Origin of the sequence: Euzebya rosea (assembly GCF_003073135.1) — a bacterium.
Lineage (GTDB): Bacteria > Actinomycetota > Nitriliruptoria > Euzebyales > Euzebyaceae > Euzebya > Euzebya rosea.
The window spans coordinates 228,551-286,221 of the sequence record NZ_PGDQ01000002.1; the positions used below are offsets into that span (position 1 = coordinate 228,551).

Here is a 57,671-nt window from a genome sequence, read left to right on the forward strand (position 1 = left end):
CCCGACACCGACGACGACCGCCAGCGCCACCACGGCGCCGATGGCGGTGACCATCCGGCTGCGGACGCCGGCCCGCTTCTCCGCGGCCCGTGCCTCGGCCAGTCGGTCGGCCCGACGGGCCTTCTGGCGTTCGCGCTTGCTGGACGTGGTGCTCACAGGGCCTGCTCCTCGAGTGGGTGGACGGGGGTCGGGGTGGTCGTGGTCTCGCCGGATGTCGTCGCGCCGACGTCGCTGCGGCGCTGGCCCCAGAGCGCCACGCCGAGCACCAGCACGACGAGGAACGCGGTGCCGGCCATGACCGGGATCGTGATGAACCCGAGCCGCTCGACCCAGATGGCCGAACACGGGTTGGTGGGGTCGCAGGTGACCCCGGCTGCGGGAGCGCGCTGCACGATCACGTGCCAGACGCTGGTCAGCAGCCCGAGGGCGGCCAGGGGGACGGCGTAGGTGAAGACGTCGTCGCGTCGGCGCAGCACGGCGGTCGTGGTGATCACGGCCAGGGAGTACATGAAGATGCGCTGGACCCAGCACAGCTCGCAGGGCACGTAGCCGGCCACCTCCGACAGGTAGAGGCTGCCGAGCGTGGCCGTGCCGGTGACGGACGCCGCGATCCCGACGGCAACCCCGGGGCGGGCGACGGCCGCCTTGCCCCTGTCGGTCAGGGCAACGACGAGCACACCCACCCAGCAGAGCAGGGTGAGCAGCGTGAACAACCAGGTGGCGGCGACGGTCATGGGACGGGTCTCATCGGAGGGGTCGGTCGAACGGGGGCATCGGTTCCACCATGGCCCTGTCCACCCGGCCGGGCCGGGTCCTTGGTCCCGTCATCGTCGGACTGTGGTCCCACCGTGACCCCCGACACCCCCCGAAGGGGGAGGGGTGGCCGGTCGGCCGCGCCGCAACGGCGTCGCAGCCGATACCCTGCGCGGCAATGGCTACTGAATCCACTCTGATCCTGATCAAGCCCGACGGTGTCCGTCGGGGCCTCATCGGCGAGGTCGTTCGCCGCATCGAGCGCAAGGGGCTGACCATCGACAAGATGGAGCTGCGCACCCTCGAGCGCGAGACCGCCGAGGAGCACTACGGCGAGCACCGCGAGCGTCCGTTCTTCGGCGAGCTCGTCGACTTCATCACCGGCGGTCCGCTGGTCGCGCTCGTCGTCACCGGCGAGTCCGCCATCGCCGCGATGCGCCAGCTGGCCGGCGCGACCAACCCGCTGGAGTCCGCTCCCGGGTCGATCCGCGGCGAGTTCGCCACCGAGATCGGCGAGAACATCATCCACGGCTCGGACTCCCCCGAGTCCGCCGAGCGCGAGATCAAGATCTTCTTCCCGTAGGGAACGACAGGATCACCGCACGGGGCGTCCTCGGGGCGCCCCGTTCGTCGTCTCCGGGGGTGTCGCGCCCGGGGCACGGCCTCGCCGGAGGGTCGCAGGACCCGCTGCGCCGATTAGGCTGCCGGACGATGACCGATCTCCCCGCCCCCGGCCGTTCCACCCGCTCGGTGCACCTGACCGAGCACGTCGACCCCGCCACCGGCAGCATCATCGCGCCGGTGCACACCAACTCGGCGTTCGCCTACGCCGACGTGCCCTCCTGGCGCGCGGCGGCGCTCGGCGAGACCCCGGGGCACATCTACGCCCGCAACTCCAACCCGACCACCGACCGGTTCGAAGCCAAGATGGCGGCGCTGGAGGGCACCGCTGCCGCGACCAGCTTCGGCACGGGCATGGCGGCCATCTCCACCACCCTGATGGCGTTGCTCGAACCGGGTCGACGGGCCGTGACGGTCACCGACACCTACGGCGGCACCCACCTGATGTTCAGCCAGATCCTGCCGCGATGGGGCGTGGACTGCGTGGTGGTCGACACCGACGACCACGACGCGCTGGAGGCCGCGATCGCCGAGGGCTGCGACCTGCTGTACCTGGAGACGCCCACGAACCCGACGCTCAAGGTGCTCGACATCGCCCGCCTGTCCGCCGCCGCGCGGGCCGTCGGTGCCGTCACCGTCGTCGACAACACCTTCGCCACCCCCATCAACACCCGACCGGTCGAGCACGGCGCCGACATCGTCCTGCACTCGGCCTCCAAGTTCCTCGGCGGCCACGGTGACGTCCTCGGCGGGGTCGTGTGCGGCAACGACGAGCTGGTCCACCGGGTCTACGCCCTCCGCGAGATCATCGGCACCGGCATGGACCCGCACGTCGCCGCCATGTTCCTCCGGTCGCTGAAGACCCTCGGCCTGCGGGTCGAGCGGCACAACGCGACCGCCCAGGCCGTCGCCGAACACCTCGCCGCCCACCCGAAGGTGGAGCGGGTGGCCTACCCGGGCCTGCTCGACCACCCCGGCCACGACGTCGCCGCCGACCAGATGGAGGGCTTCGGCGGCGTGCTGAGCTTCTCCCTCGTCGGGGGGATGCCTGCGGTCGAGACGGTCTGCGCCGAGCTGGAGTACGCCTACCTCGCCGCCAACCTCGGGCAGGTCGAGACCATCGCCGGACCGCCCGCGACGACCAGCCACGTCGAGCTGACCGACAGCGAACGGGCCGAGGCAGGCATTCCTGAGGGGCTCATCCGCTACTCCGTCGGGATCGAGGATGCGGCGGACCTGATCGCCGACCTCGACCGCGCCCTGTCGGCCCTCTGAACCCGCCGATGGACTCCGGCGTCGAGGGGTTGCTGCGCGGCGAGGCGATCGCGCGGACCGCTGCGGAGCTGATCGCCCTCCCCTCCCTCGGTGGGGAGGAGTCGGGGGTCCTTGCTGTCGTGGCCCGCTGGCTGGCCGACCACGGCGTCGTCGTGGAGCAGCGCGACCTGCCCGGCCGGGCCGTCGCCATCCACCCCTTCCATTCCGCCGAGGTCGAGCGCGAGCGGATCCCCGTCCTCGTGGCACGGGTCGGCCCGCCCGAGGGGGCCCGCCGCCTGCTGCTCAACGCCCATGTCGACGTCGTCCCCGCCGCCGACCAGGACGGCTGGACCACCGACCCGTTCGGCCCGGTCACCCGTGACGGGCTGCTGTACGGCCGTGGCGCAGCCGACACCAAGGGTGGGCTCGCCGCCGCGATGCACGTCCTGGCGGCCCTCGCCGCCGACCCCTCGTCGCTCGGGGGCGAGGTGTTCCTGACCCCCGTGGTGGGGGAGGAGGACGGCGGCGCCGGCACCCTCGCCACCCTGATCGCCGGTGTGCGGGCCGACGGGGCGATCGTGGTCGAACCGACCGACCTCGCGGTCGCCCCGGCCAGCGCCGGCGCGCTGTGCTTCGCCGTGACCGTCGCGGGACGCACCGCCCACGGCAGCGTCCGCCACACCGGCGTGTCGGCCATCGAGAAGGCCTGGCTGGTCCACCGCCGGATCCTCGACCTGGAAGCGGAGCGGGCCCGACGGCTGCACCACCCCCTGTACGCCTCCGACGTGCCGTTCCCGATCTGCATGGGACGCATCGAGGGTGGGGACTACCGCTGCGACGAGGCGGCATGGGTGCGGATCGAGGGTCGCTTCGGCACCGCGCCGGGCGAGCCGGTCGCCCGTGCTCGCGCCGAGCTGGAGCAGGCCGTCGCCGAGGTCGCCGCCACCGACCCGTGGCTGGCCGACCACGTCCCGGAGGTCGAGTGGATCGGCGCGCAGTGGGTCGGCGGCGACACCCCGGCCGACGCCGCCATCGTCCGTGCGGTGCGAGCCGCGGCTCCCTCGGCTCGCGTCGTCGGGATGCCCTACGGCTGCGACCTCGGGTTGCTGCGGCAGGTCGCCGACATCGAGGGCGTCGTCTGGGGTCCGGGCAGCGCCGACGTGGCCCATGCGCCCGACGAGCACGTCGCCGTGGCCGACCTCGAACGGTTCGCACGGATGCTGCTGGAGGTCGCCCGGAGCTTCACGGCGCCCGACTGAGGCCCTCGACTGACGGCCCTCGACTGACGACCCTCGCGCCGTCCCCGATGGATCGGCGACGTCTCAGTCGCCCTTGGGAGGGGAGTCCCAGTCGTGCACGTCGTCACCGGCTTCGCGCGACAGGATGTCCAGCGCCGCCGATGCGCCCGCACCGGCGGAGATGATCGCCTGGCTGCGATTGGGCTTTGCCAAGCGCCCCACGACGTAGACGCGGTCCACGACGGTGCGGCCGTCCCGGTCGGTGTCGACCCCGTTCGGGCCGCTCTCGATCCCGAGGGACTCCGCCAGGGACGTGGCCGTCTTCCCGCCGGCGATGATGAGGTAGTCCGCCGACGCGTCGGTGTGGGTGCCCTCGGTGGACACCGCGAACCGGTCGCCCTCGACACGAACGGCGGTCACGACCTCCTCCACCAGCGTGGCGCCCCTGTCGACGGCCTGCTGGCGGGCCACCTCCTGGAACGCGCTGCCGCCGATGTCGGGCACCCCCAGGTAGTTGTGCAGGTGGGCCCAGTGCATCGCCGTCTCGTCACCGCCGTACACCGTGACGTGGTGGTCGTTCTTGGCCAGGAACAGGGCAGCGGACAGGCCAGCGGGGCCGTCGCCGATCACGATCGTCGAAGTCATGTGTCCGATCATGCCCCGCCGCTCCGCCCCGCCGAAACGTGTGATCGGTCGACGAGGGCTACGGCGTCCGGGATGGCGTCGGCTTCCAGACAGTCCAGTCGGCGCACTCGAGCACCCCGATCTCCGGGGGGCACGGCCGGCTGAACAGGTAGCCCTGCGCGATGTCGGCGCCGAGGCGGGTGACGGCGTCGGCGTCGGCGTGGGTCTCGATGCCCTCCACGATGATGAGCTTGTCCTGTCCCAGGCCGAGGTCGATGGTGGAGGCGAGCAGACGGTGGCGGCGCGGGTCCTCGTGGATGCCGGCGACCAGCCCACGATCGATCTTGAGGACGTCGAAGGGCAGGTCGACCAGCTTGCGGATGGTGCTGGTCCCGGCGCCGAAGTCGTCGATCATCAGGGTGAAGCCGGCGTCGGCGAGGGCGTGGACGACCCGGCCGGCGCGGTCGAGGTCGTGCATGATCGCGGTCTCGGTGAGCTCGAGGGCGAACTGGGTGGGGTCGCAGCCGACGCGGCGGACGATCTTCTCCAGCTGCTCCGGCAGGTCGTCGCTGCGAAGCTGGACGGCGGAGAGGTTGATGCTGAGCAGCTCGGGGCCGAGGTCACCCAGGCGTTGGCGGAGCAGGGCCGCGGCGCGCATCACCTGCAGGCCCAGCTGGTGGATGGCGCCCGTGCGTTCGGCGGTGGCGATGACCTCCTGCACCGGGATGTCGGCCAGGTCGGTGTCGCTGAAGCGGACCAGGACCTCCGCCCACCGGGGGGCGCGGTCGGTCAGGCGTCGGCCCGCCTGGGTGTGGATGACGATGCGTCGGTCGGCGATCGCCTCCTCCAGCGCCAGCGCGCGCCCGAGCTCCTGCGCGGTGTCGAGGACGAGGGACTCCGAGGCCGGCACGGGCGGGTCGTCGGCCCGGATCGACGCCACCGCCAGCGCTGCCCGGGCACGGGTCAGGGCTGCCGCCGCGGTCGTGTGGCGCGAGGCCTGGCAGACACCGACGACCGGGTCCGCCAACGCCCGCAGCCCGTCGCGGACGGGCAGTGGACCGGCCAGCGTGGTGTGCACGAGGTCACCGATGTCGGCGCGGCCGGCCATGTCGACGAACCCCAGCTCGCCGGTGCCGACCCGGCAGGTGGTCACCCCCAGCGCATCGTCCAGCTGCTGTGCGCAGACCGTCAGGAACTGGGCGGCCTGCCGCCCGCCGTAGGCCGCGGCAACGTCGTCGTACCGACGAAGCCGGACGATGACCACGGTCCCTCCGGCGGGGGAGCGAAGGGCCGATCCCAGGGCGAGGTCGATCACGGCGGCGCCCGGCAGCCCCGTCTCGACGTCGGTGACGAGCTGCTGGCGCAGGTGTTCGTCGTGCTGCTGCCGGGCGACGGCGCTGCCGATCAGGTCGGCGGCAGTGTCGAGGAGGTGGACCAGGTGGGCGTCCCACGACGCGGTCCGGCTGCCGACGAACAGCAGGCTCCTGATGACGTTGTCGACCACGATCGGGGCGATCACCCCTGAGCGAAGGCCCAGGACCTTCATCTCGCGGCCGGTGTCGAAGCGGGTGTCGGTCAGCCCGTCGACCACGTGCACCGTGGCTTCGTCCCGCACCGCCTGTGCACACCAGGGGAGTCCGCGCAGGGACGCCGCACGGAGCTCGCCGGCGTGGTCGCCGAGCACCTCCACCACCGCCGACTCGTCGATGCGCAGCCACGACGCCGCGTCCACCCCGACCATCCGGCGAAGCCGCTCCAGCAGCTCCAGCAGGGCGCCGGCCAGGTCCTCGGCAAGCAGGCGTCGGCTCAGGTCGCCGACCAGCTGCTGCCCTGCCCGTGCCTCCTGGACGCCCAGATCGCGCTGGGCGTCGGAGGACCGGTCGATGATGATGAGGGCAGCGCCAGCGCCGCCGTCGACCGCACCTTCTCCAGCAGCGTCGTCAGCGGTGAAGGGGAGGACGTCGACGGTGATCGGCGTCGACCTGCCGTCCAGCGAGAGGGCGCCGTCGACCACGATCGGCCGTCCGGACGCAATCGTGCGAACGAGCCGCTCGCGGTCGATCGGGGTTCGTTCGGCGACCGCCCACTGCGCGGCGGCGTCGAGGGCGAGGAACGAATCGAGGGGACGGCCGAGCACGCGCTCCGCCGCGGGGTTCAGCCACCGCAGCCGACCATCGCGGTCCGTGATCGCGGCCGCGCAGGTCATTGCCTCGAGGATCACGGTCCTGCCGTGCTCCACCAGCCCCTCGTGCGCCTGCATATTGACCTACCGTAGTGGGCAACTACTCACAGTTATGGTACTGCGGTTGTCGGCCGACGTCACCTTCGCCTTCGCTGGCTGAGCGGAGCCTGTGGACTCGGCAAAGAGTTCACCAAGCGGCCGTGGTGGCCGGACGGGCTGGCTACGGTCGGCGGCGTCCCGCCCCGGGGGAACGCCGAGCAGGAGAAGACATCGTGAACGCCAGGACCCTCATCGGCGGCATCGCCGCCCTCGCCGTCGTCGGCGCGGGCGTCGCCGTCTGGTACCTCAACCGCCCCGCCGCGGAGGTCGCCAGCATCGACAACGCCCTCGAGGCCGTTGGGAGCGACGCCGCCGACGCCACCGACGTCACCGACGCCACCGACCCCGCCGACGGCGAGGCCGTCGGGACCGCCGCCACGGCCGTGGACGACGTCAGCGGGACCTGGACGGTCAACACCGACATCGGCACCTTCGACTTCGCGGACGCCACCTCGTCCTTCGTCGGCTTCAGGGTCGACGAGGAGCTGGCCAGCGTCGGCGAGACCGAGGCGGTCGGCCGGACACCTGCGGTGACCGGTGAGCTGGTCATCGACGGGACGACCCTGACCGCTGCCACCATCGATGCCGACTTCACCGCGATCGTGTCCGACGTGCCGCGCCGCGACGACGCCATGCAGCGCGCGATGGGCGTCGCGGACCACCCGACCGGCACCTTCGTCCTCACAGAACCGGTCGACTTCGGCGAGGTGCCGTCGGCCGAGGACCGCGTCACGTTCTCCGCCGTCGGTGACCTGACGGTCAACGGTGTCACCAACGCCGTCACCCTCGACATGGAAGCGCAGGTCGCCGACGGCAACATCCTCGTCGTCGGGACGACCCCGGTGGTCTTCGCCGACTACGACGTGGAGACACCGACCAGCCGCGCCGTGGTCTCCCTCGAGGACAACGGGACCGTCGAGGTCCAGCTCTGGTTCTCCGCCGCCTGACACGGTGCGCACCACGGCCGGGCCACCCCCTCACATGGCCCGGCCGCAGTTCCGCACTCCGCTCACCCCCGGTCCCGGTCGCGCCTCCGCGCGGACTCGATCACGCCGGTCAGCTCCATCCAGCCCTCGAAGGGTTCGCCGGGACCACCGTCCGGTCCGAGGACGAGTCCCCGGATCGGTGCGGCGTCGCGGTCGACCAGGACGGTCAGGCGCAGCCTGTCGTCGGCAGTCCGGTCGGTCGTGTCGCATGGGGGAAGCACGGGACGAGGACCATGCCCCCGATGCGATCCCGCGTCGTCGGGGACCCACCCCGAACCTTCGTCAGGGGCGCTCGGCAGCGGGGTCGGCGTCGGTGTCGGCGATCGCTGACCGCAGCTGTCCGCGGCTGGCGATGCCCAGCTTGCGGTAGACGTTGCTCAGGTGGGTCTCGACGGTCTTGCGGGTCACGAAGAGCTGCTCGGCGATGGCCCGGTTGCTGTGACCGGCGGCGGCACGTCGCGCCACTCGCAGCTCGGAGGGGGTCAGGGCGTCGACGCCTTCCACGGCCAGCTCCGGGCGCCGGGCCCCCGCCACCTCCAGCTCCTCGCCCACGCGGCGGACCAGCCGGTGCGCGCCGCACCGCTGGGCCTCGGCCAGGCCCGCCCGCAACATGGCGCGAGCATCCCGCCGATGGCCCGCACGTCGCAGGGCCGCCCCGAGCTCGACGTGCACCCGTGCCCGCTCCAGTGCGGCGTCGGTGCCGGCAACCAGTGTCCGGGCACGGCCGAGCAGGTCGACCGCCTCGTCCCGGTCGTCGCTGATGAGGGCCCGCACGCGAAGCGCCCCGGCGATGGTCGCCGGCGCCCCGAAGGCCTCCGCCAGGGTCAGGTTGTCCTCGGCGCACTCCCGTGCGGTGTCGAGGTCGCCCATGCCCCGCGCCGCGAGGGCTGCCCCGCCCCGCCAGTCGCAGAAGGCGCCCGGACCACCAGCGGACATGAACCGCTCCCCGGCCCGGGTGAAGGCCGCCAGGGCCTGTTCGTGCCGTCCGCGCGCGAGGTCGACGGCCCCTTGCCCCGTCAGGAACCAGCCGTACAGCGGCGACCCGCCCCAGTGCTGGTCGGCCCGGGGGTGGCTGACCGCGTCCAGCGCCTCGTCCGGACGGTCGCGTTCCAGCGACGCGACGGCCAGCGCATACCGTGACACCGCGGACGTGGCGAGGAAGGCCGCCGAGGTGTCCTCTGCCAGGCGGATCCCGTCGGTCCCGTCGCCCGCGGCGTCGGTCAGGCGTCCCAGCATCAGGTTGCAGAGGGCGCGAAGCGGCAGCAGCGAGGCGTGGGTCGTCATGTGGCCCCGTCGGCTGGCGACCTCGGAGAGCTCGTCGACGAACGCCAGCGCGCGACGCCACCGTTCGCAGCGGACCAGCGCCAGGACGAGCGGCTCCAGGATCGGCAGCCCGGCCTCGCGCAGCAGGTCGGGTGCGGTCATGGCGCGGTCGGTGAGGTCGACCAGCCGTGCGTGCGTGACCGGCGCCCCGTCTGCGGATCCTGCGAGGCCGAGCGCCATCTGACCGGCGGTGATCGCACGCAGCAGGGTCTGGAGGTGCTCGTCGGCGGCGTCCGCCGGGCGCAGGCCCGCCAGCCGGCGGGCGGCCTCACCCGACGGCCGGGAGTGCAGGTTCCTGGACATGTCCAGGCCGCCGAGCAGGCGTGCCTCGACCCGCGGGTCCAGGCGGACGTCGTCGGATCGCAGCCGGCGGCCGTGGTCGTAGGCACGGGCGGCGTCCTCGAACCGACCGGCGGCGTAGAGGCTGTCCCCCAGGGTGACCGCGACCGGCACCGTCGTCTCGGCCCGGCTCGTCCGCCGCAGGGCCTCGCCGAGGTGGGTCAGCGCGCTGGCCATGCCTGCGGCGGCCTCCGCAGTGCCCAGCTCGACGAGCACCTGCACCTCGACGGCCGGATCGACCACCAGCTCGAGCGCGGTGTCGAGCAGCTCGACGGCCCGGGCCGGGGCAGCCCGCCGCATCGCGTCGGTGGCGGTGCGACGCAGGACCTCGACGGCCCATTCCTCGCGGACGGGCGATGCACGCAGCAGCTGCGAGGCCACGTCCTGATCCCGTCGGGACAGCCCGTGCAGCACGCGTGCCGCCGTGGCGTGCAGGCGCGCACGCCGCGCCGGACCGAGGTCCTCCAGCACCGCCTCGCGCACGATGGGATGCACGAAGCTCGGGGCGTCATCCCCGGGGGAGAGGAGGGTCGAGGCGTAGAGCTGGTCGAGGACGCCGTCCAGCTGGTCCTCGGTCAGGCCGGACACGGCCACGAGCACCTCGGGCGTCGCGGCGGACTCCAGCGCCGCCACCGCCGCTGCAACGTCGGCGGCGTCGCTTCCGAGCTGTCCCAGCTGGACGAGCATGGCGTTGCGGATGCCGGCAGGCCGCAGGTCGTGCAGGTGGTCGGCGGCGGTGTCGTCGGGGACGATGGCCTCGTGTCGCACCGTGGCCGCCAGCTGATGGCAGAGGAACGGGTTGCCGGCGACCGCGTCGACCACGGACGTGCGGAACGCGTCGGTGGCCTCCGGCAGCAGGCGCGACACCAGGGTCCGTACGGCATCTGCGGACAACGGCCACAGCGTCACGGTGGTGGACATCGTGGTCAGGTGGGCGAGGAGGCGAGCGACCTCCGTCGAGGTCGGCTCGCCGGTGCGCGCCGTGACCAGCACCACGACCGGCAGGTCCTCCACTCGGGCGAGGAGGTAGCACAACCACCGCAGCGTCTGCGGGTCGGCCCACTGCGCGTCGTCGACGACCAGCAGCAGCGGTCGGACCTCCGACAGGTTGGCGACGGCCCAGTGCAGCCCGTGCACCCGTGGGAACGGGTCACCGTCGGCGGTGTCGAGCGCCGACGCGTCCACGAGGGGTTGGGCGAGGGCGGCAGCCCCGCGCAGGACGGTGGCCCGCTCCTCGGGGTCCAGCCGTTGGAGCAGCTGCACCGCCACCCCCCACGGGAACCCCCGTTCGAGGTCGAGGCCCCGAGCCTGCAGCACCCGGAACCCCTCCGCCTCGGCCGCGACCGCACACGCCCGGGCGACGGAGGTCTTCCCCGTCCCGGCGGATCCCTCGACCAGCACGCCCGCCCCGGCACCTGCACCGGCGCGGTGGAGCGCCGAGGCGACGGTGTCGAGCACCTCGTCGCGTTCGAGCAGGAACGACACGGTCGGCCCCCCGTGGGCCGACCCCCCTGCTCGCGTCGGTGACCCCATGACGAGGGCAGGCTACACCGCGTGATGCCCGCGCAGGAGGGCACACGTCGTTCACCGGCCACCGTTGTCCACACGAAGGTTGTCCACAGCTCGGGGCGATGTCGGCGGACCCGGTGGCCGCCGTCGTGCTTCGGTTGGGGCATGACCGCCACGACCCTTGCCCCCGACACGACCCTCCCGACCAACCGCCTGGTGCTGCCCGATCATCGTCACCGGCCACATGTCGGCTGCCCCGAGGACGCCGACCGGCTGGTCAGGCCCCGGCTGGTCGGGCTGGACCGCGAACGCTGCCTCCTGCTGTCCCTCGACGCCCGCCATCGGCTGATCGCACTCGACGTGGTGTCGGTCGGCACGGCCACCCACACGTTCATGTCCCCCCGCGAGATCTACCGCGACGCCCTGCTCCGCGGGGCCAGCGCGGTCTTCCTGGCCCACAACCATCCCTCGGGTGATCCGAGCCCCTCGGATGCCGACCGGGCGATCACCCGACGGCTGCACCGGGCAGGCGCGACGGTGGGGGTCGACCTGCTCGACCACCTCGTCATCGGAGACCACGAGTTCGTGTCGCTTGCACGAGAAGGTGCGTGCTGAACCCCGTCGTGGCCGTCCGTCCGGGCAAGGTCCATACGACAGGGGGCAGCGGGGCAACCGCGGCACTGCGACCGGGGCTACACTCGTGGGACGCACCGGGATGCTCCGGTGCCCGATTTCCGCACCTCTGTCCGGACTCACTTCCCCCGTGTCGACCACTCCGCAGAACCTCAACCAGCTCCCCCTGTTCGGCCGCGACATCGCCGTCGACCTGGGGACCGCGAACACGCTCGTCTACGTGCGTGGGCGCGGCATCGTGCTGAACGAACCCAGCGTGGTGGCGATCAACACCCGCAACGGCGCGATCCTCGCCGTGGGCGCCGAGGCCAAGCGGATGATCGGGCGCACCCCGGGACACATCGTGGCCATCCGGCCGCTGAAGGACGGCGTCATCGCCGACTTCGACGTGACCGAGAAGATGCTGAACTACTTCATCCGCAAGGTGCACCGCCGCCGCTACATGACCTGGCTGAACAAGCCCCGCGTCGTGGTGTGTGTGCCGTCGGGCATCACCGGTGTCGAGCAGCGTGCCGTCGAGGAGGCCTCCATCCAGGCCGGCGCCCGCGCCGCCTACATCATCGAGGAGCCCATGGCCGCCGCGATCGGCGCCGGTCTCCCGGTCCACGAGCCAGCCGGCAACATGGTCGTCGACATCGGTGGTGGCACCACCGAGGTCGCCGTGATCTCCCTCGGTGGGATCGTCACGTCCGCCTCGATCCGCATCGGCGGGGACGAGCTGGACGAGTCGATCATCAACTACGTCAAGAAGGAGTACTCGCTGATGCTCGGCGAGCGCACCTCCGAGGAGATCAAGATGGCCATCGGGTCGGCGTTCCCGATGCCCGAGGAGTCCCACGCCGAGATCCGCGGCCGTGACCTCGTGTCCGGCCTGCCCAAGACGATCATCATCTCCGCGGAGGAGATCCGTCGGGCCATCGAGGAACCGGTCAACTCCATCGTCGACGCGGTCAAGAACACCCTCGACCGCACCCCGCCCGAGCTCGCGGCCGACATCATGGACAAGGGCATCGTCCTGACCGGCGGCGGCGCCCACCTGCAGGGCCTCGACGAGCGGCTGAAGCACGAGACCGGCATGCCGATCCACGTCGCCGACCAGCCCCTGAACTCCGTTGCCATCGGCTCCGGCAAGTGCCTGGAGGAGTTCGAGGCGCTCAAGCGCGTCCTGATCTCCTCCTCGCGTCACTGACGCGAGGCAGCCAGGCCCACCGTGAACCGTCGACGCACCGTCATCGCGGCGTTCCTCCTGATCGCCCTGGCCTTCATCACCCTGGACTTCCGTGAGTCCGGCGGACCGGTGGGCGGGCTCCAGCGGGGCGCCGACGCGGTCTTCTCGCCCATCCAGGAGGGGTTCGCGGCGCTCGTGCGTCCGATCGGCGGCTTCTTCGGGTCGATCTTCGACCTCGGGACCCTGCGCAGCCAGATCGAGCAGCTGCAGGAGGAGAACGCCACCCTGCGCCAGCGCGGCCTGCGGATCGCCGACATCGAGCGTCGCCTGACCGAGGCCGAGGAGCTGCTGGGCATGGTCCAGCGCGAGAACCTGCGGGTCGTCGGCGCCCGTGTCATCGCCGCCCCGCCCGGCACCTTCCAGCGCGAGATCCTCATCGACGTCGGCGCCGGCCAGGGCGTCGCACAGGGCATGGCCGTCATCAACGACCGCGGCGTCGTCGGCCAGGTCATCCAGGTCACCAGCACCCGCGCACGGGTGGCCCTGCTGACGTCGGTGGAGACCGGCGACTTCTCCGTCAACGCCGTCACCCCCGACTTCCGTTCGCCCGGCCTGCTGTCGGGCCAGGGGTCCGGGCTGCTGCGCCTGGAGATGCTGGACTCCAACATCGCCGTGCCGCTGGACGCCGAGATCGTCACGCTGCGGTTCCAGGGCAGCCTCGTGCCGCCCGGCCTGCCGATCGGCATTATCGAGCCCCCGGCCGACGGCGACACCGAGGGCGAGCGGTTCCTCAGCGTGCGGCCCTTCGTCGACTTCGGCGAGCTGTCCACCGTTGCCGTGGTGATCGCCGGCCCCGAGGAGGACGGCGAGTTCACCGAGGAGGAGACGATCGAGGCCGACATCGCGCCGGCCCCGACGGTGACGCTGGCCCCCGACCCCGACGCCGTGGCCGTTCCCGGCGTGGACTTCCCGGCGCCGGCCACGCCGACGGAGGACCCGAGCGCCTCGCCGTCCCCCTCGCCGTCGCCGACCGAGACCGAGGGCTGAGATGCCCGCACGCATCGTGGCCATCACCGTGCTGATCATCAGCGCGCTGCTGGTCAAGACGATCGTGGCACCCACCTTCGCCGTCGCCGGCTACCGACCCGACGTGCTCGTGCTGGTCGTCGTCGGCATCGCCCTGCTCGACGGCCCCGACACGGGGCTGCGGCTGGGCTTCGCCGCGGGCCTGACCCAGGACCTCCTGTCTGGCACCGGTGCGCTGGTCGGCCTGTGGGCGCTGGTCCTGATGGTCGTGGGCTACGCCGCGGGTGCGGCCAAGCCCTACCTGGCGTCGTCCCAGCAGGCCGGTGCGCTGGCGCTCTCGGGCATCCTCGCCGCCATCGCCACGCTTGGCTACGGCGTCCTCGGCAAGGTCTTCGGGGTGGTCGAGGCCGGCTGGAACCACGTCCTGGCCGCCACGATCGTCGTGGGCCTGTACACCGCGGTGATCTCGCCGCTCGTCGTCCGGCCCACCCAGGCGGTCATCAAGCAGTTCCCGACGTCGGCCGGCTGAGCAGGACTTCGTGGCGTCGGTGGCGAAGAGTCCGCCATGACCCGGACCCGTTCGTTCGCCACCGCGCTCGTCACCCTCGCCATCGCCCTGCTGGCGCTTCCCTCCGGGGCCAGCCCACGCACGGTCGCCGCCGTCGACGCCTCGGCCGACCCCGGCGTGGCAGGGGCGATCCTCGACCTCGAGGCGCAGCAGGTGGACTGCGACGGCGCCCAGCTGACCGGGCCCGACTCGACCAGCGTCGCCCACGTCACCGGTGAAGCCGAGTCGATCACCCTCGAGGTGCTGCTCGTGCTCGACACCGTCGACGTGCCGGGCATCGCGGCGCTGGACGACGGCACCGACGCCGGACGGGCCGCCCACATCGCGGCCGGCGACGCCCTGTTCGCCGACGTCGTGGTCCTGCTGGAGGTCGCCCCGCAGCCCTACGCCGAGCTCGGGATCGACCTCGTGTGGGCGGGCTGGGACCTGCTGGACGCCACGGTCGCCGACCTGGCGGGACGCACCACGGAGTCCCAGGAGATCATCGACCTGGCCCGGGGCCAGTACGGCGGCGTGCGGCCCGACGCGGTCGACATCGTCTACGTGGCGACCGACGCCGACATCCAGGCGCTCGGGCAGACCGCCGTCGCCGGCCAGGCGGACTGCATCGGCGGCGTCGGCAATCCCGAGAACGCCTTCGCCGTCGGTGAGATCGGCGACGCGCTGGTCGACCCCAAGGGCGGCATCCCGATCAGCCCCGTGACCTTCTACCGGGACTTCGCCGCCAAGGTCGCTGCCCACGAGATCGGCCACCTCATGGGCGGCCACCACCACTACCAGGAGTGCGCCACCCCCGGACCCGTCACGTCCGCGGTCGCCAGGGCCGAGATCGGCGCCTGCACGCTGATGAGCAACGCGGTGGACTTCCAGACCCTGCCGTTCGGGACCCTCAACGGCGTCGTCGTGCGCGGCCACGCCGAGGCGTACGCCGACCGGTAGACCGCTCGACCGGCACACCGTTCGGCCTGCCTCGGCCGGCCGGGCGGGGGTCGGAGCTGCCCCGGGGCAGCCCGACGGGGCTAGGTTTGGGGACCGTGCAGCCGACGAACGCCAGGCCGCCGGTCTCCCGCGAGAGCACCGCGCTGCGCCTCACCTTCCTGAGCGCCCTCGTGGTCAGCATGTTCGTGCTGCTCGTGGCCAGGCTGTGGTTCCTCCAGGTCATGACCGGCGAGCGGTACGTCGCCCGCGCCGACAGCCAGAGCTTCCGGACCGTCCAGGTCGACGCCCCCCGCGGGGACATCCTCGATCGCAACGGCGTGCCGATCGTGGACAACCGGTACGCCCAGGTCGTGTCGGTCCGCCCCGACCGGATGGGTGACGACGAGACCAAGGCGCGCACCATCGCCCGGCTGGCCCACATCCTGTCGATGACCGAGGAGCAGGTCATCGAGCGGATCGAGGACCCCAGGGTCGGCCCGTTCGCCAACCGGCCGATCGCCATCGACGTCCCGACCGACGTCATCCTCTACATCCACCAGAACTCCGCATCGCGCTTCCCCGGCGTCATCGCCGAACGCATCCCGCTGCGCGAGTACCCCCGGGGCCCGCTGGCCGCGCACGTCGTCGGCTACACCGGGCAGATCTCGGCCGAGGAGCTGGAGCAGCCCGAGTACGCCGATTACGACTCCGGCGACATCATCGGCTGGGCTGGCGTGGAGAAGACCTACGAGTCGTGGCTGCGGGGCACCGACGGTGAACGACAGGTCCGCGTCAACGCCCGCGGGGAGATCCTCGAGGAGGTCGCCGAGGAGGCCCAGGCCATCCCGGGCAACTCGGTGCAGCTGACCATCGACGCCGAGGCGCAGGCCGCCGTCGAGGTGGCGCTGCAGGAGGGCATCGAGCTGGCCCGTCGCACCCGCGACGCCGAGGGCCGCGCCGACGGCACCTTCGAGGCCCCTGCCGGTGCCGCCGTCGTGCTGGAGCCGGAGACGGGCGAGGTCGTCGCCATGGCCAGCTACCCGACCTACGACCCCGAGTCCTTCGTGGGCGGCATCTCCGAAGCCGAATGGAACCGGCTGCAGGACGACGAGAACCACTTCCCGCTGATCAACCGCGCCATCTCGGCGTCCTACCCGCCCGGGTCGGTGTACAAGCCGATCTCCGCCGCTGCTGCGCTGACCTACGGGTTCGCCGCCCACGACACCTACATCGGCTGCCCGGCCGAGTACGCCTTCGGCGACGCCGGCAACGTCTACCGCAACTGGAACACCGTCGACGAGGGGTCGCTGAACCTCGCGGAGTCCCTCATGCGGTCCTGTGACACCGTCTACTACGCGCTGGCCCGCCGCATGTTCACCGAGGAGGTCCAGTCCCCCGAGGGCCAGGGCTACAACGAGCGGGCGTTCGAGGCCATCGCCTCCGGTGCAGAGCCCGAGATCCCCTTCGAGTACCTCTCGGAGATGTCCCGCGGATGGGGCCTCGACCAGCTGACCGGCATCGACCTCCCCGGCGAACGCGACGGCGTCGTCCCGGGCCGCGAGTGGCGGTTCGACTACTGGGTCAACGCCCGCGACAACTACTGCTACCAGGCCGAGACGGCCGCGCAGGGCAGCTACGCCCGCGAGCTGTACAGCGAGCTGTGCAACGAAGGCTTCCTGTGGCGTGGTGGTGACGCGGTCAACATGTCCATCGGGCAGGGTGACCTCCAGACGACCCCGCTGCAGGTGGCCAACACGTTCGCCGCCATCGCCAACCGCGGCGTCATCATGACCCCGCACGTGGTCCGGGCCATCATCGGGCCGAACGGTCCGGTGGAGCAGTTCGAGCCCGAGCCGTTGCTGACCGTGCCCGTCGCCGCCGACGACCTGGCGTTCATCGAGCAGGGCCTGGTCATGGTCACCGCCGACGAGGACGGCACGGCCTACAAGGTGTTCAGCGACTTCCCGTTCGAGATCGCCGGCAAGACCGGCACGGCCGAGCAGAAGCCCAAGCAGCCCTTCGCCTGGTTCGCCGCCTACAACACCGAAGAAGTCGCCGGCGAGCGCTACGTCGTCGTGGTCATGGTCGAGGAGGGTGGCGGTGGATCGCTGATCGCCGCCCCCATCGCAGAGCGCATCTTCGGTGACCTGTTCAACATCCTGCTCCGCGAGAGCCCCGAGGAGGACGCCATCGTCGTGGAGCTCGAGGCCGGGGAGGTGACCGACTGATGTCCGGCGTGTCCATCAACGACGGCTCCGAACGCCTGATGCGCGAGTCGTTGCAGCGCCGCTGGGCCGGGACGTTCTCGCCTGCCGCGCACGTCGACCCGCTGCTGCTGCTCGCGGCCCTGCTGCTGAGCGGCATCGGCTTCCTGATGATCGGTGCGGCGACGGCGTCCACCCGCGAGGCCGTCGGCCTGGACCCCACGTTCTTCGTCGAGCGGCAGATGATCGCCTTCGCGCTCGGCCTGGTCAGCGCCATCGCCATCACGCTGTTCGACTACCGCACCTACCGGGCGTGGTCGGTCGTCGGCTATGTCCTCGCGCTGGTCCTCCTGGCCGGGGTGCTGGTCGCCGGACGCGAGATCAACGGCGCCCAGGCGTGGTTCGTCATCGGGCCGTTCCAGTTCCAGCCGTCGGAGTTCGCCAAGGTCGCGATCATCCTCGTGCTGGCCGCGCACTTCCACGAATACCGGGAGGAGGCGCTGGGGTTGCGTGCCCTGATCGAGGCGCTGGCCTTCGCGGCCTTCCCGATGCTGCTGATCCTGCTGCAGCCCGACTTCGGGACGTTCATCGTCTTCGTGACGATCGTCTTCGGCATCCTGCTGATGGCAGGGGTGCACGTGCGCTACCTGTTCGCGCTGGTCGGCATGGGGATCGCGGCGATCGCCGCCGCCCTGCAGCTGGGCATCGTCAAGCAGTACCAGCTGGACCGGCTGACGGCGTTCCTGGACCCCGAGAACTCCGATGCGCTGGGGGCCGCCTACAACGTCGTGCAGGCCCAGATCGCCGTGGGTTCGGGTCGGTTCTTCGGGCAGGGCCTCGGGCAGGGCACCCAGACCAACGCCGGGTTCGTGCCCGAGAACCAGACCGACTTCATCTTCACCGTGGTCGGCGAGCAGACCGGCTTCTTCGGCTCGCTGCTGATGCTGGCCATCTTCGGCGTGCTGATCTGGCGCGGGCTGCGGATCGCCGCGACCAGCCGGGACACCTTCGGCACCCTCATCGCCGCCGGGGTCGTCAGCGTGTTCGCCTTCCAGCTGTTCATCAACGTCGGCATGGCCATCGGCATCATGCCGGTCACCGGGCTGCCGCTGCCGTTCATCTCCTACGGCGGGACCAGCCTGATCGCGTCGTGGATCATGATCGGGCTGCTGCAGAACGTGCACATGCGCCGGCTGTCCAAGTGAGCCGACCCCCTGCGCAGCGGGCTGGCAGCCGTCAGATGATGCTGAGCTGCTCGGCGAGGACTGGCTCTCGGGCCGCGGTGTCCGACGGGCTGCCTGCGTGGCCGGTGACGTGTTCGCCGGGGCGGGCCCGGTCCGGCCAGCTGCCCTCCGGCGGCCGGTTGCCCCGTTCGGCCCATGCCGCGTCGCGGGCGTCGCGCACGGTCTGCAGCAGTCCCTCGACGGTTGCCTCGGGCAGCGTCGACCGGCCCCTGCGGCCGGCGTCGGGTGGGCCGTACAGCTCGGTGTAGGTCTCCACGAGCGCCGGGTGGGTCGACTCCAGCCACGGCCAGAAGGCCGCCTTCACGCCGGGCCGCAGGTGGAGGGGGATCGGCGTGACGTGGGTGGCGCCGGCGGCGACGGCTGCGGTGGCCAGGGCGGCGAGCTGCTCGGGGTCGTCGTTGATGCCCGGCATGATGGGGGCGACCATGACCCCGGTGGGGATGCCGGCGTCGTTGAGTGCGCGGACGGCGTCGAGCCGTGCCCTGGGAGAAGGGGTGCCGGGTTCGGCGGTGCGCCACGTTGGGCGGTCCAGCGTGCCGATCGTCAGCGACGCGGCCACCGGCACACGCTGTGCGGCCTCGAGGAGCACGGGCAGGTCACGGGTGATCAGCGTGCCCTTGGTGAGGATGGAGAACGGCGTCCACGACCCTGCCAGCGCACGGATGATGTCGGGCATCAGCCGGTACCGTCCCTCCGCCCGCTGGTAGGGGTCGGTGTTGGTCCCCATGGCGACGTGTTCGCCCTTCCACCGCGGCCGCGCGAGCTCGCCACGCAGCACCTCGGCGATGTTGGTCTTGACCACGACGGTCCGGTCGAAGTCGGTGGTGGGGGACAGGTTCAGGTACTCGTGCGTGGGGCGAGCAAAACAGTTGTGGCTCACCACACCTGCAGCGATGAAATCGCCGGTTCCGGTGGTGATGTCCACCATGGGTAGGTCGAGTCCGACGTCTTCGACGGCTACCACCCGCGTGTCGTCCGGACTGCCCTTGATAGCCAGACCGTCGATCTGGCGCTTGCGCGTGATCGCCGGCCCGACGCTCAGCAGGAAGGTCAGGCGCATCGGCAACCCTCCTGTGATCCGTATGTTGCCAACGTGTTCATCGGTGCCGGGCTCGAGGATCCATGTGACGCCGATGCGATCGAGTGCCCGTCCACACTCCAGCAGGATCGCGGCGTCCCCGTTGCTGATCCGAATCGTGGTGCCGAGGTGGGATCCTTCGGCGTCGAACAACCCGGCAAGGAAGCCGAGGCTCCAGTTCTTCGTCCGATGACCGGGCCACTCGATCAGGTCCCTGACCGCTTGGACTGCGCCGGCCTTGGACGTTCGGATTGCCTCAAGGGCCTGCCGCCGACTGGTGGCGGGGGAGAACGAGAAGCGGTCGGTGACAATGCCGAAGGAAGCGAGGTACTCCTGTGAGCGGTCTAGAGCCTCGAGGTCGGCCAAGGCCAGACGAAAGCGATGGACGACTCGAACCCTCTCCGCGCTCTCGTAGCGGTAGGTGCCGAGGGTGCCGTCGCCCCTGATCATCCCGGTCAAGTACCCGCGGCGGTAGTCGGCGTCAACCGTGGGAGGTTCAGGACACACGCCCGGTCCCATCAGCGTGTTGTTGATCGTCAGGTACGGCCGCTGTCCAGCGCCGCGCATGCGGCCCGTGACGTGCTTCCATCCGCGATGTGTGAGGAACCGGTGATCACCGCTTGCGACGATAGTGGTGCCGTTGGCCAACCTCACCCGGTGGGCTGCCTTCCGCGTCGTCCACGTATCCAGGACCGGAGTTGAGACCAATCGTCGATAGTGCCCCGATCGCTGGGTCCCGTAGACGAGATCCCCCACTCGAAGCGACCCTATCGGCACTGCGGTCCCGTCTGCCTTCAGCACAGGAGTTTCAGGGCTCAGGCAGTACGAGCACGCATGCTGGCAGCCGCGGTAGGGGTTGATCGACCAGCCGAACGGCATGCCGTTGACCTTGTTCAGCGCGGACTTGGTCTCGACCTCGAGGAAGGTCATGCCGGCGAACTCGGGGGTGTCGAACGTCCGGGCACGGGTCACCGGCAGGGTGGGGGCGATCGTCGGGGACACCTCGGCGTCCGGCGCTCGCTGGAGGTCGGCGAGTAGGCGCATGCCGTGCAGTTTAGGCGAACACCTGTTCGATGGCGAGGTGGTCGTGGTGTGGGCGTTTCAGCGGTATCGGTCGATCGTCGCGCGGGCTCGTCGGCCGTAGCCGCCACCGAACATCGCCGCATGGACCAGCAGCGGATGCAGCTGGTACAGCTCCACCCGATCGGCGTTGCCGTCCGCGAGGGGGAACACCTCGTCGTAGGCGTCGAACACCCCCGAGCCGAACCCGCCGAACAGCCGCATCATCGCCAGGTCGACCTCGCGATGGCCGCCGAAGGACGCCGGGTCGACCAGCACCGGCAGACCGTCGGTGCCGACCATGGCGTTGCCGCCCCACAGGTCGCCGTGCAGCCGCGCGGGTGGCTCGGGCGGCCCCAGCCGGTCCGGCAGCCGGTCGACCAGCCCCTCGAGCGCGTCCAGCGTTCCCGGCGGCAGGGCACCCCGTTCGTCGGCGATCAGCGCTGTCGGCCACAGCCGCTTCGTGCCCAGGAAGTCCGCCCACGTCCCGGTCGGCTCGTTGGGCTGTGGCACCGTGCCGACGAAGCCGGCCCACGACGCCCCGAACGCGTCCGCACCCGCACGATGCAGCGCTGCCAGGCCTCGCCCGAGCGCCTCGTCGTGGTCCACCGCCGGCCGGCCGGCCTCCACGAACGCCAGCACCAGCACGGCCGGCCCGGCGCCCCGGTGTGTGTCGTCTCCGCCGTGGACGTCTGCGACTCCGACGACACGGGGGACGGTGATGGCTGCCGGCTCGGCCAGCCAGTCCAGGGACGCTGCCTCGGACGCCAGCAGGCCGGGTACCGGCGGATCGACGTGCTTCACGAAGCAGCGTTGGCCAGCCACGACCGCGGTGGACGCGCGGCTGACGTCACCTCCAGCGGTCGGACGCACGTCGGTGACCGCCCCGACGTCCACCCCCACGGCCCTCGCGATGGCTGGTCGCAGGTCGGAGGCGCCGGACACGACGCTCACCCCGACGGGGCCTCCAGCAGGGCCCGCTCGACGGTCACGGCCTCGACCGCGTCGAGGTCCACCTCGAACCCCATGCCCGGTGTGGTGGGGACCGGCAGGTGGCCGTCGACCATGCGGAGGGGGTCGGCGACGATGTCGGTGGCGTAGAACCGGTCGAACCCCGAGTTGTCGCCCGGAAGCGAGAACCCGTGCATACCCGCCAGGACGGCGTTGGCCGCCCGGCCGATCCCCGTCTCGACCATGCCGCCGCACCACACCGGCACCCCATGGGCGACGCACAGGTCGTGGATCCGTGCGGCCTCCAGGTACCCGCCGACCCGCCCGGCCTTGATGTTGACGATGTCGACGGCGCCCAGGCGGATGGCGTCGGCGACCACCTGCGCCGAGAGGGCCGACTCGTCCAGGCACACGGGCGTGGCGATGGCGGCCCGGAGGTCGACGTTGGCCAGCAGGCGCTCCTCGTCGAAGGGCTGCTCGATCAGCAGCAGGTCGTGGGCGTCCAGGCGACGAAGCAGCGGGATGTCGCCCGGCTCGTAGGCGGCGTTGGCGTCGACCTGCAGCAGGACGTCGTCCCCGAAGGACTCACGGACCGCCGCGACCGGTGCCAGGTCGTTGCCCGGTTCGATCTTCAGCTTGATCCGCACGTACCCCTCGTCGAGGTAGCCGCCGACGGTCCGGACCAGCGCGTCGGTGCGATCGTGGATGCCCACCGACACCCCGCACGGCACCCGGTCGACGGCCACGCCGAGGAAGGTGGCGAAGCTCTGCCCGGCGGCACGCAGCCACGCGTCGAGCACCGCCGACTCCAGCGCCGCCTTGGCCATGCGATGGCCGCGGATGGGGGCCAGCAGGCGGGCAACGTCCCGCGGCCCGACCCCTTCGACCCCCAGCAGGCGGGGCGCCAAATGCGTCCGCACCAGCGGGATGACCGCGTCGGTGGACTCCGCGGAGTACAGCGGCCACGGCATCGTCACGCACTCGCCCCACCCCTCCCCGGCGTCGGTGACCACGCGGACCAGCACGCAGTCGCGGCTGTCCTGGGTCCCGAACGACGTGCGGAACGGCGTGACGAGCGGGATGTCGACCCGCCGCAGCTCGATGGCCTCGATCCTCAACGTCCCACTCCTTCGCTGACGGCAGCCGCGGGTGTCAGCAGGTAGGTCCCGTCCCGCCGCATGCCCGTGGCCCGATGGCCCGACGCCATGGCCTGCCCCATCGTCTCGCGCACCGCGATCCGCCAGCGCATCGCCAGGTCGGGGTCGGCCCGCCGGGTCGCCTCGATGTTGGGCGGCACACGCACCTCCAGCAGCACCGACGACGCATCGACGGCGACGGGCGACCGGACCGCTTCGCCGGCCGTGCCGACGTCCAGCAGGCGGACGGCGGCCAGGTCCGGGGCCGCCGAGCCGTCGCGCCCCAGCGGACCGGCCTGCCCGGCCGTGTCCCCGATCCCGGACGGCCACCAGGCCAGCAGCCGGTCGGACTCGTCCCCGGCGTTGATGCCGTCGTCCATCGCCCCGTAGTGGTTCACGAGGTACTCCCGCCCGGTCGCGCCGAGCTTGCCGAGGTTGAACCACGCGTTGCGGGCCACCAGGGGATCGAACGTCCACGTGACCGCCACGATGCCGCGGGCGGCAGACCACTCCCGCTGGTGGACCTTCAGCGCAAGGCCCACCCCTCGGGACCGGACGTCGGCGCACGTGATGTGGCTGTGCAGGGTGGGCAGGTGGTGGCCGTCGACCTCGTGGCTGGCCAGGAACGCGACGCTGGTGCCGACCACATCTCCCGACCCCTCCTCCAGCGCTGCGGTGGCGTAGCCACCCGCCTGCTCGACGGCGCGGATCAGGTTGCTGCGCATCAGGTCGCTGGTCGACCACACCCGGTCGATCAGCCGTGCGGCGGCACGGACCAGCGCCATGTCGTCGAGCGGCACGATGCGGACACCGGCGCTGGTGGCCGCGTCCGCGGGGGAGGGGAGGGTCGGCGTGGACATCACCCTGCATCCTTGCTGATCGGGCACGGCTGGGCACGTGACCCGGCGGCGGGGACCGCTACCTTCTTGTGCCATGACCGCTGCTTCGGACGACGCCACGACCACCGCTTCCGACTTCATTCGCGAGAGGATCCAGGCCGACCAGCAGGCCGGGGTCCACGACGGTCGCGTCCAGACACGGTTCCCCCCGGAGCCCAACGGCTACCTCCACATCGGGCACTCCAAGTCCATCCAGCTCAACTTCGGGCTGGCCGAGGAGTTCGGCGGCGCCTGCAACCTGCGGTTCGACGACACCAACCCCGAAGCCGAGGACACCGAGTACGTCGACGCCATCCGGGACGACATCGCGTGGCTCGGCTTCGAGCCGGCACGGGTGGTCTACGCCTCGGACTACTTCGAGCAGCTGTACGCCTGGGCCGAGGACCTGGTCGGCAAGGGGCTGGCCTACGTCGACGACCAGGACGCCGAGACCATCTCCGAGCAGCGCGGCGGGTTCGGGCAGCCCGGCGTCGAGTCGCCCCACCGCGACCGCAGCCCCGAGGAGAACCTCGACCTGCTGCGTCGCATGCGGGCCGGCGAGTTCGACGACGGCAGCAAGGTCCTTCGTGCGCGCATCGACATGCAGCATCCCGTCATGTCCATGCGCGACCCGGTGCTGTACCGCATCCGTCGGATCGAGCACCACCGCACCGGCAACGACTGGGTCATCTACCCCACCTACGACTGGGCGCACGGCCAGTCCGACGCCATCGAGGGGGTCACCCACTCGTTGTGCACCCTGGAGTTCACCGACCACCGGCCGCTGTACGACTGGTGCCTGGAGCACCTCGACCTGCCCCACGGCAAGCCCGAGCAGACCGAGTTCGCCCGCCTCGCGCTGACCCACACCGTGATGTCCAAGCGCATCCTCCGCCGGCTGGTGGAGGAGGGGACGGTCGACGGGTGGGACGACGCCCGCATGCCCACCCTCCGCGGCATGCGCACCCGCGGGTACCCGCCCGAGGCCATCCGCGAGTTCGTCGACCACATCGGCGTGGCCAGAACCAACAGCGTCATCGACATCGAGCTGCTGGAGTTCTTCGTCCGTCGCCACCACAACACCCACGCGCTGCGTCGCATGGGCGTGCTCGAGCCGCTCAAGGTGGTCATCACCAACTGGCCCGAGGGGCACGTCGAACACCTCGAGGCGATCAACAACCCCGAGGACGCCGGCGCCGGCACCCGTGAGGTCCCGTTCTCCGGTGAGCTGTGGATCGAGCAGGACGACTTCATGCTCGACCCGCCGAAGAAGTACTACCGGCTGACGCCCGGACGCGAGGTCCGGCTGCGCGGCGGCTACTTCATCACCGCGACGGACGCCATCACCGACGAGGACGGCAACGTGGTGGAGGTCCGCTGCACCTACGACCCCGAGACCAGGGGCGGGCAGGCGCCCGACGGCCGCAAGGTCAAGTCGACCATCCACTGGGTCTCCGCCCAGCACGCCGTCGACGCCACCGTGCACCTCTACGAGCGGCTGTTCACCGACCCGCACCCCGGGAAGGGCGACACCGACCCGATGGACGCCCTCAACCCGGACTCGCGCCGGACGGTGACGGCAAAGGTCGAGCCGGCGATCGCCGACACCCCGCCCGGCGAGGTGATCCAGTTCGAGCGGCTCGGCTACTTCGCAGCCGACCCCGCCGCGCCGGCGACGTTCCATCGCACCGTGGGCCTGCGCGACGAGTGGAGCAACATCCAGAAGCGCAAGGCGAAGGGCGGCTGAGCCCCGCGGCCGTCAGCGTGACCGCGGACGAAGGGGGTCGTCAGGCTGACGGAAAAGTGGCCTCGAGTCGTCAGCTTGACGCCAACGGCAGGCTGACGCACGCTTGACGACATGCGGACACCGTCCAACAACCCGTTCCTGCCCGGGTCGGACCGCGTCCCCGAGATCTGGGCCGGCCGAGCCCCCGAGATCGCCGACTTCAGGGATGTCCTGCGCCCGCGTCGGGTCAGCGGCCTCTACGAACGCGGTCGGGCGGTGCTGGGGGAGTTCGGCATCGGCAAGAGCGCGCTCATCAACCGGATCGCCGCCGACGCCGCTGTGCTGGGTGACTGGGTGCCCGCTCGGGTGCGGGTCGCCGTGGACGCCGACGTGTTCGACCTGGTCGGCCGGTCGCTGCAGGACTTCCTGGAGAGTCGACGAACCGATGCGCGCGTCGGGCGGTCGGCAGACGGTCTGCTCCGCCGGATCGAGGAGGTCCGCCTGCCCGCAGGGGGCGTGCGCATCCGCGCCGGCCAGCCGCAGCCGAACGCCTACCGCACCCTCCTGGACGTCATCGTGGAGATGGCGACGATGGCGGGGGAGGAGGGACGCCTGCTGCTGATCCGCGTCGACGAGGTCCAGAACATCGGCCGGCCGGGCCCGCTGTCGCAGCTGCTGACGGTCTTCGGTGACGCGCTGGAGGCGACACGACACCGACGCGACGTCGCAGGCATCGATCGGGAGGACGCACTGCCGCTGGCGATCTACCTCTCGGGGCTGCCCGACTTCCACCGCCATGCGGCCGAGTCGGGGGCCACGTTCTCCCGGCGGTTCCGTACCGCCGAGCTGGAGCCACTCAGCGACATGGACCTCCGCGAGGCGCTGTCACCGTTCACGGGCGACGGCTGGCGCATCCTGACCGACGACGGCACCGCACGGGTGGTCATGGACACCGGGGTGGTCGAGGACGTCATCGGTCGGTCGCTCGGCGATCCCTTCCTCTTCCAGCTGGCCGGGGAGGGGGCGTGGAACGCGGGCACGGGGACCGTCATCACCCGAGAGGAGGGCGATCGCGGGTGGCAGACGGTGCGCCGGGAGGTCGAGCGGTACGTCCAGAGCCGGCTGGACGGCCTCACGGACCTGCAGATGGAGGTGTTGACGGCCGCCGCTGGCCTGGGTGCCGCCGAACGGACGGGCAGCGCGGTCGCCCAGGCGGTGGGACGGACCGGGTCTGCCCAGATCGCATCGACCACCCGGGCGCTGGACGTCGAGCACCAGATCATCCGGCGGCAGGCCGGTCGGATCACGTTCCGCTCGCCGGCGGTCGAGGCGTTCCTGGCCGGATCCTGGCCGTAGGCAGGGCACCGTTCGTCCTGTCCGGTTGGCGGCGGCACGAGGCAGGATGGCCGGCATGACCGATGAGTCCCTCCGCTCCGTGACCCTCACCCGCACCGACACCGGCCGCTACGTCGCGACCAACGCCCGTGGCCTGACCATGGAGCTCGGCAGCGGCCACGACGACCTGTGGAGCCCCGTCGAGCTGCTGCTGGCCGCGATCGCCGGGTGTTCGGCGGTCGACGTCGACGTCGTGACCGGTCGCCGCGCCGAACCCGAGGCCTTCGAGGTCGTCGCGGAGGGGCACAAGCACCGCGACGACGGCGGCAACGTCATGCGCGACCTGTCCCTCACCTTCGGGGTGACGTTCCCCGAGGGGGAGGCGGGGGACGCCGCCCGGGCGATCCTGCCCAGGGCCGTCGCCACCTCCCACGACCGGACGTGCACCGTCAGCAGGACCGTCGAGGCCGGAGTGCCCGTCGCCGTGTCGATCGACGACGCGTGACGATGCGCTGAAGTCGTTGTGCCTGAGGCACACCCGGCCGGCCACCGCCCAATAGACTCCGCGAGGAGGGAAACAGCCATGGGATCGGGAGCGTCGGGCGTGTCGCGAAACGAGGCAGACGGGTGATCGACCTCGGCACCGACGAGTTCGACGACGTGCGGGAGATCGGGCGGGGCGGCTACGGCATCGTCTACACCGCCCGACAACCCGCGTTCGGTCGGACCGTCGCGATCAAGGTCCTGACCCTGGCCGACGAGGGGACGCTGCGCCGCTTCGACCGCGAACGCCAAGCCCTCGGCAAGGTCAGCAACCACCCGCACATCACGCCGGTCTTCGCATCGGGCTTCACCGCCGACGGCAAGCCGTACCTCGCGATGGAGTTCATGCGGGGCGGATCGCTCGCCGACCGCCTGATGCGGGACGGGGCGCTCCCATGGGAAGAGGTGCTGGACCTCGGCGTCAAGCTGTCCGGCGCGCTGGAGACCGCCCACCGCGCCGGGATCCTGCACCGCGACCTCAAACCGGCCAACGTCCTCCTCTCCGACTTCGGTGAACCCCGCCTGGCCGACTTCGGCATCGCCAGCATCGATGACGGCGAGCAGACCAAGACCGGGGTCATCACGGCCTCGATCGCCTACGCCGCGCCCGAGATCCTCGACGGCAAGCGCCCCGAGGTCCCTGCCGACATCTACGGGCTGAGCGCAACCCTCTTCACGCTGGTCGCCGGCACGCCGCCGTTCTTCGCCGAGGGCGACCAGTCGCTGCTGGCCATGGTCGTCCGGGTGGCCCGTGACCCCGTCCCGGACCTGCGTGCCCGTGGGGTGCCCGACGCGATGGCTCGGGTCCTGGAGACCGGCATGGCCAAGGACGCCAACGCCCGGTACCCGTCGGCCCAAGCGCTCGGTGAAGCCCTCGCGCAGGCCCAGGCGGCGGTCGGCCTGCGCCGGACCGCCCTGGTGCTGCCGCAGGGCGACCAGATGCCCGCCACGGCCGTGACGGGGACCCCTGCCGCCACCGGATGGCCCGAACCGACCCCTGCGCCGCCGCCACCGTCGGCAGCCGCGCCCGTCCCCGTGTCGCCGTCCGCGGGCTCACCGTCGACCAACCCGCCGCCGTCGCCGTTCCCGGCGCCGGTGGGCCTCGCGCCGGAGACCAGCGGCGGATGGGCCACGCCGCCCGAACCGTCGTCCTCGCGTCGTGGTGTGCTCGTGGGACTCGGTGTCCTCCTGCTCGTCGTCCTCGGCGCAGGTGGGTTCCTCCTGAGTCGGGGCGGTGGCGACGACGATTCCGCCGGGGCTGGTTCCGACGACGTCACCGTGGCAGGCGACCCGGACGATGCGGACGCCGATCCCTCCGGTGGTGACCCTGCCGACGGCGACGACGCGACGGACGATCCGGGTGCCACCCCCAAGCCCGGCGAGGAGACCCCGGACGAGCCCTCGGGCATCGAGGCGGGGGAGTGGCAGGAGGTCCGCCCCATGGAGCTGGCCCGCCAGCAGGTCCCGTCGGTGGAGCTGCGCGGCACCGTCTGGGTGACCGGCGGCCTGACCGAGGAGGGGGTCACCGCGACCGTCGAGGGCTACGAGGCGGCCACCAACAGCTGGCGCAGCGCCCCGGACCTGCCCGTCCCGCTGCACCACCACATGGCCGCGGTGCACGACGGCGAGATCGTCGTCCTGGGCGGCTGGTCCCCCGACGGCGCGCTGCTGTCGGCGATCACGCAGGATCGTGTCTTCGCCCTGCGCGGTGATGAGTGGGTCGAGCTGCCCCCGCTGCTGCAGCCCCGCGTGGCCGGGACCGCACAGTCCGTCGGCGGCCTGCTGGTCGTGACCGGCGGGCAGGGTGTGGACGGCAACCTCGTCCTCACCACGGAGGTGTTCGACGGCACGGCGTGGACCGAGGTCGCCCCGCTGCCCGTGCCTCGCGAACACCTCGCCAGCGCCACTGACGGCACGTACATGTACGTTGTTGGCGGTCGGGTGCTGTCCTCCGACGCCAACCTGCCCGACCTGGAACGCTACGATCCGGCGACCGACACGTGGGAGACGCTGGCGCCGATGCCGACCGCCCGCGGCGGACTGGCCGCCGTGTACGCGGACGGCTGGGTGGTCGCCATCGGCGGCGAACGGCCGCTGGGGGTCTTCGACGACGTCGAGGCCTACGACAGCCTCACGGGTGAGTGGCGGGAGCTGCCGCCGCTGCTGGTCGGCCGACACGGCCTGGGCGCCAGCGTGGCGACCAACCTGGTCGTGGTCGCCGGTGGCGCGCTGGAGGCAACCCACTCCGCCCCGACCGGCGTCGCCGAGGTCGTGAGCATCGGCTGACGGCCCGGCACCGGGGTCGGGGTGTCAGTCGAGCGGCGTCAGCACGACGGGCAGGTCGTCCAGCGGCTTGGGCAACGACGTCCAGTCCCACGCGCCGGCGACCGACGACAGGTCGGCGTCGGGTGCGGTGATGCGATGGCGGCGCAGCAGCTGGTGGACGATCGTCTTGACCTCCATCTGCCCGAAGTGCATGCCGATGCACTTGTGGGCGCCGCCGCCGAAGGGGAAGTAGCCGTGCGGGTGGCGCTTGTCCTCACGACGGCCCTCGGCGAACCGTTCGGGGTCGAAGGCGTGGGGGTCGGTCCACAGCTCGGCGTCGTAGTGGACCGGCAACGACGAGACCGACGCGGGGGTCCCCGCGGGCACGTAGTAGCCGTCGAGCTCGGTGTCCCGAACGGCCATCCGTCCCATCGCGAAGACCGGCGGCACCATGCGCAGCGCCTCCTTCATCACGAGGTCCAGCGACGTGAGCGCACCGATCGCCCGCAGGTCCAGGACGTCCCCGTCGGTCGAGCCGCCCGTCGCCAGGGACTCGTCGCGGACCCGCTCCTGCCACTCGGGATGTCGCACCAGGAACCACAGGATCGAGCTGGTGGTGATCGTGGACGTGTCGTGGGCCGCCATCATCAGGAAGATGATGTGGTTGACGACGTCGTCGTCGGAGAACCGCTCGCCGTCCTCGGACTCGGCGTGGCACAGGGCCGTCAGGAGGTCGTCCCCGTCGGAGTCGCGGTGGGCGGGCAGCTTGTCGCGGAACCAGTCCTCCAGCAGCGCCCGGCCCTGCAGCCCCCGGTGCCAGCGGGTCAGCGGCAGGTCGGCGCGGACCACGCCGGTGCCTGCCCGCACGCAGTCGATGAACGCCTGGTTGACCCTGGTGATCGTCGGGCCCGTCGTGCGCCCGCGGCCGTCGGGCCGTTCGTCGAGGAACACGTCGGTGGCGACGTCCAGCGTCAGCTGCTTCAACCGGGGGTAGGCGTGCAGCCGGCCCGATCCCCATGCGTCGATCCGTGCGGCCGTGACCGGCGCGAGGCGGGCCAGGTAGGCCTCCAGCCGACGACGGGTGAACGCCTGCTGCATGATCCGCCGGTCCCGGTGATGGTCGGGATCGTCCAGCAGCATGATCCCGCGGCGGAAGAACGGGCCGATGATCCACGACCAGCCGTGTTCGTTGGACCAGTGGCCCTCGCGGTTGACCAGCACCTGCTGCACCGTGTCGGCGGTCGCGACGTTGAGCACCCGCTTGGTGAACATGCCCGACCAGGACACCGGGCCGTAGGTGTCGCGGACGGCGTCGCTCCAGCCGATCGGGCTGGCGTACATCCAGTTCGCCGCCCACCCGATGACCGGATAGCCGTAGTCGCCCATCACCGCCTTCAGGCCAGAGCCCGGCGGGGGAGGGGCAAGCGGCCCGGAACGGCTGATGGTCGGGGGTGGACCGGGCAGGCGGGCCGCGGCGCGGTGCAGCGCGATGCGCGCCGACCGTTCCAGGCTCGTGCGGATGGCGGTGGCGGTCGATCCCGGGCGGGTGTCGGTCACGGGGACGCTCCTGACTGCAGCGTGGCGTGTGGGTGGTCAGGCCTCGATCGGAGTCGGGTCAGGGCCTGGCGGCGGGGCCTCCGGCCAGGGCGCTGAGGTGCAGCAGGGGGTCCACGACGTGGGTGGCGGCGAACCTGCGCAGCCCCGCGGGGTCGGTGGCCTCGATCGGCCCCCCGGGCGTCAGGACCAGGGAGTGGGCCAGCCGGATCATGACCTCCGCGGCGATGTCGAGGTCGATCGGGCCGAGGTCCCCGGAGTCGCGGCCCTGCTGCAGCAGCCGACGCATGGGCTTGCGGGCCACCGACAGCGCATCGGGTGCCCCCGTCGTCAGGTGCGGCAGCAGCAGGTCGGGCTCGATCTGGATGAGGCGCTGCAGCAGCGGGTGGGTGCGGACCTTCTCCACGGTGGCGGCGAACGCCTCGACCAGCCGGTCCCTGAACGTCGCCAGGTCGGTGATGGCCGCCTCGATCTCGGCCAGGGTGGCCCGGACCTCGCGGATGATGACGGCCCACACCAGCTCGTCACGGGTGGCGAAGCGGCGGTAGAGGGTGGCCCGGCCGTACCCCGCCTGCTTGGCGACGTCGTCCATGCGCAGGCGACGGATGCCGAAGGTCTCCATCTGTGCGCGAGCCGCCACCAGCAGCGCGTCGGCCACCTCGTCGTCCTGGCCGGGTTCCGCCTCGCTGTCGTCCAGTGCGGTGACCACGGTCAGTTCTGGGCTGGCCATCGGGGTCCTCCGGGATGTAGTCTTCTCCATCGGTGAGACACGAATATGGATGATGTCTCATTGACTCGCAAGGGACTGACACTGCGGATGAGCGACGAGGACGTCATGGACGTCATCGACCCGGCCAGCGGCCGGGTGGTGGGTCGTGTCCCCGTCATGACCGCTGACGACGTCGCCAAGGCCGTCGACCAGGCCCGTCGGGCGCAGCCGTCGTGGGCGGCGCTCGGGGTCGAGGGACGACGCGAGGTCCTGCGTCGTGTCCGTCGCCAGATCGTGGCCCGCCGCGAGGAGCTCCGCGACGTCCTGGTCGCCGAGTCCGGCAAGGCCTGGGAGGACGCGCAGGCCGGGCTGCTGCTGACCCTGTCGATGATGGCGCACTGGGAGTCCAACGCCGCCGCGGCGTGCGCCGACGAGCCGCTGTCCACCCGAGGGGTGTGGGGGCTGGGCCGTCGCGCCGTCGCCACCTACCGCCCCCACGGCGTCGTCGGTGCCATCGGCCCGTGGAACTTCCCGGTCGCCCTGACCTTCGGTGATGCCGTCGCGGCGCTGCACGCCGGCAACACCGTGGTGCTCAAGCCCAGCGAGGTCACCCCGCTGTCCAACCGCTGGGTGGCCGAGGTCGTCGCCGAGCAGGCCCGCGCCGTTGGTGCCCCCGACCACGTGGTGTCCTGCGTGACCGGGGACGGGGCCACCGGTGCCGCGCTGGTCGCCGAGGTCGACATGGTGCAGTTCACGGGGTCGGTGGCCACCGGCCGGGCCATCGCCCACGCCTGCGTCGACCGGTCGATCCCGTACTCCCTGGAGCTGGGCGGCAAGGACCCCTGGATCGTCCTGGCCGACGCCGACCTCGACCGCGTCGCCGCCGCGGCGACCCACTACGGCCTGTTCAACGGCGGCCAGGTCTGCATGTCGGCGGAACGCATCTACGTCGAGGACGCCGTGCACGACGCGTTCGTCGAACGGCTCGCCGCCCGGGTGTCGACGCTGCGGACCGTCCCCGGCAGCGGGCCGGGCACCACCGACGTCGCCCCGATGATCGCCCCCGGTCAGGTCGACGTCGTCAGCGCCCACATCCGCGACGCGCTGGACAAGGGGGCACGTGCCGTCACCGGCGGCGTGCCCGAGGACCCGGTGCACCCGGCGCCCACGGTGCTGGTCGACGTCGACCACACGATGGACTGCATGACCGAGGAGACCTTCGGCCCGACCATCCCGGTCATGCGCGTGCACGACGCCGACCAGGCCGTCGCGCTGGCCAACGACTCCGCCTTCGGGCTGACCGCCTCGGTGTGGACCCGCGACCTCACCCGCGGCCGCGCGATCGCGCGCCGCATCGACGCCGGCACCGTGTCGGTCAACGACGCGCAGCTGCACGCCGGCATCGGCCACCTGCCCATGGGTGGGGTCGGCGCATCCGGCACCGGTGCCCGCGGCGGCATCGACGGCATCCGCAAGTTCCAGCAACGCAGCGTCCTGGTCACCAACCGGTCCCCGCTGGGGCGCGAGCTGGCCTGGCTGCCCTACGGCCGGATCGTCTCGCGTGCCCTCGACCGGGCCGTCGGCGTCCTGTACGGCCGCTGACCCCATCCATTCCTGTCCCAGAACCCTGTCCCCGATACGACGTGTCCCGCAATACATGGAAGGAACGACACCTTGAGTGACGTGTACATCTACGACGCGATCCGCACCCCCCGCGGTCGTGGCAAGGCCTCCGGGTCCTTGCACACCGTCAAGCCCGTCAGCCTGCTGACCGGCCTGCTCGACGCCGTCGTCGAGCGCAACCCCGAGCTCGACGTCGCCGAGATCGACGACGTCATCACCGGTGTGGTCTCCCCGGTCGGCGACCAGGGCATGGACCTGGCCCGCACCGCGGTCATCGCCGCCGGCTGGCCCCAGCAGGTCGCCGGTGTGCAGCTCAACCGCTTCTGCGCCTCGGGCCTGGAGGCCGTCAACCAGGCGGCTGCCCGCGTCCGCTCCGGCTGGGAGGACATGATCCTGGCCGGCGGTGTCGAGTCGATGTCGCGCGTCCCCATGGGCTCCGACGGCGGTCCCTACGCCATGGACCCCGAGACCAACTACAACGGCTACTTCGTGCCCCAGGGCATCGGCGCCGACCTGATCGCCACCATCGAGGGCTTCTCGCGCGAGGACGTCGACGCGTTCGCCCTGGAGTCGCAGGTCCGCGCCGGCAAGGCACAGGCCAACGGCTACTTCGACAAGTCGATCGTGCCGGTCAGGGACCGCAACGGCCTGACCATCCTCGACCGTGACGAGCACGTCCGGCCCGACACCACGATGGAGGGCCTCGCCAAGCTGAAGCCGTCCTTCGAGGCGCAGGCCGCCATGGGTGGATTCGACCAGGTCGCCCTGCAGCGCTACCCCGACGTGGAGCGCATCAACTACGTCCACCACGCCGGCAACAGCTCCGGCATCGTCGACGGTGCCGCCCTGACCCTCCTCGGCAACAAGGCCGCCGGCGAGCGCAACGGCATGACCCCGCGTGCCCGCATCGTGGCCGCCGCCGTCACCGGCAGCGAGCCGACCATCATGCTGACGGGCCCGACCCCGGCGTCGCGCAAGGCGCTGTCCAAGGCCGGCATGACCGCCGCCGACATCGACCTGATGGAGATCAACGAGGCCTTCGCCGCCGTGGCGCTGAAGACCATGCGTGACCTCGGCATCGACCACGACCGCACCAACGTCAACGGTGGCGCCATCGCCATGGGGCACCCGCTGGGCGCCACCGGCGCGATGATCCTCGGCACCCTCGTCGACGAGCTCGAGCGCCGCGACAAGTCCACGGGCCTGGCCACGCTGTGCATCGGCGGCGGCATGGGCATCGCCACGATCGTCGAGCGCGTCTAGCGCCGCCCCCTCACACCAGGAGCTACGAGAACACCGATGACCAACACCATCAACTGGGACAAGGGCGACGACGGGATCGTCACCCTGACCATCGATGACCCCAACCAGCGCGTGAACACGATGAACGCCGACTTCCAGTCGTCGTTGCAGGCCACCGTGCAGCGCCTCGAGGACGAGAAGGACGACATCACCGGTGTCATCCTGACCTCCGGCAAGGAAACCTTCTTCGCCGGTGGCGACCTGCGCCTCATGTACGCCGCCGGGCCCGACGACGCCCAGCAGGTGTACGAGGAGGTGGCCGCGCTCGGCCGCGCCATGCGTCGCATGGAGACCCTCGGCAAGCCGGTCGTCGCCGCCCTCAACGGCACCGCCCTCGGCGGCGGCCTGGAGCTGGCGCTCGCCTGCCACCACCGCATCGCCGTCAAGGGGTCGAAGGCCAAGTTCGGCCAGCCGGAGGTCAAGCTGGGCCTGCTGCCCGGCGGCGGTGGCGTGGTGCGCATCACCCGCATGCTGGGTGTCGTCAGCGCCATCATGAACGTCCTGGCCCAGGGCCAGGAGTACCGCGCGGAGAAGGCCCACGAGCTGGGCCTGATCAGCGAGCTGGTGGACTCCACCGACGACCTGATCCCGGCCGCCAAGGCGTTCATCGCCGCCAACCCCGAGTCCAGCCAGCCGTTCGACGACCCCAAGTACAAGGTCCCCGGCGGCGTGCCCACCAACCCGAAGCTGGCCCAGATGCTGCCGGGCATCCCCTCCAACCTGCGCAAGCAGCTCAAGGGCGCCCCGATGCCCGCCCCGCTGAACATCCTGGCGGCGGCCGTGGAGTCGCTGTCGGTCCCGATCGACCGCGCATGGGAGATCGAGCACCGCTACTTCGTCGACCTCGTCGTCGGCCAGGTCAGCCGCAACATGACCAAGGCGTTCTTCTTCGACCTGCAGGCCATCAACTCCGGCTCGCTGCGTCCCGAGGGCGTCCCGCCGTGGAAGGCCACGAAGGTCGCGGTCCTCGGCGCCGGCATGATGGGCGCGGGTATCGCCTACCAGTGCGCGTCGGTCGGCATCGACGTCGTCCTCAAGGACATCAGCGTCGAGAACGCCGAGAAGGGCAAGAGCTACTCCGTCAAGCTGGTGGAGAAGGCCAGGTCCCGCGGCAAGCTGACCGAGGAGAAGGCCCAGGCGCTGCTGGACCGGATCACCCCGACCGACAGCTACGACGACCTCGAGGGTTGCGACCTCATCATCGAGGCCGTGTTCGAGAAGACCGAGCTGAAGCACGCGGTGTTCGGCGAGGCCGAGCCGAAGGTGCTGCCCGACGCGGTGCTGGGCTCCAACACCTCCACCATCCCGATCACGATCCTCGCCGAGGGCGTGACCCGGCCGGAGGACTTCATCGGCCTGCACTTCTTCTCGCCCGTCGACAAGATGCCGCTGGTGGAGATCATCGCCGGTGAGAAGACCAACGACGCGACCATCGCCAAGGCCATCGACCTGGTCCAGCAGATCCGCAAGACCCCGATCGTGGTCAACGACTCGCGTGGGTTCTTCACCTCCCGGGTGATCGGCACGTTCACCGGCGAGGCCATGATGATGCTCGACGAGGGCGTCAACCTGACCCGCATCGACCGTGCCGCGACCATGGCCGGCTACCCGGTCGGGCCGCTGCAGATGGTCGACGAGCTGACCCTGACGCTGCCGCTGAAGATCATCGACGAGTACGAGAACGCTGCTCGTGCCGCGGGTGAGGAGGTCGTCTCCACGCCCGACGTCGAGGTCCTCCGCAAGATGGTCGCCGCGGGCCGCGAGGGTCGCTCGGCCGGCGCCGGGTTCTTCGAGTACGGCGAGGACGGCAAGCGCACGCAGGTGTGGCCCGGCCTCGTGGAGATGTTCCCGCCCGCAGCGGAGCAGCTCGACGTCACGGAGATCCAGGAGCGCATGTTGTTCCGCGAGGCGATCGAGACGGTCAAGTGCTTCGACGAGGGTGTGCTGCGCAGCGTGCCCGAGGCGAACATCGGCTCGATCTTCGGCATCGGCTTCCCCGCCTGGACCGGCGGCGTCATCCAGTACATCGACGGCTACGAGGGCGGCGTGACCGGCTTCGTGGCGCGGTGCAAGGAGCTGGCCGACACCTACGGCGAGCGGTTCACCCCGCCCGCCAGCCTGGTCGCGAAGGCCGAGTCCGGCGAGCCCCTCTCGCCTGCTCCCTTCTAGTCGTTCCACACAAGGTCGACGCCCCCGCCCCCGTGGCGGGGGCGTCGTGCCGTCGGCGGCCGACGGGATCGCGTCTCCGCTGGGGGTTGGGGGAGGGGCGCCGGGGGTGCTGGGGGAGGGGTGTAGCGTTTCCGGGGTGGCAACGGTGACGTACGAGTGGGCGCATCCGGTGGCGACCGAGGGACCGCAGGCGCGGTGGATCCCCGGCGTGCTCGGGGGGATCGGGACAGCGGTGGGCCTGGCGACGGCCATCACCGGAGACGTCGTGGCAGGCGTCGTGATCCTCGTCCTCGTCGTGGGCTACGTCCTGCTGGCCGAACGTCGGCTGGCCCGGGCCGTGGCGTTCCGCATCCGCGTGTGGGACAACGGGGCGCTGGAGATCGCCAACGGGGAGTCGTCCTGGTATCCGGTCGGCGAGCTGACCGACGTCCAGGTCGGCGTGGCGGGCGCTGGTGAGCACGGCGTCAGGACCCTCAGGCTCCAGCACCGCGGCGGCGAGGTCCCGGTCTCGCTGCCGGGCGGGATCGGGTACCTCTTCAACGGGCCGTCGCTGACCACGACCCACACGGGACAGCTGGTCGACGCCCTCCGGCACTTCGCCGGCCTGCCGGCACGGTCGGCCGTGGGCCCACCGGTGCTGGGGCAGCAGCCACCCGGACAGGCGGCAGCGCCCGTCGTCGGTCGGCCGTCGGCCGGTCAGCCGTTCGCGGGTCAGCCCAGCGCGGGTCAGCCCAGCGCGGGTGTGCCGGCGGTCGGGGACCAGCCGAACCAGTCGTCGTGGACGTGGCAGCACCCCGAGGCCGATGACCTGGTCCGGCGTCGCAACCGGTTCGTCACCATCTCCGCGGTGGTGGTCGTCGTCCTGATGGTCGTGGCCGGCGCCAGCCAGCGGGACGCAGGGATCGGCGCCGTCCTGCTGTCGGCCGCGGTGGCCCCGGGCCTGCTCGGACTGCTGCTGTTCGCCGTGGCGTGGGTCGGCTGGATCCGGCCGACCCGCTTCCGGCTGGAGGTCGACGGGGACGGGGTGCTGCGGCGCGGCACGTCGACGGTGCGCCTCACCGGGGCCAGCGAGGTGTCGGTGGACCTCGTGTCGTCCTCCACCCACACCGGCACCACGACGGTGCGGAGCCGCAGCTGGGTCCTGCGGGTCACCCCGGCCACCGGCAAGCCGTGGAGCACCCTGCTGCCCGGCGGGTCGCTCGGGGGCAGGCTGCTGACCGAGCAGGAGGCCGAGCACCTGGCGCAGCAGCTGCGCTGGTTCGCCGGCCTCCCCTCGTGGTGGAGCTGACTTCGCGGCCCACGTCGCCGACGACCCATGCCGGCGATGCGGGCACGAGGTGTCCGACACCCTGCGTGCCCCGATGGTGTTCACTTGACGGACCGGGGTCGCCTCGAGCCGTGCGGCTGCCGGGACCAGTCAACAGAAGGGCGGACAGGCATGGTGCTCCCGATCACCGACGGGGCGTGGCTGATGATCGAGAGCGGGGAGGCGCCGCAGCACGTCGGCGGCCTGATGGTCTTCGACTACCCGCCGGACGCCTCACCGACCTGGCTGCACGACACCTGGCAGCGCCTGCGCACGGCCACCGACTTCGCCCCGCCGTTCTCCTACCGGCTGCGCCGGCCCTACGGGCTGGCCGGCCTGTTCGACTGGGAACCCGACCCCGACATCGACCTGGACTACCACCTGCGGTTCTCCGCGCTCCCGCGACCCGGTCGGGTCCGCGAGCTGCTGGTCCTGGTCTCGCGGCTGCACTCCACGCTGCTGGATCGCCACCGCCCGCTGTGGGAGGTCCACCTCATCGAGGGGCTGCAGCCCGAGCACGACGGTGACCCGCCGCGGTTCGCGATGTACGCCAAGTTCCACCACTCCATGTTCGACGGCGTCGGCGCCATGCGCGTCATGCGGAAGATGTTCAGCGCCGACCCGAACGACCGTGACATGCCGGCCCCGTGGGAGATCGCCTCGACCTCGGCGACGACCCCCTCCAGCACACCCCCGGCACGACGGCCCACGTCGGGGGAGAAGCCCGGCGTGCTGGATCCACTCCGGTCGGTGGGCACGATCGCGGCGACGCTGCGCGATCAGGCGAAGGCCACCCGGCGGGGGGTGGAGGGCGAGGTCATGCCGTTCTCGGCGCCCCGCAGCCTGCTCAACGGGCGGATCACCGGCTCGCGACGGTTCGCCGCGGACGGGTTCTCCTTCGAGCGGATCAGCGGCGTCGCCAGGGCGCTGGGGGTCTCCATCAACGACGTCGCGCTCGCCATGTCGAGCCATGCGCTGCGCACCTACCTGCTGGACCACATGGCCCTGCCCGACAAACCCCTCACCGGCATGATCCCGGTGTCGGTGCGCACCGAGGACGAGGGGCCGCAGGGCAACGCCTTGTCCTTCCTCGTCGCCGACCTGGGCACCGACATCGCCGATCCGATCGACCGCCTGGAGCGGATCCGCACGTCGATGCAGCGGGGCAAGGACCGGCTGGCGTCGATGAGCCGGTCGGAACGGGTCGGGTATGCCGTGGCCATCACCAGCCCCTACGTCATCGGTCCGCTGCTCGGCATCGCCGGTCGTGGACGGCCGCTGGCCAACGTCGTCATCTCCAACGTCCCCGGTCCGCGCGAGCCGCGGTACTTCGACGGGGCACGGCTGCAGGGCATGTATCCGGCATCGTTGCTGCAGCAGGGCCAGGCGCTCAACATCACCCTGACCTCCTACGACACCGAGATGCAGTTCGGCCTGACCGCCTGCCGCAGGACCCTGCCGCAGATGCAGCGCATGCTCGACCACCTCGACTCGGGGCTGCGGGTGCTGGAGAAGCTTGCGGCGGTCTGACATCCACAGGGGGCCCGACGCGAAACCGCGGTCATGGAATAGGCTGCCGGCGATGCACCGTGGAGGGACCTCGGTGCGGTACGCATCAAGGAGACAGGCAGTTGAGCGACGCTCCACCACCGTCCAACCCCGGCGACCAGGGTTGGGGGCAGCAGCCTCCTCCTCCGGGTGACCAGCCCGGCTGGGGACAGCAGCCTCCTCCACCGGGTGACCAGCCCGGCTGGGGTCAGCAGCCCCCTCCACCTGGTGGTCAACCGGGATGGGGGCAGCAGCCCCCTCCGCCGTCCGGAGGCCAGGAATGGGGTCAGCAGCCGCCGCCGCCCAGCGGTGGCCAGCCCGGATGGGGGCAGCAGCCGCCACCACCCGCGGGGGGACAGCCGGGATGGGGTGCCCAACCCCAGCAGGGCGGCTGGGGTGCACAACCCTTCGGCTCCCCCGGGGGCGTGAAGCCCTACAGCGTCGGTGACGCCTTCAACTACGGGTGGACCAAGTTCCAGGCCAACGTCGGACCGATCCTGCTCGGGTTGCTCGGACTCATGGTCGTGTCGGCGATCGTGTTCTTCATCTGGAACCTGATCACCGGGGCGATCCTGAGCGGCTTCAGCGGCTCCGATGCCGGCCTGGTCTTCCTGCTGGTGTCCTCGGCGTTCTCCGCCCTCCTGGGCGGGGTGATCCAGGTGTTCGTGCAGGCCGCCATCACGCGTGGGGCCCTGGCGATCACCTACGGGCGCCAGATCGAGATCTCCACGCTGCTGAACACCGACCAGATCCCCCAGATCCTGCTCGGCGGCCTGATCATCGGCCTCGCAACCGCCGTCGGCACGCTGCTGTGCTTCATCCCCGGCCTCATCGTCGGCTTCTTCAGCCAGTTCTTCGTGCACTTCGCGCTGGACAAGCAGCTGCCGGCCGTGGAGGCCATCAAGGCATCCTTCGCCTTCGTCAACCAGAACCTGGGCACGCTGATCGGCTTCTACCTCGCGACCATCGTCGCGGCGTTCGTCGGTGCGCTGCTGTGCGGCGTCGGCCTGCTGGTGGCCATCCCGGTGATCATCATCGGCCAGGCCTACACCTACCGGGTCCTGCAGGGCGAGCCCGTCGCCCCCTGATCCGTGCACGGGCGGGGGTGTGCCGAGCGCCATCCCCGCCGCACGGAACCGTGAGCGAGAACGTTCGTGACCGCACCAGGTTGGTACCCAGACCCCGTCGGCGACTACGAGGTCCGCTGGTGGGACGGACATGCGTGGTCCTCCAGCGTCGGCAACGGCGGCGCGGTCTTCGAGGATCCCCCGAGCGAACCGACCCTGCCGCCGCAGGAGTCGGTCATGTGGGAAGCCGACGGGCGCCGCCTGACCACCCATCGGCTGTGGATCAACGATCCGCTCAACCACAAGCGCGTCGTCGAGCTGTACCTGTGGGGGGTCGCCGGCGTCGAGGTCACCCGCAACGCCGGCCAGCACCAGCGTGGCACCGGCCGCATCGCCGTGGAGGTGGCCTACCCCGGGTACGGCGGGCCGCGCCACTACGTCATGAAGGACGTGTACGACGCCGACCTGGTCGCCGCGATGATCGGCAAGTGGGCCAACCGCAACCGGCGCGCCCACCGGGGGTACTGACCGCCGGGTCAGCGGGGTCAGCGCGTCAGCGTGGGTCAGCGCGTCAGCGTGGGTCAGCGCGTCAGCGTGGGTCAGCGCGTCAGCGCGGGCCGAGGACGGCGAAGGCGTCGACGTTGCGGAGCACGCCGAACGCCACGAACACCACGAGCCCCGCCCACACCAGCATCATCCGATGACCGGCTGCCCAGCGGCCGACGGGCCCGGGCCCGGCCACCGGGAACCGTCGGCGCAGGGCACGGACACCGAGCACCAGCAGGAGGGTCGCCAGCGCCAGCGGCACCATCGGGTTCTTCGCCATCGCGTCGGCGAGGTCGCCCGAGGCCAGGGCATGGGTCGAGCGGAGTCCGCCACACAGGGGACAGAACACACCGAAGATCCGCAGCGACGGACAGACGGGATAGGTGCCCGGAACGTTCGGGTCGACCAGCCGGACGACCCCCACCCCGACCGCGCCCGTGCCCAGCAGGAGCGCTCGATCCAGGCGTCGTGACCCCGGCGTGCGCGGGACCCCGACCGCCGTATCGGCGTCGGCCCTGGGCAGCGTGGACGGGGGCGGTTCCTGCATCTCGGGGCCACCCTATGGCAGAACCGGGCATGTCGGCCGCGCTACACTCGCCCCCTCCCCGCGACGACCACTCCGGCGCCGGCGCGAATCCTCGACCTCCCCCCTCTGATGTCCCTGACCCAACAGCCCGTACGCTCCGTGTGGCCCGACCTCGAGCCGCACCTCCTGCGTGTCCGAAAGCCGGCCCGGTACGTGGGCGGCGAGGACAACATCGTGGTGAAGGTGCCCCGGGACGACGACACGTCGTGGCTCGTCTGCTACCCCGACACCTACGAGGTGGGCCAGCCCAACCAGGGCGTCCAGATCCTGTACGAGGTGCTCAACGAGGTCGAGGGGACGCGGGCCGAACGTGGCTTCGCGCCGTGGCCCGACATGGACGAGATCATGCGAGAGGAAGGCATCCCCTTCTTCTCCCTCGAGAACCACCTTCCGGCGCGATCCTTCGACGTCGTGGCGTTCTCGCTCTCCGCAGAGGTCGGCTACACCAACCTCCTGAACTGCCTCGACCTCGCCGGCATCCCCCTGCGGGCGGCCGACCGCGGTCCCGACGACCCGATCGTGATGATCGGCGGGCACGCCTCGTTCAACCCCGAACCGCTGGCGCCCTTCGTGGACGTGGCCTGCGCGGGTGACGGCGAGGAGTTCGTGCTGGAGGTCGACAACGTCCTCAAGCAGGTCCGCGACCGCGCCGAGCGGCTGGACCACATCGCCGACATCTCCGGTGCCTACCTGCCCGATCGCTACCGGCCCGACTACCTCGAGCCACGCGACGGCGAGCCGCACGGCCGGCTGCGCGGCATCTTCCCGGTCGAGAAGGGCACCGCCAACCGCGTGCCCAAGCGCACCGTCACCGACCTCGACGAGTGGCCGTATCCCAAGAAGCAGATCGTGCCGCTGACCGAGACGGTCCACGAGCGCTACGCCGTGGAGATCTTCCGTGGCTGCACGCGCGGCTGCCGCTTCTGCCAGGCCGGCATGATCACCCGCCCCGTTCGCGAGCGCTCGTCGGCGACCATCCAGAAGATGGTCGCCGAGGGGCTCAAGAACTCCGGGTTCGAGGAGGTCGGCCTGCTGTCGCTGTCCTCTGCCGACCACGCCGAGATCCGCGGCATGTGCGGGGACCTCGCCGACACCTACGAGGGCACCGCCACCTCCCTGGCGCTGCCGTCCACGCGTGTCGACGCCTTCAACGTCGAGCTGGCCGACGAGCTGGTTCGCAACGGTCGCCGGACCGGCCTGACGTTCGCACCCGAAGCGGGCAGCGAGCGGATGCGCAAGGTCATCAACAAGATGGTCAGCGAGGACGACATGCTCCGCACCGCGGAGACGGCGTTCGGCAACGGCTGGCGCCACATCAAGCTCTACTTCATGATCGGCCTCCCCACGGAGACCGACGACGACGTCATCGCAATCGCCGACCTGGGCCTGAAGGTCCTGGAGCTCGGCAAGTCCTACGGTCGCAAGAACAAGGTCACCGTCTCCGTCGGTGGGTTCGTGCCCAAGCCCCACACTCCGTTCCAGTGGGCCGCACAGGACTCCCCCGAGGAGATCGACCGCAAGCTGGGTCTGATCAAGAACCGGGTTGCCCGCGACCGGAACCTCAACCTCCGCTACCACGATCCCTATCCGGGCCAGATCGAGGGCCTGCTCGCACGGGGTGACCGCAGGGTCGCCGACGTGGTCGAGCGGGCCTGGAAGCTGGGCGCCCGGTTCGATGGCTGGGACGAGCTGTTCGACTACAGCACCTGGATGCAGGCTGCCGACGAGGTCGGCGTGGACGTCGGCTGGTACTGCCAGCGCGAACGTGCATCCAACGAGGTGTTCCCGTGGGACCAGCTCGACTCGGGGCTCGAGAAGGACTGGTTGTGGCAGGACTATCGCGACGCCGTCGATCCCCAGGGCTCATCGGGCCCATCCGAAATCGACGATTGCCGCTGGACTCCCTGCTACGACTGCGGCGTGTGCCCCTCCCTGGATCTCGCGAACCAGACCGCACATGCCCAGCCGTCGCAGCAGCACAGCAGGCGCCTCCCCATCCTCAGTGCGCGCCCGGGTTAGGTTCTCCAAGGCCGGGAAGCTCCGGTACATCAGCGCCATCGACCTCGGCAGGGTCTGGGAACGAGCCCTGCGGAAGGCCGATCTGCCGATCGCGTACTCGGAGGGGTTCAGCCCCCATCCGAAGGTCAGCTTCGGCGACGCCCTGCCGCTGGGCTTCGGGTCGACCGCCGAGTTCGCCGAGCTGACGTTCGCCGGACCGGTCGACCTCGCCGACATGACCGCGCGCATCAACGCCGCGTTCCCCGACGGGATCGACGTGCTCGACGCCGCCGAGGTCGAGGACGGCGCACCCAGGCTGGGCAAGCGCCTCCAGGCATCCATGTGGGTGCTGGAGTACCCGACGGCCGACGGCCTGGCCGAGGCCGTGGCGGCCATGCCCGCCGAGGGTCCCCTCGAGGTCGAGCGCGAGCGCAAGGGTCGCTTGGTCACCGCTGACCTGCGTCCGCCCCTCGTCGGCATCGTGGCCGACGGCACCACCGTGCGCGCCATCGTGCGCCACCCAGGTTTCATCCCCGACGACGCCGGATCCGGACCCGCAGTCCGTGCCGACGACGTCCACAGCGTGCTCGGCATCGAGCACCGCCCGACCTTGATCACGCGCGCCGCACAGGGGCTCGTGAGCGACGATCAATCCGGCATCGACGACGCCCTGCGAGGGACGACCACACCGTTGGTCCCCGCCGATGGCTCCCCCTCGGGGACAGCCACCGGGCCGTCCGTGCCGCCACCAGCACCAGAGGAGCCCGCGTGAGCGAGACCGAGCAGCAGGACCTTCCCGACGACGCAGGCGAGGACCGGACCGAACGGACCCGCGTGCGTCGCCGCACCGTCCGCCCCATCGCCGTCGACCCCTTCGCCGTCGACACCGACGAGTCCGAGGACGAGACCTCCGAGACCGACGACGAGCCCACGGCCGAGACCGACGAGTCCACGGCCGAGGCCGACGAGGCCGACGGATCCGACGACGGGTCCGACGAGGAGGACGAGGCGTCCGACGACGACGGGGAGTCCGGCACCGAGACCTCCAGCGCCAGCGACGACAGCGAGAACCGCGACGGCGACACCCGTGACGAGGACGCGTCCGACGAGGCCGGAGCGGACAAGCCGCGCCGACGTCGTCGCCGTGGCCGCCGCGGCCGTGGCCGCGGTCGCGGCGGAGCCAACGAGCAGGACCGCGCCGACGACGACTCGTCGGACGACAGGGCCAGCAACGACAGGGCCAGCAACGACACGTCCGCCGACGCGTCGTCGGGCGAGGACGACGCCGAGGATGATCGGGAGCGGTCTGGCTCGGGCAAGGGGAGCCGCACCCGCACTCGCAGCGGTGCCCCGCAGCGCACCCCTCGTGCCGGCGACGACGACCCCGACAGCGGCGACACCGAGACCGACGACGCCGACAGCGGCGCCAGCGACACCGACGAGGCCGACAGCGAGTCCGGCCGTGGCGGCGCGAACCGCACCCGGTCCGGCAAGGGCCGCCAGGGCGATCGCGCCGGTCGCGGTGGCCAGCGGAAGTCCAGCAACGGCAAGGGCCCGTCGGACAAGGACGGGGCTGCGAAGGACGGGGCTGCCGAGGACGAGTCGGGCACGGACGAGTCCCGCACCAACGGCAAGGACACATCTGCCGACACCGACGACGGTGACGACGACAAGGGTCGGTCGGGCCGTCGGCGTCGTCGCGGCCGTCGTGGACGCGGGCGTCGTGGACGCTCCGGTGGCGGTGGTGGCGGCTCCACCACGCAGGCAGACAGTGGCTCCAAGGACGACCAGGGAGCCCCGACGCGGCTGAGCGCCCGCTCCCAGCGCACCAGCGGCGGTCGCCGTCGCGTGCCGTCGGTCAGCCCCGAGACCCGCCGGGTGATGGCCGAGAGCCCGCCCAAGCGGATGCTGGTCACCGTCGGCAAGGAACGGACCCAGATCGCGGTGCTCGAGGAGCGCACGCTGGTCGAGCACTACGTGACGCAGGCCTCCGAGGCCTCCTACGTCGGCAACATCTACAAGGGCCGTGTCCAGAACGTCCTGCCCGGCATGGAGGCGGCGTTCGTCGACATCGGCAAGGGTCGCAACGGCGTCCTGTACGCCGGTGAGGTCAACTACGACGAGGCGGATCGCGACGGCGGCCTTCCCCGCATCGAGCAGGCCCTGAAGTCCGGCCAGCCCGTGATGGTGCAGGTCACCAAGGACCCCATGGGGACCAAGGGTGCCCGCCTGACCCAGCACCTGTCGCTGGCCGGCCGGTACTGCGTGCTGGCGCCCGGCGACGACATGCTGGGCATTTCCCGCAAGCTGCCCGACGACCAGCGCGACCGCCTGCGCAAGATCCTCAAGGGCCTCAAGCCCGAGGGCTTCGGCCTGATCGTGCGCACCGCGGCCGAGTCGGCCACCGCCGAGCAGCTGGAGGCCGACGTGGCTCGCCTGCTGGAGCGCTGGAAGAAGGTCGAGGAGAAGGCGGAGAAGGCCAAGCCGCTGGAGTCGATCTACTCCGAACCCCAGCTGGTCCTGCGCGTCATCCGTGACGTGTTCGGCCCCGAGCACACCCAGCTGATCATCGACGACGCCGAGCTGGCCGACGAGGTCCGCTCCTACCTGTCGGAGGTCAGCCCCGAGCACGTCGACAAGGTCGTCACCTACGACCCGCCGGCCCGGGCCGACGGCAGTGTCGAGCGGCTGTTCGACGCCTACGAGGTCACCACGCAGATCCGGCGAGCGCTGGAGAAGAAGGTCTGGCTGAAGTCCGGCGGCTACCTGATCATCGAGAAGACCGAGGCCATGTGGGTCATCGATGTCAACACCGGCAAGTTCGTCGGCAAGGACAACCTCGAGGAGACGGTCCTCCGCAACAACATCGAGGCCGCCGAGGAGATCGCCCGCCAGCTCCGCCTGCGCGACATGGGCGGCATCATCGTCATCGACTTCGTCGACATGATCGTCCAGGCCAACCGTGAGGAGGTCCTGAAGCGGTTCAAGCGCGAGCTGGCCCGCGACAAGACCAAGTCCCGCGTGATGGAGATCTCCAAGCTCGGCCTGGTCCAGATGACCCGCAAGAACGTTTCCAAGGGCCTGATGGAGGCCTTCACGGAGGAAACGGACGACGTCATCCCGGGGCGGCGCATCGTGGAGGACCTGCTCGCGTAGCTGTTTCGCGTAGCGGCTTTTTCGGCGGGTCGGTGTGAGCCGGCCCGTCCTTGGGTAGTCACTGCGCGTGCATCGCGCCGTCGGCATCGTGGCGGCTGCCGTCATGGGCAGCCTGGACCCACGTGGGCCGGCGGCGAGGGCCATCGACGACCTGTGGGTCCTGATGCTGGTCCTCGGGGTCGCCACGTTCGCGATCTTCGCGGTGCTGCTCGTCCTCGGCGTCCGACGGCGGGCCGTCGACGCCGACGCCCAGCCCAGCACCCGGATGATCGTCTGGGGTGGGATCGTCCTGCCCGTGGTTGTCGTCGGTGCGGTCTTCGTGGCCACCCTCGACACGATGGCCGACACCCCAACGTCGGCGCCCGACGGCGCGGTGACGGTGGAGGTGACCGGCCATCAGTTCTGGTGGGAGGTCCGTTACCCGGATGCCGGCGTCGTCACCGCCAACGAGATCCACATCCCCGCCGGGCAGCAGGTGGCCGTCGAGCTCACGTCGGCCGACGTCGTCCACTCCTTCTGGGTCCCGCAGCTGACCGGCAAGCTCGACGCCCTGCCCGACCGGACCCACACCCTCGTGCTCGAGGCCGACGAACCCGGTGAGTACCGCGGCGCCTGCGCGGAGTTCTGCGGCATCCAGCACGCCAACATGGGCCTGCTCGTCATCGCCCACGACCAGCCGGACTTCGACGCCTGGCTGGCAGGGCAGGCGGAACCGGCCACCGCACCCGCCGATGAGCTGACCGCCCGCGGCCGCGACGTCGTCGCCGGACCGGGCAACTGCATGGAGTGCCACGCCATCGACGGCGCCCGCGGCGACGGGCCCCCTGCGCCCGACCTCACCCACTTCGCCAGCCGACGGACGATCGCCGCGGCCACCCTGCCCAACACCCCCGACGACCTCGCCCGGTGGCTCGAGGACCCACAACACGTCAAGCCCGGCGCGCTGATGGAGCCCAGCGGGCTCGACGCGGCCGACCTCGAGGCCGTCCTGGCCTACCTGGAGTCCCTCGGATGACCGAGTCGCCGCGCGACGACCACGTTCCGGGCCTGGAGCGGCCCGCGTCGGCGTCCCCGACCGTCGCCGACGTCGAGACCGACGAGGAGCTCGACCGCCTCTGGGCCGACCCGCCGGGCCTGTGGGGCCAGCTCCGCGCCGTCCAGAACGACAACATCGGCCTGCGCCTCCTGCTGACCGGGTTCTTCTTCCTCATCCTCGGCGGCAGCGTCGACTCCGTCGTGATGCGCACTCAGCTGGCGTTCCCCGAGGTCGGCCTCGTGGGACCGCAGCTGTACAACGAGCTGTTCACCAACCACGGCTCGGTGACCATGTTCCTGGTCATCCTGCCGATCTTCGAGGGCTTCGCGATCCTGCTGCTGCCCCTGCTGCTCGGGACGCGCGAGATGCCGTTCCCGCGGCTGGGCGCCTTCGCCTACTGGACCTTCCTCCTCGGCGGCCTGCTGTACTACTCCGCCACCCTGTTCCAGCTGGTGCCCGACGCGGGCTGGTTCGCCTACACCCCTCTGAGCGGGCCGGAGTTCTCCCCGGACCTCGCCATCGACTTCTGGGTGCTGGGGCTCGGGGTCGCCGAGGTCGGAGCGATCGCCGCCGGTATCGAGATCATCATCGGGGTGCTGAAGCTGCGCGCCCCCGGCATGACGTTGACCCGGATGCCGCTGTTCGCGTGGGCCATGCTCATCACGGCGTTCATGATCCTCTTCGCCTTCACGCCGCTGATCATCGGCAGCCTGCTGCTGGAGCTCGACCGCGGCTTCGGGACCCAGTTCTTCAACCCAGACGCCGGCGGGTCGACGTTGCTGTGGCAACACCTCTTCTGGATCTTCGGGCACCCGGAGGTCTACATCCAGTTCCTGCCCGCCGCGGGTGTCGTCTCCATGGTGCTGCCCGTCATGGTCCGCCACCGCACCGTCGGCTACACCTGGATCGTCGCGTCCATGGTCGGCATCGGCGTGCTGTCCTTCGGCCTGTGGGCCCACCACATGTTCGCCACGGGGTTGCCGACGCTGGTCCTGGCGTTCTTCGCCGCCGCCTCGATGGTCATCGCGATCCCTGCGGGTGTGCAGGTGTTCGCGTGGGTCTCCACCATCGCGGCCGGCCGGGTGCGCTGGGACACCCCCATGCTCTACGTGATGGGGTTCCTCGTGATCTTCACCATCGGGGGCATCACCGGGGTGATGACCGCCGCCGTGCCCTTCGACCTGCAGGTCCACGACAGCTACTTCGTCGTCGGGCACCTCCACTACGTCCTGATCGGTGGGGTCGCCTTCCCCATCTTCGCCGGCGTGCACTACTGGTGGCCGAAGTTCACCGGGAAGATGATGGACGAGCGGCTGGGCCGCATCGAGTTCTGGCTGCTCTTCGTCGGCGTCAACGTGGCGTTCTTCCCGATGCACATCGTCGGGCTGCAGGGCATGCCCCGTCGCGTCTACACCTACCCCGCGGAGATGGGCTGGCAGACCGCCAACATCGTCTCCACCGTCGGTGTGTACATCGTGGTCGTCGGCATCGCGACGTTCGTGTGGAACGTCGTCCGCAGCTACCGCCACGGCGAGCCGGCCGGACCCAACCCGTGGGGCGGCGACACGCTGGAGTGGGCGGTTCCGTCCCCACCCAAGGAACATGCCTGGACCGTCACCCCGATCGTCACCTCGCGACACCCGCTGTGGGACCAGGACGACCTGCACCGCGGCGACCCCGACGTCGAGCAGCTCGTCCGGGGGATGGCCCGATGGCCGCTGCGGTGGCGGGCCGTCATGGCGGTCGGCACCGCCAACGCCCGTCCCGAGGAGATCTACCGGGTGGCCGACCCGTCGATCTGGCCGCTGGTCGCGGCGTGCGGCACGGTGCTCATCTTCCTCAGCGAGCTGCTGAAGCTGCGGCCCGGGGCGCTCGTCGGCGCCCTCGTCATCGGGTTCGCCGTCATCATGTGGAACCGTCCCACCGACCCCCCGATGACGGTGGAGGAGGAGCGGGCGTTCGAGGAGGCCCACGGCATCCCCGTGCACGCCGGCGGCAGCCTGGTCATCTCGCGGTGGGGGATGGGGCTGGCCGTGCTGTTCGTGTCGATCGGCTTCGCGAGCCTGCTGCTGGCGTACTTCTACCTGCGGCTGGAGAACCCGGTCTGGCCGCCGTCGGGGACCGCCATGCCGGACCTCGGCAGCTTCGCGCTGGGCACCGTCCTGGTCCTCGCCGCTGGCGCCTCCGTCGGGCTCGCGCTGCGACGCGTCCGCGAGGGTGAGGTGACCGGCACGACGGTGTGGCTGGCGGCGGGTGTCGTGCTCGGCGGGGCCGCGGTGGCGTGGCTGTTCTCCCACCTGGTGGGCCTGGACTTCGACTCCATGACCCACGCCTACGGGTCGATGTACCACACTCTGGCCGGGTTCCTCCTCCTGCTGCTGGTCGTCGGGGTCGTGATGACGGCGATGATGGCGGTCTGGACCGTCCAGGGGCACCACGACCAGCACCGGCACGTGCCGATCACCAACACCGCCACGTGGTGGGCAGCGGTCGTCGTCATCTGGACGATCGGTGCCACGACGCTCGCGCTGGGGCCGGTGGTGACATGACCGACCAGGCGCCGGGACTCGATCCGCGTACCGACTCGGCGGTCGAACCGGTCCCCGACCACGACGGCGGCCCGCCGATCAGGTGGCTGCTGTTCGTCGGCGGACCGATCCTGTTCGCCGTCCACTTCCTCGTCGTGTACCTGACGACCGAGGCCGCGTGCACCGCGGTCCCACCCGCTGACGACCTCGCGCGCACCGTGACGGTGGCGGCGACGGCGGTGGCGATCCTGATCGCCGTGGCGCTGACGACGGCCAGCCACCGCTGGTGGCGGTCGATGGAGCGGCGTCGGGTCGAGGGTGCCCGGGCCCGCCCGTCGGGGCACGGCCCGAGCACCGAGACCGAGGTGCCCGACGGGCCCGACGGCCGCGACGACCCCGGCTCGATGCGCGACTCCGCCCTCGCCGTCACCAGCGTCATGCTCGGCGCGCTGTTCGGGCTGTCCGTGCTGGTCGTCGGCATCCCGGCGCTCGTCCTCCCGGCCTGCTGATGTGGGGCACGACCCTGGAGTCCACGGGCGTGTCGTGGACGACATGGACGCTGGAACCGATGCTGCTGCTCGCGGTCGTCGTCGCGGCCGGGCTGTACCAGCGTGGACGCGCGGCCGGGACGGCCCGGTCGGGGGTCGACCGTCGCGACGCCGCGTTCCTTGCCGGGCTGGTGGTCCTTGTCCTCGCGGTGATGTCGCCGCTGGACGCCGCGGCGGGCCACCTGGCGTCGGCCCACATGGTCCAGCACCTCCTGCTCGGCCTCGTGGTGGCGCCGCTGCTGGTGGTCGCCGGTCCCGGACACCGGATCCTTCGGGGGATCCCCCGTGACGTCGTCGCCAGCGGGATGCGCCTCGGCCGGACCGTCCGGCTGGTGCCGAGCCCGCGATGGTGGCGGCGGATGGACGTCGCCTGGCTGGCCAACGTCGCGGTCCTGTGGGGCTGGCACGCCGCGATGGCCTACGACGCCGCGCTGGCCGACGACGTGGTGCACCTGGTCCAGCACGCCTCGTGGCTGCTGGCCGGATGGCTGTGGTGGCGGGTCGTCCTTCGCCATCGACGGGCCGAGCCCGGCATCCGGTTGCTGTTCGCCTTCACCACGGCGATGGCGACGGTCTTCCTCGCGGCGTTGATGACGTTCGCGGGCACGCCCTGGTACGAGGGGTACGCCACGACCACCGCGGCGTGGGGACTGACCCCGCTGGCCGACCAGCAGCTCGCCGGGGCCCTGATGTGGGTCCCCGGCGGGCTGGTGTATCCGGCCACGGCGCTGTGGCTCCTGGTCGGCTGGCTCCGGTCGATCGAGGCCGAGGCTCAGCAGCCGAGGGCGGAGGTGTAGCTCTCCTCCACCGTCAGCGTCATGCCGCCCTCGATGGTGCCGTCGCCAGCCACGGCGTCGGCGTACTGCCAGAGGACGTTCGACCAACCGCCATCCGGCTCCATCTCGAGGAGGATCGGCCAGTCATGGGACGTCGCAAGCGCATCCCGGGCAGCGGTACGTCGCGCGTCGTCGGCGACCGCCCCGGCAGCGATCCATTCCTCGATCCAGCCGCAGGCCACGGCACCGGTGACGGCGGCACCGACCTGGTAGCGGTCGTTGGTGGACGCGACGTCCTCCAACGCAGCCCGGTCGAACCCCGGGGGCAGCGGTACACCGTCGAGCATGCTGGCGACCACGGTGCCTCGCTGGGACGGTGAGATGGCGGAGTCCGGCAGCGCGTCGCTCCACTGCTGCGGGGTCGCCGGCGTCAACGTGGCTGCCAGTGCAGCGAAGCGCTCGGCGTCCATGCGCGTGCCACGGAGCTCCAGGGATCGCACGTCATCGGTCCACAGGGCGGTGTGATCGTCGGGGGAGTACGCCATCACGTCGGCCTGCTGGCCGTTGATCGCGATCGTGGTCACCGGCGTGGTCGAGGTTCGACGGTCCTCGACCCAGCCGTCGTGTTCCTCGACCGGTCGCCAGTGTAGGTCCATCGTCCCGTCGGGACCGACGAAGGACACCTCGCCGAGGGTGTCGGCCTGGATCTGCACGCGCTCCAGCGTCCACCCGTCGGCATCGAGCAGCAGATGGGGGCCGACGTCGCCGAAGACCTGGGTGCCGCCGCCGTCGCCGACGGCGTCGGGCGTGGGGACGACACGGACGACCGCCACCACGAGCAGGGCCACGATCGCGGCGGCCACCGCGCCGAAGCTCCAGCGGGCACGGTCGCCGTCGAGGGGGGCACGGTTCGGGCCGACGGCAGTCCGCGGTGTGGCGGCAAGCCGGTCGACCAGGTCGGACGTGGCCGTGCGGACGGCCGGGGTGGTGGTGCGGGCGGGGTCGGTGCGACGGATCGCCTCGAGCAGGTCGTCGGTCATCGGGTTTCCTCCAGGGCGCGGGTGGACGCGGGGACGGCGAGCTCGGCCTCGAGCCGCCTTCGGGCACGATGCAGCCGCGTTCGGGCTGCGTCGGCGGACACACCGAGGACGACCGCGGCCTCCGCGGGGGACAGCTGCTCCCACGCGACGAGGTACAGCACCTCGCGGTCCCGTTCGGGCAGACGCTGCATGGCCTCCACGACCGGCCCGTCGACGACGGTGTGGCGGGGGGCGGTCGCGAGCGCCGGTTGGAGCTGCTCGGTCAGGCGCCCCAGGAGCCGTGTGCGTCGTCTGGAGCTGCGTCGGGTGTTGGCCAGCTGTCGTCTGGCCACGCCGAAGAGCCACAGTCGAGCCTCGTGCCCCGGAGGCACGTCGTCCAGTCGTCGCCAGGCGACGAGGAAGGTCTCGGCGATGACATCAGCGGCGTCGTCGGGCGACGCCGAACGACGCGTGACATAGGCCACGAGGTCGTCGGCGTGCGCGTCGTGCAGGGCGCGGAGTCGGTCGGTGTCGTCCATTCACCCCTCACATGTCCGGGAGTGAGGACAACGTGACACGTTCGACCGACGAGGTCGAACGTGTCGTGCGGAGGGCGGCCTCCGCGGCGGGCCGACGGCCCGGTCAGACGATCCGGCGGCCGGTGACGCGGTGGTGCAGGATCTCCAGCGTGTGCATGCTGGCGCCCGCCCACGCGTCCAGGCCGATGCCGTCGATCAGCTCGAGCTGATGGGGGTTGGTGACCTCCCGGCACATGCCCTGGATGAGCACCGACCAGCCCTCGTGCCAGGCCTCGTCGACGTCGTCGACCTCGAAGGCGATCTTCTGGCCCATGGCCGCGGCCATGTACTTGGACCCGGGGTCGGAGCGGAACACCACCGAGCCGCGATGGACCCGGTAGTTGACGGGCAGGACGATGGGGTAGCCCTGGTCGACGAAGGCCAGGCGACCGACCTTGGTGGGATGACCGGCCAGGAGCGTCATGCACTCGTCCTGGTCGAGTCGTTGCAGATGATCCTTGGTGCGTGTCATGGGTCGACGATGCGTCACGACCCGGCCATACGGCCAGCGTCGAAGGTCCCGGATCACCCGGGACCTTCCGCCCCCGTTGTGCAGCTCAGCCGCCCACTGCCCCGAGCTGCACACATGCCGAACCGAGTTGTGCAGCTCGGCCGACGTCAGGGCTGAGGTGCACGAGACGAGGGGAGGGGACAGGCGAGCCGGGGTCAGACGGGACGGTCGCGCCTGGGCGGTAGCTGCCGCAGCACCGACAGGGGCGTGGCGACGGTGCTGGTGCCGACCAGCCGGTCGCTGTTGTCACGGATGCCGTCCAGCCGGTAGGACAGCACCGGTTCGGCCTTGCCCTTCAGCACGAGCGGGTCGAGCCGCTGGGTGTGCGTGAAGGTCCGCACGACCGCGTAGGTCTCCGCGCTGATCGACACGGTGCCGGGCGCGGCGGAGGACTCCAGCCGCGACGCCAGGTTGACGGTGTCACCGATCGCCGTGAAGACCCGACGGCGGGGGCTGCCGATGCTGCCGACGGTGGCCGGGCCGGTGGCGACGCCGACCCGCAGCTTCGGCATCTGCGGCTGGTCGGCGATCATCCCGTTGACGGCGTCCTGCAGCGCGATGGCGGCCCGTGCGGCCAGCAGCGGGTGCTCGGGATGGGGGACGGGGGCGCCGAACAGCGCCATGATCGCGTCGCCGATGAACGCCGAGACCGCTCCGCCGTTGTCGGTGATGGCGGGGACGACCAGCGCGAAGTAGCGGTTGAGGAGGTCGACGACGTCCGCCGGGGGGATCTGCTCGGACAACGACGTGAAGCCCTGCAGGTCGGCGAACAGCACGCTGATGTCCATCGTGCGGCCGCCCAGCGCGCCGCCCTCGGGGTCCTCCAGCAGCTGCACCGCCACGTCCCGGCTGAGGTAGTCCGAGAACAGGTCGGTCAGCTCGTGCTCGGCCCGTCCCCGCACGCCGGCCTCCGCAGCGCTGTCGGCCATCAGGCGCAGCAGCGCGGCCTCGGCGCTGCTGAAGGGGCCGTGGTGGCGACGGGCGACGACGAACCCGACGGTGGCCTCCTCGGCCACGAGCGGCACGACCATCTCCGACCCCCCGTCGGTGTCCTCGCGGGCGGTCGCCCCCGACCGCAGGGCCGAGGACAGCAGCGTCCAGGTGGTGTCGGTCAGCGGGACCTCGTCGGACACGAAGTGCACGACCCCGTCGATCAGGAGGGCACAGCCCACGGCGATGTCGGCCAGCGCACCGACCGACCGCACCACGCTCGCCTCGAAGGCGGTGGCCTCGGGTGAACTGGCCACTGTGCTCCCTCCGGTACCGGCCCGACCCCTCGCGTCGTAGGCTCTGCTGACGATCGTAGAGGGTTCGAGGTCGGAGGGAGCAGCATGGACGGGCGCATCCTGCCCGGACCGGGACGGGTCGTGCACCACGGCGACGTCGTCGTCGTGCTCGGCGACACCGCGCCGACCGACCTCGTGGAGCTGCTGTTCGACGCGGCTGCGGTGGCCGACGGCCCCGGGCTGCTCGACCGCCTTCGCGAGCACCCACACGGCAACGAACCCAGCCTGGGGGTGCTCGTCTGCCACGGCGACGGCCTGACCGTCCGGATCGGCTCGGGCCTGCTGTACCGCAGCGACCACGTCGGCTACCGCAGCACCCTGGCCGGACCGGTGGACCTGGTGACCGCCGACCCCGTGCGCGTGGCCATGGGCCCCATCGACATGCCGATCGGGCCGGCCGCGGACCATCCCGGCCTGCGGGAGGGTGCCTGGCTGGGCACCGGCGCCTGGGTCGAGACGGCCCCCACCGTCGGCGCCTCGCCCCAGCAGCTCGACGGGGTCGTCTGCGGCACCTGCGCGGCGTTCGTCCACCCGCGGACGTTGCGATGCCGTCGCTGCGACACCGTCCTGGAACCCCCGCGTCGCGCGGAGACCCAGCCGGCCGTCCCGGTCGCCAGCCTCCGCCTGGACGACGGCACGCGGCACGTCCTCAACGGCGACGTCGTCGTCGGCCGTGAACCGCGCTCGCACGAGCGGGTCCGTGCCGGGCTCGCCGCCCCGTTGCTGCTGACGGACTCCGAACGGTCGGTCTCCCGTAGCCACGCCGAGCTGCTCGTGCAGGGATGGTCGGTACACCTGCGCGACCTCGGCAGTCCCAACGGGACGACGGTGCGCCTTCCCTCCTCACCACGCCACGAGCCGATCCCGACCGGCGAGGCGGTCGCGCTGCTGCCCGGCACCGAGATCACCATGGGCCGACGTGCGATGACGCTCCTGACCTGACGTCGGCCGACCCCGCTCAGCCCAGCGCGGCCTCGCGGAGCGCGTCGCGAAGGATCTTCCCCGACGCGTTGCGCGGAATCGACTCGACGACGTGCACCCGTGTGGGGACCTGCTCCGGCGACATCGTGCGGGCAGCCCAGTCCCTGACGGCGTCCTCCAAGGTCGCGGGGTCCACGCCGTCGGCCGGGACCACCGAGACGTGCACCTCCTCCGGGCCGCCCTCGGGACCACCCTCGAACACCCCGACGTCGTTGACCCCGTCGAAGGCCGCGATGCCCTGCTCGACGTGGTTGGGATGCACCCACACGCCGTTGACGGTGATCACGTGCGACCGGCGGCCGCTGATGAACAGGTAGCCGTCCTCGTCGATCCGCCCGATGTCGCCGAGGGTGAACTGGCCGGGTTCGCGATACGCCTCGGCCGTCTTCTCCGGCGCCTTGTGGTAGCTGAAGGTGTTGCCGTTGCGGTAGCGGAGGAAGATCTCGCCCTCCTCACCGGGCGCGACCGGGGTGTCGTCGGGCCCGATCACCGTCGCCTCGATGAACGGCAGGATGCGACCGACGCTGCCCGGCTTGTCCAGGAAGTCCTGGCTGGAGCCCATGGCGAACATCCCGCCCTCGCTGGCGCCGTAGATCTCCACGACCTTGGGTCCGAGCCAGTCGATCATGCCCTGCTTGACGTGCGGCGGGCACGGTGCCCCGGTGTGCATGAGCAGCTCCAGCGTGGTGCCCCTGAAGCGCGCACGGACATCCTCGGGCAGGCGCAGCATCTCCCCGAGGACCGACGGCAATAGCAGCGTGTTGCAGACGTGGTATCGGTCGATCGCCTCGAGGATTGCTGCCGGATCGGTCGTGCGGCGGATGACGATCCGTTGGCCGGCCAGCATCGGGAAGGTCGACAGCACGAACTGGCCGGAGTGGTAGAGCGGCCCGGCGATCAGCGCCACGCCCTTGGTGTCGATCCCCAGCCCCGCCGCGACCCCGGCCGCGGTGTCCAGGACGTCGCTGATCGGTCCGCCGGCGGCGTTGATGCCCGCCCCGATCACCCCCTTGGGTGCCCCTGTCGTGCCCGAGGTGTAGAACATCGGACCGCCGGCCATCTGCCCCTCCGGTTCGATGGGCGGGGAGTGGTAGAGCAGGTCCGCGGCGGCGTGCACGCCGTCACCGGTGACCCCGTCCAGGCTGAGGCGTGCGACGAGCGGCAGGCCGTCGGAGGCCTCGACG

Annotated in this window: 48 protein-coding genes (2 of these 48 running past the window's edge); 30 read left to right on the forward strand and 18 right to left on the reverse strand. The window is 71.3% G+C overall.

Annotated elements, in window-relative coordinates:
• A protein-coding gene (locus CUC05_RS02705; protein ID WP_108664539.1) for a TlpA family protein disulfide reductase crosses the window boundary here: on the reverse strand, nt 1-156 show its 5' portion. 537 nt of this gene lie to the left of the window's left edge; only the first 156 of its 693 coding nucleotides appear in the window; the start codon lies at nt 154-156; its stop codon lies off the left edge, out of view.
• On the reverse strand, nt 153-734 hold the full coding sequence (locus CUC05_RS02710) for a disulfide bond formation protein B (RefSeq protein ID WP_108664540.1): 582 nt from the start codon (nt 732-734) through the stop codon (nt 153-155). The genes CUC05_RS02705 and CUC05_RS02710 overlap by 4 nt, the downstream gene beginning before the upstream one ends.
• 197 nt (nt 735-931) lie before the next feature.
• Here CUC05_RS02710 and ndk point away from each other — a divergent pair, with 197 nt between their 5' ends.
• From ndk to CUC05_RS02725, 3 genes are all read left to right on the forward strand, one after another.
• On the forward strand, nt 932-1,336 hold the full coding sequence (gene ndk, locus CUC05_RS02715; RefSeq protein ID WP_108664541.1) for a nucleoside-diphosphate kinase: 405 nt from the start codon (nt 932-934) through the stop codon (nt 1,334-1,336).
• 128 nt (nt 1,337-1,464) lie between these two features.
• Nucleotides 1,465-2,649 carry an aminotransferase class I/II-fold pyridoxal phosphate-dependent enzyme gene (locus CUC05_RS02720; RefSeq protein WP_108664542.1) on the forward strand — a complete coding sequence of 395 codons (1,185 nt, stop codon included), beginning with the start codon at nt 1,465-1,467 and terminating at the stop codon, nt 2,647-2,649.
• An 8-nt stretch (nt 2,650-2,657) separates the two neighbouring features.
• On the forward strand, nt 2,658-3,887 hold the full coding sequence (locus CUC05_RS02725) for a M20/M25/M40 family metallo-hydrolase (RefSeq protein ID WP_108664543.1): 1,230 nt from the start codon (nt 2,658-2,660) through the stop codon (nt 3,885-3,887).
• A gap of 63 nt (nt 3,888-3,950) precedes the next feature.
• Here CUC05_RS02725 and CUC05_RS02730 read toward each other — a convergent pair whose 3' ends face one another.
• The gene (locus CUC05_RS02730) at nt 3,951-4,511 is read right to left on the reverse strand and encodes an FAD-dependent oxidoreductase (protein WP_157965139.1); all 561 of its coding nucleotides are present in this window, start codon (nt 4,509-4,511) and stop codon (nt 3,951-3,953) included.
• A 58-nt stretch (nt 4,512-4,569) separates the two neighbouring features.
• Complete coding sequence (locus CUC05_RS02735) at nt 4,570-6,750, reverse strand: EAL domain-containing protein (RefSeq protein ID WP_108664545.1); 2,181 nt, start codon at nt 6,748-6,750, stop codon at nt 4,570-4,572.
• Between the two features lie 194 nt (nt 6,751-6,944).
• On the opposite strand from CUC05_RS02735, the gene CUC05_RS02740 reads away from it, so the two are divergent.
• On the forward strand, nt 6,945-7,718 hold the full coding sequence (locus tag CUC05_RS02740; protein WP_108664546.1) for a YceI family protein: 774 nt from the start codon (nt 6,945-6,947) through the stop codon (nt 7,716-7,718).
• 62 nt (nt 7,719-7,780) lie between these two features.
• On the opposite strand, the gene CUC05_RS02745 is transcribed toward CUC05_RS02740, so the two are convergent.
• Together CUC05_RS02745 and CUC05_RS02750 are read right to left on the reverse strand one after the other, a co-directional pair.
• The gene (locus CUC05_RS02745; protein ID WP_108664547.1) at nt 7,781-7,978 is read right to left on the reverse strand and encodes a hypothetical protein; all 198 of its coding nucleotides are present in this window, start codon (nt 7,976-7,978) and stop codon (nt 7,781-7,783) included.
• A 61-nt stretch (nt 7,979-8,039) separates the two neighbouring features.
• Complete coding sequence (locus CUC05_RS02750) at nt 8,040-10,904, reverse strand: helix-turn-helix transcriptional regulator (RefSeq protein WP_170127896.1); 2,865 nt, start codon at nt 10,902-10,904, stop codon at nt 8,040-8,042.
• A gap of 189 nt (nt 10,905-11,093) precedes the next feature.
• Between CUC05_RS02750 and CUC05_RS02755 the strand changes: the two genes are divergently transcribed.
• From CUC05_RS02755 to rodA, 7 genes are all read left to right on the forward strand, one after another.
• Nucleotides 11,094-11,543 carry a JAB domain-containing protein gene (locus CUC05_RS02755; protein WP_157965140.1) on the forward strand — a complete coding sequence of 150 codons (450 nt, stop codon included), beginning with the start codon at nt 11,094-11,096 and terminating at the stop codon, nt 11,541-11,543.
• Between the two features lie 148 nt (nt 11,544-11,691).
• On the forward strand, nt 11,692-12,750 hold the full coding sequence (locus CUC05_RS02760; RefSeq protein WP_276308879.1) for a rod shape-determining protein: 1,059 nt from the start codon (nt 11,692-11,694) through the stop codon (nt 12,748-12,750).
• Nucleotides 12,751-12,771: 21 nt separating this feature from the next.
• Nucleotides 12,772-13,776 carry a rod shape-determining protein MreC gene (mreC, locus tag CUC05_RS02765; protein WP_108664551.1) on the forward strand — a complete coding sequence of 335 codons (1,005 nt, stop codon included), beginning with the start codon at nt 12,772-12,774 and terminating at the stop codon, nt 13,774-13,776.
• Between the two features lies 1 nt (nt 13,777).
• Nucleotides 13,778-14,284: a rod shape-determining protein MreD gene (gene mreD / locus CUC05_RS02770; protein ID WP_108664552.1), complete on the forward strand. Its 507-nt coding sequence runs from the start codon at nt 13,778-13,780 to the stop codon at nt 14,282-14,284.
• A 36-nt stretch (nt 14,285-14,320) separates the two neighbouring features.
• Entirely contained in the window at nt 14,321-15,262 is a 942-nt protein-coding gene (locus CUC05_RS02775; RefSeq protein ID WP_108664553.1) for a zinc-dependent metalloprotease family protein, read from the forward strand.
• A 95-nt stretch (nt 15,263-15,357) separates the two neighbouring features.
• On the forward strand, nt 15,358-17,469 hold the full coding sequence (gene mrdA / locus CUC05_RS02780) for a penicillin-binding protein 2 (protein ID WP_157965141.1): 2,112 nt from the start codon (nt 15,358-15,360) through the stop codon (nt 17,467-17,469).
• Nucleotides 17,469-18,650: a rod shape-determining protein RodA gene (gene rodA / locus CUC05_RS02785; RefSeq protein ID WP_108664555.1), complete on the forward strand. Its 1,182-nt coding sequence runs from the start codon at nt 17,469-17,471 to the stop codon at nt 18,648-18,650. The genes mrdA and rodA overlap by 1 nt, the downstream gene beginning before the upstream one ends.
• A 31-nt stretch (nt 18,651-18,681) precedes the next feature.
• Here rodA and CUC05_RS02790 read toward each other — a convergent pair whose 3' ends face one another.
• From CUC05_RS02790 to CUC05_RS02805, 4 genes are read right to left on the reverse strand one after another with little or no spacing between them, the layout of a single operon-like run.
• Nucleotides 18,682-20,811, reverse strand: a complete 2,130-nt coding sequence (locus CUC05_RS02790) for a radical SAM protein (protein ID WP_108664556.1) — start codon at nt 20,809-20,811, stop codon at nt 18,682-18,684.
• 57 nt (nt 20,812-20,868) lie between these two features.
• Entirely contained in the window at nt 20,869-21,780 is a 912-nt protein-coding gene (locus CUC05_RS02795) for a fructosamine kinase family protein (RefSeq protein ID WP_108664557.1), read from the reverse strand.
• Nucleotides 21,777-22,895 (reverse strand): o-succinylbenzoate synthase, encoded by a 1,119-nt coding sequence (menC, locus tag CUC05_RS02800; protein ID WP_108664558.1) that lies wholly within the window; start codon nt 22,893-22,895, stop codon nt 21,777-21,779. Before menC ends, CUC05_RS02795 begins: the two co-directional genes overlap by 4 nt.
• A complete protein-coding gene (locus tag CUC05_RS02805) occupies nt 22,892-23,773 on the reverse strand; it encodes a GNAT family N-acetyltransferase (RefSeq protein ID WP_108664559.1) in 882 nt (293 codons plus the stop codon). Before CUC05_RS02805 ends, menC begins: the two co-directional genes overlap by 4 nt.
• A gap of 73 nt (nt 23,774-23,846) precedes the next feature.
• On the opposite strand from CUC05_RS02805, the gene CUC05_RS02810 reads away from it, so the two are divergent.
• The 4 genes from CUC05_RS02810 (at nt 23,847) to CUC05_RS02825 (ending at nt 29,681) form a co-directional block, all read left to right on the forward strand.
• A complete protein-coding gene (locus CUC05_RS02810) occupies nt 23,847-25,538 on the forward strand; it encodes a glutamine--tRNA ligase/YqeY domain fusion protein (RefSeq protein ID WP_108664560.1) in 1,692 nt (563 codons plus the stop codon).
• A gap of 111 nt (nt 25,539-25,649) precedes the next feature.
• Nucleotides 25,650-26,873 (forward strand): P-loop NTPase family protein, encoded by a 1,224-nt coding sequence (locus tag CUC05_RS02815; RefSeq protein WP_108664561.1) that lies wholly within the window; start codon nt 25,650-25,652, stop codon nt 26,871-26,873.
• Nucleotides 26,874-26,928: 55 nt separating this feature from the next.
• Nucleotides 26,929-27,357, forward strand: a complete 429-nt coding sequence (locus tag CUC05_RS02820; RefSeq protein ID WP_108664614.1) for an OsmC family protein — start codon at nt 26,929-26,931, stop codon at nt 27,355-27,357.
• Nucleotides 27,358-27,479: 122 nt separating this feature from the next.
• Nucleotides 27,480-29,681, forward strand: a complete 2,202-nt coding sequence (locus tag CUC05_RS02825) for a protein kinase domain-containing protein (protein WP_108664562.1) — start codon at nt 27,480-27,482, stop codon at nt 29,679-29,681.
• A 24-nt stretch (nt 29,682-29,705) separates the two neighbouring features.
• On the opposite strand, the gene CUC05_RS02830 is transcribed toward CUC05_RS02825, so the two are convergent.
• Both CUC05_RS02830 and CUC05_RS02835 read right to left on the reverse strand, forming a co-directional pair.
• Nucleotides 29,706-31,217 carry a cytochrome P450 gene (locus CUC05_RS02830; RefSeq protein ID WP_205712099.1) on the reverse strand — a complete coding sequence of 504 codons (1,512 nt, stop codon included), beginning with the start codon at nt 31,215-31,217 and terminating at the stop codon, nt 29,706-29,708.
• Between the two features lie 58 nt (nt 31,218-31,275).
• Entirely contained in the window at nt 31,276-31,944 is a 669-nt protein-coding gene (locus CUC05_RS02835) for a TetR/AcrR family transcriptional regulator (protein WP_170127897.1), read from the reverse strand.
• Between the two features lie 87 nt (nt 31,945-32,031).
• Here CUC05_RS02835 and CUC05_RS02840 point away from each other — a divergent pair, with 87 nt between their 5' ends.
• From CUC05_RS02840 to CUC05_RS02870, 7 genes are all read left to right on the forward strand, one after another.
• Nucleotides 32,032-33,525 (forward strand): aldehyde dehydrogenase family protein, encoded by a 1,494-nt coding sequence (locus CUC05_RS02840; protein ID WP_157965142.1) that lies wholly within the window; start codon nt 32,032-32,034, stop codon nt 33,523-33,525.
• A 72-nt stretch (nt 33,526-33,597) separates the two neighbouring features.
• Nucleotides 33,598-34,809, forward strand: a complete 1,212-nt coding sequence (locus tag CUC05_RS02845) for an acetyl-CoA C-acetyltransferase (protein ID WP_108664565.1) — start codon at nt 33,598-33,600, stop codon at nt 34,807-34,809.
• Nucleotides 34,810-34,845: 36 nt separating this feature from the next.
• On the forward strand, nt 34,846-37,017 hold the full coding sequence (locus CUC05_RS02850) for a 3-hydroxyacyl-CoA dehydrogenase NAD-binding domain-containing protein (protein ID WP_108664566.1): 2,172 nt from the start codon (nt 34,846-34,848) through the stop codon (nt 37,015-37,017).
• A 136-nt stretch (nt 37,018-37,153) separates the two neighbouring features.
• Entirely contained in the window at nt 37,154-38,305 is a 1,152-nt protein-coding gene (locus tag CUC05_RS02855) for a hypothetical protein (RefSeq protein WP_157965143.1), read from the forward strand.
• Nucleotides 38,306-38,455: 150 nt separating this feature from the next.
• Complete coding sequence (locus CUC05_RS02860; RefSeq protein WP_157965144.1) at nt 38,456-39,853, forward strand: WS/DGAT/MGAT family O-acyltransferase; 1,398 nt, start codon at nt 38,456-38,458, stop codon at nt 39,851-39,853.
• A 443-nt stretch (nt 39,854-40,296) separates the two neighbouring features.
• The gene (locus CUC05_RS02865) at nt 40,297-40,959 is read left to right on the forward strand and encodes a DUF2189 domain-containing protein (RefSeq protein WP_108664569.1); all 663 of its coding nucleotides are present in this window, start codon (nt 40,297-40,299) and stop codon (nt 40,957-40,959) included.
• Nucleotides 40,960-41,025: 66 nt separating this feature from the next.
• Entirely contained in the window at nt 41,026-41,466 is a 441-nt protein-coding gene (locus CUC05_RS02870; RefSeq protein WP_108664570.1) for a DUF2510 domain-containing protein, read from the forward strand.
• A gap of 79 nt (nt 41,467-41,545) precedes the next feature.
• Here the strand turns inward: CUC05_RS02870 and CUC05_RS02875 are convergent, their stop codons facing one another.
• The gene (locus CUC05_RS02875; RefSeq protein ID WP_108664571.1) at nt 41,546-42,031 is read right to left on the reverse strand and encodes a DUF2752 domain-containing protein; all 486 of its coding nucleotides are present in this window, start codon (nt 42,029-42,031) and stop codon (nt 41,546-41,548) included.
• Between the two features lie 108 nt (nt 42,032-42,139).
• Between CUC05_RS02875 and CUC05_RS02880 the strand changes: the two genes are divergently transcribed.
• The 7 genes from CUC05_RS02880 (at nt 42,140) to CUC05_RS02910 (ending at nt 52,133) form a co-directional block, all read left to right on the forward strand.
• Entirely contained in the window at nt 42,140-44,089 is a 1,950-nt protein-coding gene (locus CUC05_RS02880) for a TIGR03960 family B12-binding radical SAM protein (RefSeq protein WP_108664572.1), read from the forward strand.
• Nucleotides 44,073-44,840 carry a TIGR03936 family radical SAM-associated protein gene (locus CUC05_RS02885; RefSeq protein ID WP_157965145.1) on the forward strand — a complete coding sequence of 256 codons (768 nt, stop codon included), beginning with the start codon at nt 44,073-44,075 and terminating at the stop codon, nt 44,838-44,840. Before CUC05_RS02880 ends, CUC05_RS02885 begins: the two co-directional genes overlap by 17 nt.
• Nucleotides 44,837-47,224, forward strand: coding sequence for an Rne/Rng family ribonuclease (locus CUC05_RS02890; protein ID WP_108664574.1), 2,388 nt, complete (start codon nt 44,837-44,839; stop codon nt 47,222-47,224). The genes CUC05_RS02885 and CUC05_RS02890 overlap by 4 nt, the downstream gene beginning before the upstream one ends.
• 67 nt (nt 47,225-47,291) lie before the next feature.
• Nucleotides 47,292-48,239 carry a cytochrome c oxidase subunit II gene (gene coxB / locus CUC05_RS02895; protein WP_108664575.1) on the forward strand — a complete coding sequence of 316 codons (948 nt, stop codon included), beginning with the start codon at nt 47,292-47,294 and terminating at the stop codon, nt 48,237-48,239.
• On the forward strand, nt 48,236-50,809 hold the full coding sequence (gene ctaD / locus CUC05_RS02900) for a cytochrome c oxidase subunit I (RefSeq protein ID WP_108664576.1): 2,574 nt from the start codon (nt 48,236-48,238) through the stop codon (nt 50,807-50,809). The genes coxB and ctaD overlap by 4 nt, the downstream gene beginning before the upstream one ends.
• On the forward strand, nt 50,806-51,297 hold the full coding sequence (locus tag CUC05_RS02905; protein WP_108664577.1) for a hypothetical protein: 492 nt from the start codon (nt 50,806-50,808) through the stop codon (nt 51,295-51,297). Before ctaD ends, CUC05_RS02905 begins: the two co-directional genes overlap by 4 nt.
• A complete protein-coding gene (locus CUC05_RS02910) occupies nt 51,297-52,133 on the forward strand; it encodes a cytochrome c oxidase assembly protein (RefSeq protein ID WP_108664578.1) in 837 nt (278 codons plus the stop codon). The genes CUC05_RS02905 and CUC05_RS02910 overlap by 1 nt, the downstream gene beginning before the upstream one ends.
• Here the strand turns inward: CUC05_RS02910 and CUC05_RS02915 are convergent.
• The 4 genes from CUC05_RS02915 to CUC05_RS24420 form a co-directional block, all read right to left on the reverse strand.
• A complete protein-coding gene (locus tag CUC05_RS02915; protein ID WP_108664579.1) occupies nt 52,109-53,152 on the reverse strand; it encodes a hypothetical protein in 1,044 nt (347 codons plus the stop codon). The genes CUC05_RS02910 and CUC05_RS02915 overlap by 25 nt on opposite strands.
• Nucleotides 53,149-53,670, reverse strand: a complete 522-nt coding sequence (locus CUC05_RS02920; RefSeq protein ID WP_108664580.1) for an RNA polymerase sigma factor — start codon at nt 53,668-53,670, stop codon at nt 53,149-53,151. Before CUC05_RS02920 ends, CUC05_RS02915 begins: the two co-directional genes overlap by 4 nt.
• A 103-nt stretch (nt 53,671-53,773) precedes the next feature.
• Entirely contained in the window at nt 53,774-54,181 is a 408-nt protein-coding gene (locus CUC05_RS02925) for a pyridoxamine 5'-phosphate oxidase family protein (RefSeq protein WP_108664581.1), read from the reverse strand.
• 194 nt (nt 54,182-54,375) lie between these two features.
• Nucleotides 54,376-55,467, reverse strand: coding sequence for an adenylate/guanylate cyclase domain-containing protein (locus CUC05_RS24420; RefSeq protein WP_157965146.1), 1,092 nt, complete (start codon nt 55,465-55,467; stop codon nt 54,376-54,378).
• 84 nt (nt 55,468-55,551) lie between these two features.
• Here CUC05_RS24420 and CUC05_RS24425 point away from each other — a divergent pair, with 84 nt between their 5' ends.
• On the forward strand, nt 55,552-56,448 hold the full coding sequence (locus tag CUC05_RS24425) for an FHA domain-containing protein (RefSeq protein WP_157965147.1): 897 nt from the start codon (nt 55,552-55,554) through the stop codon (nt 56,446-56,448).
• Nucleotides 56,449-56,464: 16 nt separating this feature from the next.
• On the opposite strand, the gene CUC05_RS02935 is transcribed toward CUC05_RS24425, so the two are convergent.
• Nucleotides 56,465-57,671, reverse strand: partial view of an AMP-binding protein gene (locus tag CUC05_RS02935; RefSeq protein ID WP_108664583.1) — the 3' portion only. It continues 329 nt past the right edge of the window; the window shows 1,207 of its 1,536 coding nt (coding positions 330-1,536); its start codon lies off the right edge, out of view; its stop codon occupies nt 56,465-56,467.

What these genes read in the sequence shown, in the direction of transcription:
- CUC05_RS02710 (WP_108664540.1), bottom strand. Translation starts at nt 734, where the DNA reads ATGACCGTCGCCGCCACCTGGTTGTTCACGCTGCTCACCCTGCTCTGC.
- ndk (WP_108664541.1), top strand. Translation starts at nt 932, where the DNA reads ATGGCTACTGAATCCACTCTGATCCTGATCAAGCCCGACGGTGTCCGT.
- CUC05_RS02720 (WP_108664542.1), top strand. Translation starts at nt 1,465, where the DNA reads ATGACCGATCTCCCCGCCCCCGGCCGTTCCACCCGCTCGGTGCACCTG.
- CUC05_RS02725 (WP_108664543.1), top strand. Translation starts at nt 2,658, where the DNA reads ATGGACTCCGGCGTCGAGGGGTTGCTGCGCGGCGAGGCGATCGCGCGG.
- CUC05_RS02730 (WP_157965139.1), bottom strand. Translation starts at nt 4,511, where the DNA reads ATGACTTCGACGATCGTGATCGGCGACGGCCCCGCTGGCCTGTCCGCT.
- CUC05_RS02735 (WP_108664545.1), bottom strand. Translation starts at nt 6,750, where the DNA reads ATGCAGGCGCACGAGGGGCTGGTGGAGCACGGCAGGACCGTGATCCTC.
- CUC05_RS02755 (WP_157965140.1), top strand. Translation starts at nt 11,094, where the DNA reads ATGACCGCCACGACCCTTGCCCCCGACACGACCCTCCCGACCAACCGC.
- mreD (WP_108664552.1), top strand. Translation starts at nt 13,778, where the DNA reads ATGCCCGCACGCATCGTGGCCATCACCGTGCTGATCATCAGCGCGCTG.
- CUC05_RS02775 (WP_108664553.1), top strand. Translation starts at nt 14,321, where the DNA reads ATGACCCGGACCCGTTCGTTCGCCACCGCGCTCGTCACCCTCGCCATC.
- rodA (WP_108664555.1), top strand. Translation starts at nt 17,469, where the DNA reads ATGTCCGGCGTGTCCATCAACGACGGCTCCGAACGCCTGATGCGCGAG.
- CUC05_RS02790 (WP_108664556.1), bottom strand. Translation starts at nt 20,811, where the DNA reads ATGCGCCTACTCGCCGACCTCCAGCGAGCGCCGGACGCCGAGGTGTCC.
- CUC05_RS02805 (WP_108664559.1), bottom strand. Translation starts at nt 23,773, where the DNA reads ATGTCCACGCCGACCCTCCCCTCCCCCGCGGACGCGGCCACCAGCGCC.
- CUC05_RS02810 (WP_108664560.1), top strand. Translation starts at nt 23,847, where the DNA reads ATGACCGCTGCTTCGGACGACGCCACGACCACCGCTTCCGACTTCATT.
- CUC05_RS02815 (WP_108664561.1), top strand. Translation starts at nt 25,650, where the DNA reads ATGCGGACACCGTCCAACAACCCGTTCCTGCCCGGGTCGGACCGCGTC.
- CUC05_RS02820 (WP_108664614.1), top strand. Translation starts at nt 26,929, where the DNA reads ATGACCGATGAGTCCCTCCGCTCCGTGACCCTCACCCGCACCGACACC.
- CUC05_RS02835 (WP_170127897.1), bottom strand. Translation starts at nt 31,944, where the DNA reads ATGGCCAGCCCAGAACTGACCGTGGTCACCGCACTGGACGACAGCGAG.
- CUC05_RS02840 (WP_157965142.1), top strand. Translation starts at nt 32,032, where the DNA reads ATGAGCGACGAGGACGTCATGGACGTCATCGACCCGGCCAGCGGCCGG.
- CUC05_RS02850 (WP_108664566.1), top strand. Translation starts at nt 34,846, where the DNA reads ATGACCAACACCATCAACTGGGACAAGGGCGACGACGGGATCGTCACC.
- CUC05_RS02860 (WP_157965144.1), top strand. Translation starts at nt 38,456, where the DNA reads ATGGTGCTCCCGATCACCGACGGGGCGTGGCTGATGATCGAGAGCGGG.
- CUC05_RS02875 (WP_108664571.1), bottom strand. Translation starts at nt 42,031, where the DNA reads ATGCAGGAACCGCCCCCGTCCACGCTGCCCAGGGCCGACGCCGATACG.
- CUC05_RS02880 (WP_108664572.1), top strand. Translation starts at nt 42,140, where the DNA reads ATGTCCCTGACCCAACAGCCCGTACGCTCCGTGTGGCCCGACCTCGAG.
- ctaD (WP_108664576.1), top strand. Translation starts at nt 48,236, where the DNA reads ATGACCGAGTCGCCGCGCGACGACCACGTTCCGGGCCTGGAGCGGCCC.
- CUC05_RS02905 (WP_108664577.1), top strand. Translation starts at nt 50,806, where the DNA reads ATGACCGACCAGGCGCCGGGACTCGATCCGCGTACCGACTCGGCGGTC.
- CUC05_RS02910 (WP_108664578.1), top strand. Translation starts at nt 51,297, where the DNA reads ATGTGGGGCACGACCCTGGAGTCCACGGGCGTGTCGTGGACGACATGG.
- CUC05_RS02915 (WP_108664579.1), bottom strand. Translation starts at nt 53,152, where the DNA reads ATGACCGACGACCTGCTCGAGGCGATCCGTCGCACCGACCCCGCCCGC.
- CUC05_RS02920 (WP_108664580.1), bottom strand. Translation starts at nt 53,670, where the DNA reads ATGGACGACACCGACCGACTCCGCGCCCTGCACGACGCGCACGCCGAC.
- CUC05_RS02925 (WP_108664581.1), bottom strand. Translation starts at nt 54,181, where the DNA reads ATGACACGCACCAAGGATCATCTGCAACGACTCGACCAGGACGAGTGC.
- CUC05_RS24425 (WP_157965147.1), top strand. Translation starts at nt 55,552, where the DNA reads ATGGACGGGCGCATCCTGCCCGGACCGGGACGGGTCGTGCACCACGGC.